Below are 56,228 nucleotides of genomic sequence, written 5' to 3'. Positions count from 1 at the left end.
TTCCAAAATAAATAAAAACTCAGCTTTTTCCATTAAAGTCAGCAGCTTCGCTTTTTTCTTCGACGTTTTTCCGTCTATCGCGCCTCTAATATATGGCGGCAGGTCATATGGCTGAATCGTTCCTCCGCTTGATACTGCCGCCATATAATCTGCAGCGTTTTTTAATTCCCTGACATTGCCTTCAAATGTATGCTTCTCAAGCACCTGAAAAACGGAGGGATCGATTAACATTTGCTGATCGGAATTTGAGAGAAAATGCTGTGTCAAAAGCGGAATATCGCTTTTTCGTTCCGATAATTCGGGCAGTGTGAGCGTTAAAATGTTCAGTCTGTAGAATAAGTCTTGCCTGAAGGTATGTTCCACGGATCGGTCTGCAGAAGCACAGATCATTCGCGGTTTCTCCGTGTCTGAATCAAGCGCTTTTAACAGCTGAGCTTGTACAGAAGCAGGCATGCACCATATATCATCAAGAAAAAGGGTTCCTCGTACCGCTTTTTGAAAAACACCTGTGTTTCTGTTAGGGCCAAAAAGCTCATGAATAAGGGTTTCTTCCGAATGGGTGCTGCAATTGACGATTATAAACGGTTCATTGCTTCTCGAAGATTCCAAGTGTATGGCATGTGCGAAGTGATTTTTGCCTGTTCCGATTTTTCCTGTTATTAAGACAGGAAGCTCTGATAACGAGAACTGCTTGGCGATTCGCTTCGCTTCCAGGAAAGTTTGATGTTCTCCGATTAGATGTTGAAATGTATTGAGTTTTGGTGCACTATTCATCAATTGGCTCCTTTTGGTTCTAATTGGTTTCATTATATCATGCCTTTTGGTTGAAAACACCCTTTATTTTACGATCATCTTTTTTCTTGGCTCTGCAGGATAATGGTTGAACAGAAGTTACCACAAGATGTGGTGGGCATAGTCTGTATTTTTTTAATTATTAAATAAAAATAATTGTCTTATTTTTTGAATATTCGTGTTATAATGGCATATTAAATAGGGATTTAAAACAAGAAAGGAATCTGTACATGAAACCGTTGCTTAAAGAAAACTCTCTCATCCAAGTGAAAGACATTTTGAAGGCTCACCAAAACGTAAAGGACGTTGTCATTCACACACCTTTGCAGAGGAATGACAGACTTTCTGAGAGATATGAATGCAATATTTATTTAAAACGTGAAGACTTGCAAGTTGTCAGATCTTTTAAGCTCAGAGGGGCTTATCATAAAATGAAACAGCTTTCCAGCGAGCAGACAGAGAACGGGGTTGTGTGTGCAAGTGCCGGAAACCACGCTCAAGGTGTGGCATTTTCGTGTAAACATCTTGGCATTCACGGGAAAATTTTTATGCCGTCTACTACACCGAGACAAAAAGTATCTCAAGTTGAACTATTCGGAAAAGGATTTATCGATATTATTTTGACAGGCGATACGTTTGACGATGCGTATAAAAGCGCTGTTGAATGCTGTGAGGCGGAATCTCGGACGTTTATCCATCCGTTCGATGATCCGGATGTGATGGCCGGACAGGGAACGCTCGCGGTCGAGATTTTAAACGACATTGATACAGAACCGCATTTTCTTTTTGCAAGTGTCGGAGGCGGCGGCCTTCTCTCTGGGGTAGGTACATATTTGAAAAACGTGTCTCCTGATACAAAGATAATTGCTGTTGAGCCGGTGGGAGCGGCATCCTATTTTGAATCAAATAAAGCTGGGCATGTCGTCACACTTGATAAAATTGATAAGTTTGTAGATGGGGCGGCTGTTAAAAAAATTGGCGAGGAAACCTTCCGGACGCTGGAATCTGTCGTTGATGACATTCTCCTTGTGCCTGAAGGAAAAGTATGTACATCCATTCTTGAATTATATAACGAATGTGCGATTGTTGCTGAACCGGCTGGAGCTCTTTCTGTCGCAGCGCTTGATTTGTACAAGAATGAAATTAAAGGAAAAAATGTGGTGTGTGTGGTAAGCGGGGGCAATAACGATATCGGAAGAATGCAGGAAATGAAGGAGCGTTCCTTGATTTTTGAAGGTCTTCAGCATTATTTTATCGTCAACTTTCCGCAAAGAGCGGGGGCGCTCCGCGAATTTCTTGACGAAGTCCTCGGGCCGAATGATGACATTACAAGGTTTGAATATACGAAGAAAAATAATAAAAGCAACGGACCTGCTCTTGTCGGCATTGAGCTGCAGAACAAAGCCGACTATGGGCCGCTGATTGAACGGATGAACAAAAAACCGTTTCATTATGTAGAGGTGAACAAGGATGAGGACTTGTTCCATTTGCTGATCTAATTTTTTACACAACCGCGCAAAATGACAGACAGACCGGCTGGCATCATATATAATAGAAGAAAAACAAAAAAGAGGATTGATAGCTTGTTACTCAAAAGCCTAGAGTTCAAACGCGGTGACGGGATTCAGGTGAAAGTGACAGAAATACCTGTATTAAAGGAAGATGAGCACTATTTCTTTATGTTACATCACCATTTGCAATTCTACTTAAAAGAAGTGTTTTCATCAAACAGCAGGGCAAAAGTGTATTCTTTCCGACATTATATGAAGCGCCGGATGAAGTGGGCAGATTATAAGGCTGTATTTCATCAAGAGGTGTTAAAGCACAACGCGTAACATGCCGTTTTTTACCTGCATGCCCTCCTTTGTAATCGTTAATGGGGAGGCATGCAGGATTTTTTTTGCTCAGTATCGAATACAAACATGGGACAGTAAGGTCGGTTTTAGAAAGCGTTTTTATGCTGGCTGGAAAGGATGGATGTCATGAAGGTTATCAAGGGGTTAACGGCTGGGCTGATTTTTCTGTTTTTGTGTGCATGCGGAGGACAGCAGATTAAAAATCCGCTTAATTACGAGGTGGAGCCTTTTACATTTCAAAACCAAGACGGCAAGAACGTTTCTTTAGAGAGTTTAAAAGGAGAAGTATGGCTGGCGGATTTTATTTTTACCAATTGTGAAACTATATGTCCGCCAATGACCGCTCATATGACTGATCTGCAAAAAAAACTGAAAGCCGAAAATATAGATGTCCGCATCATATCATTTAGTGTTGACCCAGAAAACGATAAGCCGAAACAGCTGAAGAAATTTGCTGCAAATTATCCATTATCTTTTGATAACTGGGATTTTCTCACGGGATACAGCCAGAGTGAGATTGAGGAGTTTGCACTTAAGAGCTTTAAAGCGATCGTAAAGAAGCCGGAGGGAGAGGACCAAGTGATTCATCAATCTTCTTTTTATTTGGTAGGTCCGGACGGTAAGGTGCTGAAAGATTACAATGGAGTAGAGAATACACCGTACGATGATATCATTTCCGATGTGAAGTCAGCCAGTACACTCAAGTAAGCTAGAAGACTAGGCATTTGCAAATCTTCTAAAACATGATACACTTTCCACTAGTAGAATGGGAAGGAGCAACAAGATTGAAGCTGCGCATTTTTTCAATCATGGCCAGTTTGATTTTGCTTCTTACTGCGTGTACGAGCATACGTACATCATCTGAGGGAAAACAAAAAGCCCATGAAACGAAAACAAAAGAACACATTGTCATAGCGGCTGTCGGAGATTCGCTGACAGAAGGAGTCGGAGATCCCGACGAAAAGGGATATGTCGGCAAGGTGGCGGATTCTATCCGGTCAGATAAACAAGTCAAAACGGTCGACGTGAAAAATTATGCTGTAAAAGGGAACCGTTCGGATGATTTATTAGAAAAACTAAAAGATAAAAAGGTTCAAAAAGGCATAAAGGACGCAGATTATGTCTTTTTTACAATTGGCGGTAATGATTTGATGAAAATCCTTCGCCAAAACTTTCTGCAATTAACCGTTGAACCGTTTCAGGAAGCGGAAAAACCGTACGAAAAGCGCTTTGAAAAAATCATTTCTGAAATTCGCGAGCTGAATGATCACGCTGAGCTGATTTATGTCAGCATGTACAATCCGTTTACGTTTACATTATCAGAACTAAATGAAATAAATGGTGTCGTCACGGATTGGAACCATATTGCTGAAAAAGAGCTGAAAAAAGATAAACATGCAAAAATCATTCATATCGAAGATTTGTTCAATCAAAAAAGTGACAGCAGCCGAATTTCTGAGGAAGATGATTTTCATCCTAATGGTACGGGTTATTCTCTTATCGCAAAGCGCGTCTATCAAGCCATTAAAAAAGAAGGATTACCGAAAGAGTAGGGTGACAGCATGAATAAGTGGAAGCGACTGTTTTTTATATTGCTTGCAATCAATTTTATCCTCGCCGCCGGGTTTGTGGCACTTGTTTTGCTCCCGGGGGAACAGGCTCAGGTGAAGGATTCATCTGAGAGCGAGTATGGATTTCAAGTGACCAGCACAAAAGAATCATTAGCTGCGTTTGTTAACTCATATTTAAACGACAAAGCATCAAACAAGCTTGATTATAAAGTAGAGATTGATGATGATGTTCATGTCGCAGGGAAAATCAAGGCATTTTCCACGTCTATTGATGCGTTTATCGCTTTTGAGCCGACCGTGAAAAAAAACGGTGATGTAGAGCTGAATGTCACGAAATTTTCGTTAGGGAAATTGAGTATACCAATTAGCTTTGTGTTAAATTATATGGACAGCTTTTATGAATTGCCGTCATTTGTCCATGTTCACCCCGGAGATAAAAGCATTGAAGTGCGTTTGTCAGAAATGCCTTTAACGAATGGAATGTATGTCAAAGCGGATAAGATAAATTTAGAAAAAGATGAAATTGAGTTTTCCTATTACCATCCTAAACAATAGAGGTGACTGAAAATGAAACGGATTTACCAGTATTTCAGTTTATTATCCTTTACATTTTCCCTGTACTTCGGCTGGCTTGCTTATCATCATCTGGCCGCTGAAGACATGGATCAAATGTATTTGAATGTTTCCTATTGTGCCTTGTTCCTAAGTGTGATGGTGTTTACATTCGGTATGCGAGACCGAAAAAAAACCGATAAGTCATGAAAAAAGAGACATGAAACAACGTCTCTTTTTTCGTGCGGTCCGAAGAAAATTTGAGAACACAAGGAGAAAAGATGAAAGCATACGATTTTACACAGGGGAACGTGCTGAAACAGCTTGTACTGTTTTCAATGCCTATTATGCTCGGAAACGCATTGCAGGTTTCCTTTCAATTTATAGACAGCTTGTGGATTGGCAATTTACTGGGGGCAAAAGCCCTTGGGGCAGCCGCGGTATCAAGCACGATTGTTTTGACCGTGCTGTCTTTTATTTTGGGCCTTAACAATGCGACGTTAACAATTTTATCTCAGCAAAAAGGAAAAGATGATGTAAAAGGAATGGCGTCGTATATTAACGCTTTTGTTGTTTTATTAACAGGCCTAAGCATTGGATTCGGCGCGGCCGGTTTTTTTCTCTCAGAGCTTTTGCTGCGTCTTCTAAAAACGCCGGAGTCAATGATACCGCTTGCTGAGGCGTATTTACAGATTCAATTTATCGGCATTTTATTTTTGTTTGGTTATAACTTTATCAGTACTGTGCTTCGTGCGCTGGGCGACAGCAAGACACCTCTCCGGTTTATTGCGTTTGCTGTTGTACTGAATACAGTGCTTGCGCCGCTCTTTATTTCTGTGTTCCGCATGGGAATAGCGGGAGCAGCTTATTCAACGATTTTGTCACAGGGCATTGCGTTTCTGTATGGGTTGTTTTATGTCATCAAACACAAGCTTGTGCCATTCTCGATTCCGAGAATGCCCAAGTGGGAAGAGTCCGCGCTGATTTTGAAACTCGGGATTCCGGCAGGTCTGCAGATGATGGTGATTACAGGCGGTATGATGGCGATTATGAGTGTTGTCAACTCATACGGGGATCACGTGGTATCAGGCTTTGGCGCGGTGCAGCGGCTTGATAGCATCATCACGCTTCCAGCAATGGCTGCCGGTACGGCCGTCAACAGTATGGCAGGGCAAAATATTGGAATCGGAAACGAAAAAAGAGTGGGAACAATTGCAAGGCTGGGTGTGATGGCTGTTATTTCCTGCATGCTGGTGATTGCGGTTATGATTTGGGTATTTGGTAAATATCTCATTAGGTTATTTATCAGTGAGCCTGATGCGGTCGTATTTGGTGAACAATATTTGAAGTGGATCGCATTTTTCTACCCTTTTATTGGGATTAATTTTGTGCTGAACGGAATCGTCAGGGCAGCGGGAGCGATGCTGCAGGTTCTGGTATTAAATTTGATCTCGTTTTGGGTGTTGAGATATCCTTTCACAGCTCTATTTTCAGCTTGGCTTGGACAAAAAGGAATCGGGCTTGGAATCGGAATGAGTTTTTTATTTAGCAGCTGCGCGGCATTTTTGTATTATAGATATGGCCGCTGGAAAGCAATGAAGCTGTTTACTGAAAAATAAGTGAAGCACTGCGAAAAGCACATACCTATATATCGGTATGTGCTTTTTTTTACCGTTTTTTATCAAGTTTGCTGAAGAGCTCGATTAACGTGGCAAGTTCAGCATCAGTGTAGCAGTCAAAGCGTTTAAAGAAATATTCCGTTTTTTTCTCGTTAAAGTGCTGAAGGACTTTTTCGCCCGCTTCAGTGATATGAATGCGGATGATGCGTCTGTCTTCCTTCGATCTGATTCTCGTAATCCATTCCTTTTCTACCAGCGCATCGGTCACAGCCGTAATGTGGCTTGCCGATACCTCTAAAATAGGCGCAAATTCAGTGACTTTTTTAGGCCCTTGTTCACTGAGGATCCGAAGAATGGTGAATTCATTCCGCGACAGCTCTTTATCTAAAATTTCATTGATTTCATTGCGTATTTGTTTAAAGACTTTACGGAGTAAAGTTTCCATATCGTACATCATCTGTGTTCTTACTTTCAAATTTGTGAACCTCCATTACATAAGCATATTGCTTAAAACCTATAGATTTTATTGAAAAGCAGAATCATTTTCATTCTATTTTTACATGCTATAATATAATAATACCACGTATTAACAAAGGAGGCACCAGTATGTCTGAAAAAAAAAGAAATCGCCACATTTGCAGGAGGCTGTTTTTGGTGTATGGTTAAACCTTTTGACGAACAGCCGGGAATTGAAAAAGTGGTGTCCGGGTATACAGGCGGCCATACTGAAAACCCTACGTATGAAGAGGTGTGCAGTGAAACGACGGGACATCGTGAAGCCGTTCAAATCACGTTTAATCCTGATGTATTCCCTTATGAAAAACTGCTTGAATTATTTTGGCAGCAAATCGATCCGACAGATGCCGGGGGGCAGTTTGCTGATCGCGGCAGCTCCTATCGCGCAGCCATTTTTTATCATAATGATAAACAAAAGGAGCTTGCGGAAGCTTCCAAGCAACGTCTGGCGGAAAGCGGCATCTTTAAAGATCCGATTGTAACGGACATTTTAAAAGCTGAACCTTTCTATGAAGCGGAAGGCTACCATCAGCATTTTTATAAAAAGAATCCAGCACATTATCAGCGCTACCGGACAGGTTCCGGACGAGCGGGATTTATCAGCGAGCATTGGGGGGCTAAATAAATGGCGTACAATAAAGAAGAAAAAATAAAATCATTAAATCGCATGCAATATGAAGTAACGCAAAATAACGGCACGGAGCCGCCGTTTCAAAATGAATATTGGGATCATAAGGAAGAAGGGTTGTATGTAGACATTGTGTCAGGCAAGCCATTGTTTACATCCAAAGATAAATTTGATTCCCACTGCGGCTGGCCAAGCTTTACAAAGCCGATTGAAGAAGAAGAAGTGGAAGAAAAACTGGACACGAGCCACGGCATGATTCGCACAGAAGTAAGAAGCCGAACTGCTGATTCTCATCTTGGCCACGTATTTAATGACGGACCGGGGCCAAACGGACTTCGTTACTGCATAAATTCAGCAGCGCTGCGGTTTGTTCCGAAGCATAAGCTAAAAGAAGAAGGATACGAAAGCTATCTGCATCTCTTTAATAAATAAAGTGTTAAAAACAGGCCTGCCTAATGGATAGACAGGCTTGTTTTTATGCCTTTTTCTCTTGATGCAATTCTTCAATAATCTGAGCAATTCTTTCTTTCGTAATGAGCGGGGCTTGATCTGATTGATACCCAGGCAGATTGACTTTGCGAAAGTCAGGATGTTTTTCCGGCTCTGGAAGGATCGCATAAAGGTTGCCCCATTCATACAGTGATTCAATTTCATGTGGAGATGTTAATTCTTCGTGAAGCTTTTCACCTGGACGCTTGCCCACTTCTACTGCAGCCGGCCGCGGGAGCCCGTGCTGCGATGCATATTCTTCAAACCCATGAATCAGTTCTTCAAGTTTCAGTGATTCCATTTTGAAAATAAAAGTTTCTCCGCCTTTTGTAATAGCAGCCGATTGTAATGTTAATGTAGCTGCATCGTCTATTGACATGAAAAATCTGGTCATGTTTTTGTCTGTGATGGTCAGAGGTTCACCCTCCATCATCTGTTCAAATAATATGGGGATGACCGAACCTCTGGAACCGAGAACATTTCCAAAGCGGACCGAACAAAACAAGGTTCCTTTGTTTTGGACGTGGCGGTTTGCTTGATGAAACAGCTTTTCAGATAACAGCTTGGTGGCACCCATTGTGTTCACAGGAGATACAGCTTTATCTGTACTGATATTAATGACATGCTGCACTCGGTGTGAAAGGGCAGCTTCCACCACATTTTGTCCGCCGATGAGATTGGTCTGGATCGCTTCAAATGGATGGTCCTCACATGTCGGAACCTGTTTCAGCGCAGCCGCGTGAAAGACGATATCGACGCCTTTCATCACCTGATTCACCCTTCTGTGATCGCGTACATCTCCGAGTACAAATAATAGCCGCTTATCCTCCGCATACTTTTGGCTCATGACATACTGTTTACTGTCGTCTTTGCTGAATACAATCACCTGTTTAGGTGTAAGCAGCAAAAGGCGTTTGACAATTTGACTCCCGATTGAACCCGTTCCGCCAGTGACTAAAACTGTTTTGTTATGGAAAAATGGTTTTAGTTCTGCTGTTTGCTGTTTAGGCATGGCTTATCCTCCAACTCTCGTTTCTCTACCATGCATCATATGTTCAACTTTGTAATCGAATTAATGAAAGCAACCAATAAAACAAAATTTAGGGGAATGATCATGTCACAAAGTGTTCTTTTTTAATAGAAAATGGAAAAACGGACGTAACTAGGGAACAACAAAACTAAATAAACAATGTACTAAATATTCAACATATTTTTATTTCGCTCCTCAAAAGCAAACCTGACAAAGTCCATCTCACGTACCACTTTGGGGAAAAGTTGTTTGAGTCAGAAACCCTATAAAAAAAGGTTCATTTTCCTCACGGTAATCACCTGTATATATTTTACAATAGTAGTGATAGTGATAAAAGAGGAGGGTACCAAATGAAGGTTTCAAAAACAATGCTGCTAAGCACTGCCGCGGGTTTATTGCTTAGCCTGACAGCAACCTCGGTGTCGGCTCATTATGTGAATGAGGAACATCATTTCAAAGTGACTGCACACACGGAGACAGATCCGGTCGCATCTGGCGATGACGCAGCAGATGACCCGGCCATTTGGGTTCATGAAAAACACCCGGAAAAAAGCAAGTTGATTACGACAAATAAGAAGTCAGGGCTCGTCGTGTATGATTTAGACGGAAAACAGCTTCATTCTTATGAGTTTGGCAAGCTCAATAATGTCGATCTGCGCTATGATTTTCCATTGAACGGCGAAAAAATTGATATTGCTGCCGCATCCAACCGGTCCGAAGGAAAAAACACAATTGAAGTATATGCAATAGACGGGGATAAAGGAAAATTGAAAAGCATTACAGATCCGAAACATCCTATTTCCACCAATATTTCTGAGGTTTATGGATTCGGCCTGTATCACAGCCAGAAAACAGGAGCATTTTACGCATTAGTGACAGGCAAACAAGGGGAATTTGAGCAGTATGAAATTGTTGATGGTGGAAAGGGTTATGTAACAGGGAAAAAGGTGCGTGAATTTAAGTTGAATTCTCAGACCGAAGGCCTTGTTGCGGATGATGAGTATGGGAACCTATACATAGCAGAGGAAGATGAGGCCATCTGGAAATTTAACGCTGAGCCCGGCGGAGGGTCAAAGGGGCAGGTTGTTGACCGTGCGACAGGAGATCATTTGACAGCTGATATTGAAGGACTGACAATCTATTATGCACCAAATGGCAAAGGATATCTCATGGCTTCAAGTCAAGGAAATAACAGCTATGCAATGTATGAACGGCAGGGGAAAAATCGCTATGTAGCCAACTTTGAGATTACAGATGGCGAGAAGATAGACGGTACTAGTGACACGGATGGTATTGATGTTCTCGGTTTCGGACTTGGCCCAAAATATCCGTACGGGATTTTTGTGGCGCAGGACGGCGAAAATATCGATAACGGACAAGCCGTCAATCAAAATTTCAAAATTGTATCGTGGGAACAAATTGCACAGCATCTCGGCGAAATGCCTGATCTTCATAAACAGGTAAATCCGAGGAAGCTGAAAGACCGTTCTGACGGCTAGAATAGAAAGCAGCTTGTACAGCTGCTTTTTTCTATGAATAAAAAAATCGTTCATAGCAATGAACGATTTTTCAAGAAAGCGCCAGATGAATCGCTTTTAGTTTTGCAGGAAGCTCATCAAACGTAAATGCGGGTACGGTCTCTTTATAATTGGCTGCTGCAGCTTTTTGCCGTTCTTCAGGGTGGTTGATATAGAAAGCGGCTTTTTCCTTAAAGTCGTTCATGCCGTGATAAGAAATAAAGGATGAAAAAGGATGCGCCGCGGGTAAATCTGTTAATTGAAATGCTTCGCATGCAGCGATATCAAACGTTCGGTTATTAAAACTGGCATTTTTGATGCGCATAGTATTTTGGTTGAAAGCAAAATGATAGGGACGATGCGCATTAATTACGATGTCTGCCCCATTATAATAATGAACGGCCTGTTCGGGTGGAACCCATGTGCTGACGATATCAATATGCGGCTGTTTGAGCACTTTTTTAGGCAGATATTTTCTCCATTCCTTGCCGATTACCCGAACCGTGAATGGCAGATGGACCGCTTCTTTCATAAGCTGAACCCGATTAGGGTAAGGGTAGCCGATGATTAACAGATTTGAATGATAGGAATGTTCGGTGCCCATTTTTTTAAACAGCCGATGATTAACTGGTATCGGAACATAATAGACGTGCTGGTAGCCGAGCCCTTGATAATAGAGAGCGGCATTTTGTTCAATCGTTAATATGGCGTCAGCGAGCTTGATTACCTGTAGGCTGATATCCATATAAAATGGGTCTTCGGTCAGCCAAACATATACGGGGATACCCTTACCCTTTAACCAGGTCAGCCAGTCGTGAGGAACGCGGTCTCCAACCATCAAGAGTGCGAAGTCCGGCTGAAACGTTTCGATCTTCACCAAAGTTTCTGCTTCAAGTGTATCTGCAGACATATACTCTGTATGAGTGTTCCGAAAACATTCTTCAGCCCAGCGATTAAAATAACAATATATTCCTCCGTATCCCGACTGGATATACAACACTTTCATCGGATGTTATGAAAAGAACGTAACGCTTTCTACTTTGTCTACATCAATTAATGTTGTAGCTTGGCCTGCTGGAGTGACGGAGCTTTCCTGTGTTACAAATACGATCCCGTGAACCTGATCGAAAGCAACGAAGACAACCGGCCCGATCATGTCTCCCGAATCGGTTACAATGCTGATTGTCGTGCCTGGCGTAACTCTGGCAAAAATCCATCTTGCCGGAAGGGAAGGGTCTAAAAGAGATTCTGCCGTAACCGTCTCACTTTCATCTACTCTTTGATCGATGGCAGCTTCAAGCAAGTCTTTAAGATTACTATCCATGTTTTCTCCTCCTTCTGTTGCAGTTGGAAATAAAGGGCTTAAAACGGCTTTAATTAAATCCTTTTTTAACTGTGCATTTTTAGAGCTCATTACACACACCTCCTATTCGATAGTGAACTCACGTTAATCATATTCTTCCGGCTGTTATTTGGTATGAGTCGAACGCCGTACCTGATCTATTTTTCATCTATTTAAGGAAAATGCTGATTTTTTAATGGAGTGGACATAGCCTATACCATAAATCGAAGTCGCACATATTGTGAAACAGAGATAAGGATAAGGGAGAGGGATGATTTGGATTTAGAGTCGAGAAGAAAACCAAGATGAACTGCATTTTATTTTGCTTTTGCTGATTCTGCTGATACGTCAATCGTCTTCTGAAGGAAATCCATCTGACCTCAGACGCCAGCTTGTTTTTGCAAAAGAGCTGGGCGTACCGGTTTCAAAAGTCAATTTGATCAACGGAGATACACTTCAAAATGTCATCGTAAAAGAAGTTCTGACTGATTTGGTTATTTTCCAAAACCCGTTAAATAACACGAGATCTCATGTTTCACTCTCAAGTGTTGTAAGCTGGGGTGCTTTTTAAATGATGCCAGAGGCTCTGCTTGCTGCGGAGCCGTTTTTATGTTTGACGGCGGGAGGCGGTATAGATGGGAGAGAAAGTGTCTATTATTTTAACAAGTTACAACAAACCCGATTATTTGCAAAAAGCGATCGAAAGCGTGATACAGCAAACGCATGATCTTTGGGAGCTTTTTATCATGGATGATCATTCGAATGCAGAAACAACTGCGGTGATTCACAAGTATCTCCATGACCGGCGCATTCAATACCATAACAGTTTCGTGCATCCTGCAGATCGATTAAAAACAGCCCGTTATGCCACATTAATTAACAGTGCGCTCCCATTTACAGACGGCGATTACATTTCCTATCTTACTGACGACACTGTTTATCATCCTGAGCGGCTGAGCCGTATGGTGCAAGAGTTTTCACATAAGCCTGAAGCGCAGGCGGTCTTTTCAAAACAAAAAGTTGTACATGTAAACGAAAGGGGAGAGGAAATCTCACATTTCTACAGAAATGCCAATGCAGTGCTTGATCAGGCCGCTTTTCAAGTTGATCATTGCTCCGTCATGCATCGCCGTTCGTTACTTAATCTCATCCACCATAAATTTGGAGGATATTGGGATGATGATATGAAGCATTGGAATCATGGCGACGCAATTTTTTGGGCGAGACTCAACAACTTTACCCCATTTCTGCCGATAAATGAAGTATTAGACACAACCTATAAAACCCCAGATTCATTTCAAAATGCATATCGGTTTCTGCCCGCCGATTTGATTGACGGCTCTTTTGTAAAAGGTTCAGATCAAAATGTGTATTTTTTTGATCAGGGTGTAAGGCATCCTGTTGGAGAAAAGTGGGGTTTTTTGTATCTAAATCGGACTGTCGCTGTTCCAGACCCATATTTATTCCAATATAGGATTGGCAAAATTTTAAACATTCCGAATTATATTTTAGTAAAGGAAGCTGACCATCCTGCAATATTTTATATCGAGGCCGGAAAAAAAAGGCGAATTGTGGACCAGTATGCGTTGCAATTTTATCAATTTCAAAGAAAAGACATAGTGACAATTGGAAAAGAAGAGATGGAGACGCTTCCGGAAGGGCCGCCGATTACGTGGAAACGATCTGAATTGATCAAAAATCCGCCTGGCCGACGTCTGTTTTTCATCGAACGCGAGCCGTTTTTGTTTCTAAACGGCGTCTTTCACCCGATTAGTGAACAAGTAACAAGGAAGTTTTTTTTACATCAGAAGCCAATCTCCGCTTCTTTCCGAAATATTCAGCAATTTCCAATTGGAAAGCCGTTTTATCCGGTGTACGATGAGATTATAAAGAAATTGAATATTGCAACAGAGTAAAGGTATAGGTCATAAAAAGGAGACGTTCATGACAGGACATTATTCAAAAACGGAACATCAATATATATTGTTAACGTCTGAATCGGCATCGTTTGATCATTACAGCGTATACAGAGATCCGCAGCTTCCGCAAATTTTTTCTCATAACTTTGTTCAGCTCCATGATACGTTTCCATTGGAGCGGTTACTTAACTTTTTACCCTCCGTACCAAAGCTGCTTGATGCGAATTATCTCCATTTAAAAGCGTCGCCGCAGCATGTTTTTCCGCTCGGTTTGAAGCAGTCGCTTGTAAAAAGCGGTTTTGTCGTCGAGGATGAGCTACTATATGACATGAAGCTTAGTGACTGGAAGGGGCAGATGGGACATCCTTTAACCGCATGGGGGACGGCGAAAAGTCTTAGCGACGGATCTTCTATTATGAAAATTTACGATTCCATTTATATTGGAGAAGCAATCGCTGAACAAAAATTAAAAAGAAAATATCCTTTCTATGAAGCAGGTATAATCATTCTTGTTGTTTGTTACAGCGACCAGGCACAGAAAGTTCCCATTGGGTGCGGCGAGCTGTTTATCGATCATCAAGAGAAAACGGCTAAAATCGAAGAAGTGGCAATTTTAGATCAGTTTCAAAGGAAGGGCTACGGCAGTATCTTAGTGAAAGAAATGCTGTCCATCGCCAAATCACTAGGAATGGAAGCAGCCTACTTAGTGGCTGCAAGCACTGACGGTGCAACTCAGTTTTACGAAAAGCTGACGTTTAAAAAATATGAGCGGGTGCATACTGTATTTCATTATTTCCTTACATGAAATAGGCGTTTGCACAAACCATTTGGGACTTGGCCCGCATAAAATGCCGTATATCGTGATAAGAAAGGATGAAAACAGTATGTATGGATACTCTGGGTACGGTTACGGATTTGGCTGCGGGACAAATACATTTGTGTTAATTGTTGTCTTGTTCATTTTATTAATTATTGTTGGAGCCGCTTTTATTTGCTAGATGCTGAAATTCCAAAAGAGCCTTCCCTATTAGGAAGGCTCTTTTTATGTGAAAAAGTTTTTGCGGGGAACGTCATGCCGCCATTTGGACACTCATACAATATGGTAAAAGAGGTTTTGAGGTGGGAGCATGAGCAGTTATTTGATTAAGCCAGAGCTTAGCTCGGCCTATCCGGTTGTCAGTTATGCGAAGGGTTCATATGTTTATGATCAGACCGGAAAAAAATATCTCGACGGCTCGTCAGGTGCGGTGACATGTAATATCGGCCACGGAGTTCGTGATGTGACTGAGAAGCTGAAAGAACAGCTTGATCAGGTGTCTTTTGCTTACCGCTCACAGTTTACGAGTGAGCCCGCCGAGCAATTAGCCGCTCTCTTGGCACAGGAGCTGCCTGGAGACGTGAATTGGTCTTTTTTTGTCAACAGCGGATCAGAAGCGATAGAAACAGCTATGAAAATCGCCATTCAGTATTGGCAGGAAAAAAAGCAACCACAAAAATCCATCTTTTTGTCTCGATGGAGCAGTTACCACGGAATAACTTTGGGAGCGCTTTCATTGTCTGGTTTTTATGAAAGGAGATACCGGTTCACCCATCTCATTGAGCGGTATCCAGCTATCTCAGCTCCACATATTTATCGGCTGAATCATGAGACGGAAGAAGACTTTGTTCAGACTGCAGCTGATGAACTGGACACTATGATCAAAAGAATCGGAAGCCAATTCATCGCCGGCTTTGTGGCTGAGCCTATTATTGGTGCTGCAGGAGCAGCGATTACTCCGCCTCCGGGATATTATGAGAGATTAAGTGAGGTATGCCGCACACACGATGTGCTTTTTATTGCAGATGAAGTGATGACGGGGCTTGGGAGAACAGGAAGGATGCTCGCGACAGAGCATTGGGACACCGTACCTGATATTGCTGTACTGGGGAAGGGACTCGGTGCGGGGTATGCGCCTATTGCAGCTGCCGTCGTATCTGATTCTATTATTGAAACGATAAAACAAGGGTCAGGTGTGATTATGAGCGGTCACACATATAGTGCACATCCCTATTCAGCCAAAGCTGCTCTTGAAGTTTTGCGATATGTGTTAAAGCACGGCTTGATCAAACAATCAGAAAAAAAGGGCGCTGTGCTGAAGAAAAAGCTTGATGAGGCGGCATCTCAAAGCGGCATTATAGGTGATGTGCGCGGAAAAGGACTGCTATTAGGCATTGAATTTGTGACAGACCAAAAAACGAAGAAAGTGTTTCCGCCAGAGCAGGCGGTAACCCAGCTTATTGTCAGCGAGGCGAAAAAACGCGGGCTGATTGTTTATCCTTCCAAAGCTGGAATAGACAGTGGAGAAGGAGATGCTGTCATTATTGCTCCTCCTTTTACCATTTCAGACGGTGAAATGGAAGAGCTTATCTCTATTTTTTCAGAAACAGTTGCAGCGGTCGAAAAAAACTTAAAAAAGGATTGACATTTAATGGCGCCATTTCAAAAAGCAATCAGCATTGACACAGCAATTGCAGATGTTCGGGATGGATCGGTTCTGATGTTTGGCGGTTTTGGGGGAGTCGGGTCGCCTCCTTCATTGATTGAAGCGATATTGGACAGCGGTGTAACGGATTTAACTGTGATTTGCAATGACGCCGGTTTCCCGGATATCGGGATCGGCCCGCTTATTGTTAATCAACGGGTCAAAACCCTGATCGCCTCGCATATCGGTTCCAATCCTGTAGCCGGAAAACAGATGACAGAGGGGACGTTAGAGGTTCAATTTTCACCTCAGGGAACGCTTGCGGAACGGATTCGCGCCGGCGGAGCGGGGCTTGGCGGTATTTTAACCGATGTGGGCATTGATAATCCAATGGTTTGCGAAAAAAAGGACATCGTAACAGTGGCGGGAAAACGATACTTGATTGAAGAGGCGTTGACGGCTGATTTTGCTTTCATCAATGCTTACATTGCAGATGAATTCGGCAATCTAACGTATGACAAAACCGCGCGCAATATGAATCCGCTTATGGCAATGGCCGCCAGGAGAACCTTTGCCGAAGCTGAGCGTATCGTTCCGAAAGGTGAGATTTCTGAAGAAATGATTGTCACACCGGGGGTTTTTGTTGAGGGGGTTGTACGAAGCGAGGGAGTGAAGTGGAAATGGGCTTGGGAGTAGCAGAAAGAGAACAGATTGCAAAACGGGCTGCTACTGAAATTAAGCAGGGCATGATTGTGAATCTCGGTATCGGTATCCCATCCTTGGTACCGAACTTTTTGCCGCCTGACATGCAGGTCATGTTTCAAGCGGAAAACGGTGTCCTTGGCATTGGAGAAAGTCCCGAAAACGGAGAAGAGGATGCGCATTTATGCAACGCTGCGGGATATCCTGTCCGCGCTGTAAAAGGGGCGTCTTATTTTGATACAACCATGTCTTTTGCGATGATCAGAAAAGGCAAAATTGACATTACGATTTTAGGCGCCCTGCAGGTGAGCCAATCAGGAGATTTGGCAAATTGGCTTGTTCCGGGAAAAAAGGTGCCTGGTATGGGCGGGGCGATGGAGCTTGCCCAAAAAGCGAAAAAAGTGGTTGTCGTCATGAGTCATACAGATCAAAAGGGAAGGCCTAAATTAACAGAAAGATGTACGCTGCCATTAACTGCTGCAGGCTGTGTAGATTTGATTATTACCGAAAAAGCGGTTCTTGAGGTCGATAGCCATCACTTCATTTTAAAAGAGCTGATGAATGGCTCGACAATTGATGAGGTGACGAGGCTGACAGAAGCTGAAATCAAAATAGATATGCCTTTTTCTTAAAAGGGGGAATGAGGATGCAAGACATTGAAAGAAAAGTAATCGGGTGGCTTGATCAGCATTCGGCCAAAGCCATTCGTCTTCTCAAAAGGCTGATTGGGGAAAAAAGCACATTGGGGTCAGAGTTTAACGCCCAAGCTGTTGTGCTTGAAAAGCTGCGGCAATTTCATATGGACATTGATGTATGGGAGCCAAGCATAAAGCAATTAAAACAGCATCCCTACTTTAAATCTAACCGATCCGATTTTCATGAGAGCCCGAATATCGTGGCTAAAAAAACGGGAGCCGGCGGAGGCAGGTCCCTGATTTTGAACGGCCATATCGATGTTGTGCCTGAAGGAAGCGTAAAGGATTGGAAGTATGAACCGTATCAAGCTGTCGAAGAAAACGGTAAAATATACGGCCGCGGCTCAACGGATATGAAGGGAGGCAATACAGCCCTTCTTTTTGCTTTAGAAGCCCTGCACGCCTGCGATGTCAAACTGAAGGGAGATGTATTGTTTCAGAGTGTTGTAGATGAAGAGTGCGGCGGCGCCGGTACACTGTCCGCCATCATGAGAGGCTATCGTGCTGACGGGGCGCTGATTCCTGAACCGACGAATATGAAACTATTTATTAAGCAGCAGGGTTCGATGTGGTTTCGGATCACTGTGAAGGGATTATCCGCACATGGGGGCACACGCTACGAAGGGGTAAGCGCGATTGAAAAAAGCATGCACGTTATCACAGCGATACAAGAGCTGGAGAAAGTCCGCAATGCGAGAATTTCAGATCCGCTGTATGACAATATCCCAATACCGGTACCGGTGAATATCGGCACCATCTCGGGCGGTGCCTGGCCATCTTCAGTTGCAGACCGTGTCGTCATAGAAGGGAGATGCGGAATTGCTCCCCATGAGAAACCAGAAGCTGTAAAACTTGAATTGGAAAACTGGCTGAAGGATTTAGAATACCATGACGAATGGTTTAAACGCCATCCCGTACAAGTCGAATGGTTTGGGGCTCAATGGCTGCCGAATGATTTACCTGATAATCACCCTTTAATTTCTGTGCTGCAATCAGCCTATCAAAAAATGAAACAGACAGAGCCGATTATTGAGGCTTCTCCGTGGGGAACGGATGGGGGGCTTTTGTACCATGCAGGAGATACACCAGTAATCGTTTTCGGGCCGGGGGAAACAAAAACGGCTCATCAGGCCAATGAATACATTGAGGTTGAAGCCATGATAGAATCTGCTAAAATTATTGCACTTTTTGTCATGGATTGGTGCGGGCTTCATACAGATGGGGAGGATGCGGATGCTCAAGTCAATAAAGAGTAGCGGTGTCACAGCAGTTTTGGACCATGACGGCTTTAATAAACGAATCAGAGTGGTCCGTTATGACGGAGCCATTGAGAAGGCCCTGCCGGATATCGTGGCAGCGGCAAAAGAAGAGAATGCAGAAAAAATCATTGTCTATGCGAAGCAGCATGATGAGCTGATCCTTGCCAAACAATTATTTGCGCCGGAGGGCTATCTAAAGGGCTATTATCTCGGCTATTCGGCTTGTGTCATGGTACGTTACCTTTCAGAAAGCCGGAGACAAACAGATTCTTATACAGAGGAACAGGAGATCATCGAAGCCATATATCGCACAGCGCCCCGTCTTCGCAACGACAATACACCCGTTTTTACGATGAGAAAAGCAGAAACAAACGACATGTACCAGCTATCGATGCTGTATAAAAAAGTATTCCGCACGTACCCAACCCCGGTATTTGACCCCGCTTATATTGAAAAGACGATGAATGCAAATACGGTGTATTATATCATGCTTGATCATGACCGCCTGATCAGCGCAGCAAGCGCAGAAATCAATCCAGAGCTTGGGCATGCAGAAATAACCGATTGCGCTGTGCTGCCGGAATATCGCGGCCATTCGTTAACAAGCTTTTTAATCGAGGCGTTAGAAAAAGAAATGGCTGGAAAGGATATCTTTCATGTATTTTCTCTCGCCCGTGCTTCGTCTTTTGGGATGAATGCTGTGTTGTACCATTCAGGTTATCAGTATGGTGGAAGGCTGATCAATAATTGCTTTATAGCCGAAGGCCTTGAAAACATGAATATTTGGTGCAAGCAACTGTAAGTCAAAATATGCGCGAGGAGGAGTTCGTTTGAAAAACAAATGGTATAAACCGAAACGGCATTGGAAGGAGATCGAGTTATGGAAGGACGTTCCGGAAGAGAAATGGAACGATTGGCTTTGGCAGCTTACACATACTGTAAGAACGTTAGATGATTTAAAGAAAGTCATCAACCTGACCGCGGATGAAGAGGAAGGCGTCAGAATTTCTACCAAAACGATCCCCTTAAATATTACACCTTACTATGCTTCTTTAATGGACCCCGATAATCCGAGATGCCCGGTACGCATGCAGTCTGTGCCGCTTTCTGAAGAAATGCACAAAACAAAATACGATCTGGAAGACCCGCTTCATGAGGATGAAGATTCACCGGTACCCGGTCTGACACACCGCTATCCCGACCGTGTGCTGTTTCTTGTCACGAATCAATGTTCCATGTACTGCCGCTACTGCACAAGAAGGCGCTTTTCCGGACAAATCGGAATGGGCGTCCCCAAAAAACAGCTTGATGCTGCAATTGCTTATATCCGGGAAACACCCGAAATCCGCGATTGTTTAATTTCAGGCGGTGATGGGCTGCTCATCAACGACCAAATTTTAGAATATATTTTAAAAGAGCTGCGCAGCATTCCGCATCTGGAAGTCATCAGAATCGGAACAAGAGCGCCCGTCGTCTTTCCACAGCGCATTACCGATCATCTGTGCGAGATATTGAAAAAATATCATCCGGTCTGGCTGAACACCCATTTTAACACAAGCATCGAAATGACAGAAGAATCCGTTGAGGCATGTGAAAAGCTGGTGAACGCGGGAGTGCCGGTCGGAAATCAGGCTGTCGTATTAGCAGGTATTAATGATTCGGTTCCAATTATGAAAAAGCTCATGCATGACTTGGTAAAAATCAGAGTCCGTCCTTATTATATTTACCAATGTGATCTGTCAGAGGGAATCGGGCATTTCAGAGCTCCTGTTTCCAAAGGTTTAGAGATCATTGAAGGGCTGAGAGGTCATACCTCAGGCTATGCGGTTCCTACCTTTGTCGTTGACGCACCAGGCGGCGGCGGTAAAATCGCCCTGCAGCCAAACTATGTACTGTCACAAAGTCCTGACAAAGTGATCTTAAGAAATTTTGAAGGTGTGATTACGTCATATCCGGAACCAGAGAATTATATCCCCAATCAGGCAGACGCCTATTTTGAGTCTGTTTTCCCTGAAACCGCTGACAAAAAGGAGCCGATCGGGCTGAGTGCCATTTTTGCTGACAAAGAAGTTTCGTTTACACCTGAAAATGTAGACAGAATCAAAAGGAGAGAGGCATACATCGCAAATCCGGAGCATGAAACATTAAAAGATCGGCGTGAGAAAAGAGATCAGCTTAAAGAAAAGAAATTTTTGGCGCAGCAGAAAAAACAGAAAGAGACTGAATGCGGAGGGGATTCTTCATGAAAACATGCGAGTGGTGCGGCGAGCTTGAAGCGGTGCCCGGCAGGAACACGGTGTACTGGGAGCTCCCTGATGGAACGAGGGCTATAGAACTGACAGACACCCCTGCCATGGTATGTTCTTCCTGCGGTATGACTTATCAAGAGGAAAACACGGTTAAGGAGATTGAGGATCAGCTGCTTTTAATTCAAACAAAAAAACTACCTGAAAGCCTGACATATCAACAGCTCATGGAGACAGAAAGAATTTTGAAACGCAACTATTTTGACTTCTCCTGAGTCATGTTTCAGTATTCTTTTGTTGTAATTTTACACTTGAACTGTATAATAGAACAACAAAAGACAGACACCAGGAGGGGAAACCCATGAAATCCTTTTATCACTATTTATTGAAATACAGACACCCTAAGCCGAAGGACAGCATCAGTGAATTTGCCAATCAGGCGTATGAGGATCACAGCTTTCCAAAAACATCAACCGATTATCATGAAATCAGTTCATATTTGGAGCTGAATGCTGATTACCTTCACACGATGGCGACGTTTGATGAAGCTTGGGATCAATACGAGTCTGAAGTGCACGGCAGATAATAGCTGTTTCATCCGCAGATCACTGCGGATTTTTTTATGTCTCCCATGCCATAATTGGATATTTCCTTTGGTTTTCATGCCCATGCGAATTGGCTTCACCCGGCATACGATAGCGTATGAGAAATGTTGCGGCGAGGGGGAGACACCATGAAGCAAAATAAACCGAAATTCCAAGTAGGGGATATCGTAGTCGTCATTATGTATGGAACAGTCGGCACCATCACAAAAGTACACCAAATTGATAAACACTATCTTTATGAAGTCAATCATAACGAAGTTTTATACTTTGAATCATCTATTCAGCTTTATAAAGATTATGAGGGTGTCATTGTCGACATGGAGAAGCTTGATATTGAGTATGAATTCCTTATTGGGGACGTTGTTTATGTAAAAGACTATGGAAAAGAACTCTTTCGCATTATCGGCCATAGAACAGAAATTTGGAGATATTTAGAAGATGGCTGGGAAGATATCATTTATGAGCTGACCCGTTTAAAGGATGGAGAGTGGCTTGAAACGGAGGAAGAGGATCTCACGCTGGTGCTTAGAAAATATGAAATGGACCAGTTTGTGCATCAGCTGTTGTTTGTCCATTATGTCGGAGAAACTGGCCATGAGATCGGCGAAGATATCGCATCGTCTGCTCTTCTTCAGTTTGAAGGCGATGATGAAGATCAAGATACCCTTCACATCCTTGCTGTGTCAATTGTTGATGAGCTTCTGGATATTTATAATGACTACAAAATTCTGTACGAAATGTTTCAGGATGAAGAATATAAAGACATGATGATGTTTGTTTTGGAAAGTTTAAAAGAGCATTTCAGTTAGTTTGTGAACATACGGATCAAGACATATAAAAAATATGGCAGACAGCCCCAAATCATCACACGCGTCATTCCTTTGAGCGTTTTTTCCATTATGATATCAAATCTTTCTCCGTCCAGTGCTTCCATCATTTTAGCAATCATAGCGTCAGCCTCCCATGGCTCGTTTTTTATTCAATATATGACTGAAAGAATTGTTTAGAACACCGGGTATAATTCAGCCTGTTTTTTCATAAAACATAAAAAAGGAGGCGGTACGGAGATGAAAGAAATAGATCTTGTGATTGATACGGAAGAAATCGCTGAATTTTTTTACAGAGAGCTTGCAAGACGGGGCTACATACCGAGTGAGGATGAGCTGTTTGAAATCGCTGATATTACCTTTGATTATTTGATAGAAAAATGTATGATAGATGAAGAGCTGGATGAAGATGAGTGAGGCTTAAAACCGGAGCGGTCAGCTCCGGTTTTATTATTCATGTTCTATGACTTTTGAAAAAATTGAGGTGGTTGAAATTGTACAAGCCCGTTAGTTTGTTTCTTTTCTTTCTCATTCTAGCTGCGGCCATTCATACAAATGCTGTTCAATCTGCAGATGAAGCAATAAGCAGGGCAGCTGTTTTGATCCGTCAGCCATGGCTTAATGAAGTCATGACGGGGATCACGCATCTTGGTGCTTCTTCTTTTCTGCTCCCTCTAATTGTCATCATTGGAGCAGGCCTGTTTTTCTACAGAAAAACATGGGACGGCCTGTTGATGCTCTTAGTATTCGGCACAGATCGGCTGTTAAACAAAGTCTTAAAAGAATGGATCGAAAGAGTGAGGCCTGATTTTGCACCGCTGGTTCATGAATCATCCTTCAGTTTTCCGAGCGGCCATTCCATGAATGCTGCTTGTGTCTATCCTGTTATTGCTTACTTTTTAGTGAAACATCTCCCGTTTTTGTCCAAGCATAAAAAAATGGTATATATCATAGCCGGTGTAATTACTGTTTTAGTCGGCATAAGCAGAGTGTATCTGGGGGTTCATTTTGTGACAGATGTGTTAGGAGGCTTTAGCCTCGGCTTGCTTCTGTTTTTCCTAGTAAAAGGTTTTGACGAAAAGATTAAGCGGTTTCGACAAAAATAGAGAGAGGAAAACACAGCAAAAACGCCAATATGTTAAAGAAATAAAAGGGAGGGGATCTTGATGATGTTATCCGTGTTTAAAAAGAAGTCTTGTTCCTATGACGTGACAATATTTCAGACACCCCGGTTTGGCGAAAAAAAGGGCTACAGAGCCGTCTATCGAACTGAACTGAACGGGAGCGATCATCAAGACGTGCTGAAAAGAGCATTCTCTTTGTTTAATGTATTCGACACTGTTCCGAGTGATTATGATGCAAGATTCATGGCCACAGGGGACGTGATCTTGATTGATGAAGGCAGAAAAGGGAAAACATACTATCAACTGCTTCCCGCCGGCTGGAGGAAAATCAATCGTCTGATTGTACAAACGACATAATGAAAAGAAAACTGCGGAAACCCGCAGTTTTCTGCAGTTTTAAGGCTTGCGTTTGGCAGCAGAATATTCTTTCCCGTGTGCTTCTTCAGCTGCAATGATATCTTTTTCAGGTATATGATTGTTCTTTTTTTGGCCGGTGATCCGGTTGCGATGTTTTTTACCCATGTCCCACCCCTCCTTCCTGCGGTTAGGTTTTCAAATTAACACCCCGATTATCCGTTTTTCTGAGGAAGTGCCTAACAGATCCTCGAACATTTCTTTTTTCGACATATTCCTTTATAATCAATGCTGAAGTTTGTTTCATCATGACATTCGTTGTAAAATGGACGGGCTGGATGATAATTTAGATTTACAGGAGGATATGAGATGAGTGTACATATAGGTGCTGAAAAAGGACAAATTGCGGATACAGTGCTTTTGCCGGGAGATCCTCTCAGAGCAAAATTTATTGCAGAAACGTATCTTGAAAATGTAGAATGCTACAATGAAGTCAGAGGCATGTATGGATTTACGGGTACATATAAAGGTAAAAAAATCTCAGTACAAGGCACGGGAATGGGCGTTCCGTCTATTTCAATTTATGTGAATGAATTAATTCAAAGCTACGATGTGCAAAATCTAATAAGAGTCGGTTCTTGCGGCGCTATTCGAAAAGATGTCAAAGTGCGAGACGTCATTTTGGCGATGACCTCCTCAACTGATTCACAAATGAACAGAGTCGCTTTTGGAAGCATTGATTTTGCGCCTTGCGCAGATTTCGAACTTTTAAAAAATGCCTATGATGCCGCAAAGGATAAAGGTGTGCCGGTGACTGTAGGAAGCGTATTTACAGCTGACCAGTTCTACAACGACGATTCGCAAATTGAAAAACTTGCAAAATACGGTGTGCTTGGCGTTGAAATGGAAACAACTGCATTGTATACATTAGCAGCGAAGCACGGAAGAAAAGCCCTGTCAATTCTCACCGTGAGTGATCACGTATTAACAGGAGAAGAAACGACAGCGGAAGAGCGTCAAACGACATTTCATGATATGATAGAAGTGGCTTTACATTCCGTATCACAATAAAATATATCAAGAGGCGTGCTGGGTGCCGGCAGCCTCTTCTTTATGAATGCGGAAACGATTGATAAAAGGAAGGTAATGTAATATGAAAAAGTCCGGTAAATGGTTCTCACTGGCTGCCGCTCTGAGTGTAACGGCAATAGTCGGAGCCGGCTGCAGCATGTCGAACGGTGATGCTCAAAAGGATACGAAAACCACAGCAGAAACAAAGCAAACAGAACAAAAAACAGCTGACAGCAAAAAATCAAACACTCAAAACAGTGAGTTTTCATTGGAAAGCCAGTATTTCAATGATATTAAAAAAGTCGATGGTCTGGAAACCATTCAAAATCCAGAAAATGTACTCGCGCTTGTCAATAAACAATATGCACTGCCCGGAAACTATGAACCTAGCGATCTTGTCATACCTGATGTAGAGTTTTCTTTTGAAGAAAAGATTCAAAAACGTTACATCAGAAAAGAAGCGGCCGACGCATTAAAAACAATGTTCGATGCTGCCAAAAAGGAAGGCTATGAACTGGCAGCTGTCTCAGGGTACCGTTCGTATGACAGACAGAAAGTCATTTTTGACAATGAAGTAAGCCTAAAAGGGGAAAAGAAGGCAAAGGAAGCGGTCGCTTACCCGGGTGAAAGCGAGCATCAAACAGGCCTTGCGATGGACATTTCGAGCCGGAGCAATGGCTTTGAGCTAAATGAAGCGTTCGGAAGCACGGCAGACGGGAAATGGGTGCAGGACAATGCTTATAAATATGGCTTTATCATTCGCTATCCGAAAAATAAAGAAGATATCACGAAATATGAATATGAGCCATGGCATCTGCGCTATGTAGGCAAAAAAGCCGCAAAGGTCATCCAAGATAATGATTTAACGCTTGAAGAGTACTTTGAAAAAGTGAAGAAAATTTAAAATGAAAAGCCCGCTTATACTAGATAAGCGGGCTTTATTGTGTCTGGTGAATCTAGCATTTGTTCTATGCTTACCAGAAGAATAAACCAGCAAGAGCGACCCCTGTAATTAAACCGAGGGAAATACCGTAAGCTGCTCCGTATCCCCAATAACCGCCCCAATATCCGTAACCGAAACCTCTTGGCCCTCCGCCGGTCGGAGCTATAAAAACTCTGTCTCTTGTTACACGGGTAATTCTGCCGACGTGAACTCTCCCGCCTCTCTCTGTAATTCTGACGACTTTACCTTGATGGTTTTTGCAAAGATGATAATATCTCTCCAATATTGTTCCCCTCCTATCCTGACTTTCTATCAGCATATGATAGATAGGAAAAAAAGGTTGGACGAAAACAGGGGGCGATACGCCGTTTTACTTGTACGCGATAAAAATACAATGACCCATGTACTCACTATATAACTGCATGAGCTGATAATGTGTTTGAAGCGTATCGTAATAGATGGGATCAATCGTTTGCGATAAATCCATTTCTGTGGTTGGTTCAAATTCCATGTCTTCCGGAAGAAGTGTCATCGCTTCTGTTTTTTGAAAGCCATAGGATCTTAGGAGTTTATGCCATTCGCTTTCTTCATGTAAGCAAGTAAATCCGTAAAAATCCATCATTTGCTTCTTTTCTGCAGGGGGCATCGGTTTTTTTAAAGCAGCTTCGATACCAATCAGCATCCCGACGGGTTTTAAAACTCTTGAAATTTCTTGAAGAGAGGATGTCAGTCGTGAAAAACTGAGGACCGATTCTGACAGGACGCAGGAAAAGGACTCAGAAGAAAACGGGAGATGTTCCAGCTCCGCCTGATATGCAGGGATGGCAAGCCCTTCATTCGCAAATCTTTTTTTCGCTTTCTCAAGCATAATAGGATCTTTATCAACGACTGTTACAGGATACAGCAAATGTCCTAAATAAGCCGCCGTTTGCCCTGTTCCGCATCCGGCATCAAGAATCGGCTGATCCGGGGAGGGCGCAGCCTTTTGCAAGACCGCTTTTGAAAAAGCCAGCCCGCCTGGGTGCGCCCCTGCGACACCGAATAAGGACAGCATTTCTAAATATCGGCTCAATATCGAATCCTCCTTTTTCCTTATCATATGTCGTATAAAGACATAGGTTTATGAAAAGCAAAAGAAGGGCGTTTCTCTTTCATTTCTGCTCCGAGTTGACGAATAAGAATTCGTCCATGATAATAATGTAAGAAGAAAAAGGTGGTGTTTAATTGAAACGGCAATTAAAACTGTTTTTTATTGTGCTGATCACTGCAGTTGTCGCTTCGGCGCTTACTTTATTTATTACGGGCAATTCCAGTATCCTGGGCCAAAAATCAGCAAGCACAGGAGACAGCAAGTTCGACAAATTAAATAAAGCGTATGAGCAAATCAAAAGTGATTATTACCAAAAAACAGATGATGACAAATTAGTAGACGGAGCAATTAAAGGAATGATTCAATCACTGGATGATCCGTATTCTACATATATGGATCAAGAGCAAGCGAAATCATTCGACGAGACGATTTCAGCATCTTTTGAAGGAATCGGAGCCCAAGTAGAGGAGAAAGACGGAGAAATCCTTATTGTATCCCCAATTAAAGGTTCACCTGCTGAAAAAGCCGGTATCAAACCGAGGGACCAAATCATTAAGGTGAATGGAAAAAGCGTAAAAGGCATGAATGTAAATGAAGCCGTCGCTTTAATCCGAGGCAAAAAGGGCACAAAGGTGAAGCTTGAACTGAACAGAGCGGGAGTGGGGAATATCGATTTTTCCATTAAGCGCGATACCATTCCTGTAGAGACTGTCTATTCAGAGATGAAAGACAACAACATCGGAGAAATTCAAATCACTTCTTTCTCTGAAACAACAGCTAAAGAGCTGACAGATGCGATTGACAGTTTAGAGAAAAAAGGCGCCAAAGGCTATATTTTAGACTTGAGAGGCAACCCGGGCGGCTTAATGGAACAGGCGATTACGATGAGCAACCTGTTCATTGATAAAGGGAAAAACATCATGCAGGTTGAATACAAAAACGGTTCAAAAGAAGTCATGAAGGCCGAAAAAGAACGGAAAGTGACCAAGCCGACCGTCGTTTTAGTAAATGACGGTACAGCAAGCGCAGCCGAAATTATGGCCGCTGCCCTTCATGAATCGTCAAACGTACCGTTAATCGGCGAGACGACATTCGGCAAAGGTACAGTACAAACGGCAAAAGAATATGATGATGGCTCTACCGTCAAACTGACAGTTGCCAAATGGCTGACTGCTGACGGCGAATGGATTCACAAAAAAGGCATCAAGCCTCAAGTGAAAGCAGAGCTGCCTGATTACGCGAAGCTGCCGTATTTGGACGCAGATAAAACGTACAAATCAGGTGATACAGGCACAAACGTCAAAGTGGCTCAGAAAATGCTCAAAGCACTTGGTTACAAGGTAAAGATTAACAGTACGTATGACCAGGACTTTGTATCTGTCGTCAAACAGTTCCAGAAAAAAGAGAAGCTGAAAGAAACAGGCATACTGACTGGCGATACAACAACGAAATTAATGATAGAACTTCAAAAGAAGCTGTCTGATAATGATACGCAAATGGAAAAGGCAATTGAAACACTGAAAAAAGAAATGTAAAAAAACCATACGCGGCTGCCGCGTATGGTTTTTTTATGCACCCTTTTGATTTGGATTAGCGTCTTGTTTTTTGCCAAATAAACCTTCAATGACAGGATTGGATCCCGCGTTTTTAACGAACAGCGGATTCAGGATCACCACAGCGATCATGTTGGCGGCCAATCCCCAGAATCCTTCATAAATGCCATGTGCGGATTGAGTGGTATACACAATAAACGTAACCGCTAGGCCGACTAATAATCCGATAACTGTCGCTTCTTTCGTTTGGTTTTTCCAGAACAGGCTGACAGCGATCGCAGGGAAGATTTGCACCATACCGGATACACCTAATAGCTGGAGTGTCACTAAGGCAGTCGGGAACAGCATTCCAAACAGCAGCGCAAGACCGATGACAACAAAGACCATTGAACGTGTGACGAGGGTCAGCTTGCTTTGCGACACATTCGGATGAATCAAATCCCGGTATAGGTTGTTGGCGAATAAATTCGATGCGCCGATTGCCATAATGGAACAAGGTATTAATGAAGCAAGAGCGATAGTGGCATATGCAAAACCTTGTGCCACGCCGCCGTAAGATGTTTGAATCAAATGCAGCAGCGCCAGCCTTGGATTTGTATCTTCCGGCAGGACAAGAAAGGCGATAAAGCCAAGAAAAATAACCAAAATTAACACGATATTATAAAGCGGCAAAAACATGCTGTTTTTTCTTACTGCATCAGCGCTTTTCGCCGTGAAAACACCTGTAGCGGCATGTGCCCACATAAAAAGTGCCAGAGCGGAAACAATAGATGCTGTGATAAACCAAGGAATGCCTTTTGGCCCTTCTGCCGGTATCGTCAGCATTTGAGGCGCTTCCTTCACTAACGTGTCAATCATCGGTGTCCAGCCGTTAAAATGAATGAGAGGGAGGGACACCACCATAAACAGCATAATGACCCATACTAAAATGTCCTTAATGATGGCTGTATATGTAGGCCCTTTAATCCCGCTGAAGAATGTGTAAAGAGCAACAAGAATAAATGAAATGATCACAACGAATTTTACGTTAATATATCCGGTACCGGCAACCTGAAGCGTGTCTTGAATGCCGCTCAGCTGAAGGCATATGTACGGAATAAGCATGAGTACCCCAACGATGGCAACGAGGCTTGCCAAAAGCTTACTGTTAAAACGTTCCCGGGCATAATCCGCGAGTGTTGTTAATTTATGAATTTTCGCAACTTTCCAAAGTTTTGGTAAGAAGAAGTAGGCGATAAAGTAGGCCAACACAGAATAAGGAATGGCGAAAAATGCAACACTTCCGCCTGTAAAAGCAGTACTGGTCAACCCTAAGAAAGTATAGGCCGTATAAAGGTCAGCGCCTACTAAAAACCAGACGAGAAGACCGCCGAAGCGTCTGCCGCCGACAGACCATTCTTCCACAGAAGTGCGCGAGGATTTGTCTCTTCCGGCGAGAAAGCCGATACAGACAACGGTTAAAACAATAATAGAAGTAATGAGAAGTGCAGTCAGATTCCCTTGCATTATTCAAGTCCTCCATCTTTTTTTTGCATCTGATAAGTGCCAAACGAGCATAACGGCGTAACAATAATCCACAGCAGCAGCCAAAAGTGGAAAAACGGCAGGCCGAATATAATCGGTTCTATTCGATTCACAAGCGGCAAAAGCGCGAGCTGAACGAATGGCAAAAGAATGAGAATAACAATAAGTGCTTTTTTAACCATTTACTTTCCTCCTGAAACATGATAATGCTCACTATAATAGCAGTTGTAAGAAAAGATCACAAGATAATTATTAGAAAAAAATGATTTTTTCAATTATTTAATCAAAACACATGGTTTGCATCCTTTTGAATAAAGGTTTAAAATAATAAATATCTTGAAATCGAGATAAATAGGAGTGAGAAAATGAAAACAGAAGGATTGCACCATGTCACAGCATTCGCCAGAGATCCGCAAGAAAACTTGCGATTTTATACAGAAGTGCTTGGACTCAGGCTTGTTAAAAAAACAGTAAACTTTGATGATCCCGGAACGTATCATTTTTACTTTGGGAATCAAAACGGAGATCCCGGTACAATAATGACCTTTTTTCCGTTCCAAGGAAGCGGACAGGGAACGGTAGGAAAAGGCCAAGCGGGCCGGGTGTACTTTTCAGTTCCCTCAGGCTCCCTGTCTTTTTGGAAGGGGCGTCTTGAGAAAAGCGGGCTGAGCCTAGAGGAAAAAACGTTGTTTGGTGAAAAAGGTCTTATTTTTGATGATACAGAAGACCTTCCGCTGGCGATCATGGAGGATGCGAAAAGCGGCAAAAGCGAGTGGACGCCTGACGGGATCACAACAAATGAAGCAATTACGGGAATGAAAGGTGTGCTGCTATATTCCTACGACCCGCAGGCGACCATACAATTGTTAACGGAAAGCTTTGGATACACCAAAGTGGCCGAAGAAGACCAGATTGTCAGACTGGCATCCTCAGCGGCCGTCGGCGGTGTCATTGATGTCCATTTACATCCTGAAAAAAGAGGAGTCGGAGGATATGGTACGGTACACCATGTAGCGTTTCGGACAAAGAAAAAGGAACAGGCGAAATGGCTGCCGATTATTGCTGAAAACCATCTGCCTTCGTCAGAAATTCTCGACAGGGAATACTTTACATCAGTTTATTTCAGGGAGAAAGGCGGTATCTTATTTGAAATTGCCACAGATGAACCGGGCTTTATGACAGATGAAACGTTTGCTGAGCTAGGGACTTCCTTAAAACTGCCTGAATGGCTGGAGAAACATAGACAACAAATTACAGACATTTTACCTGAACTTTAAAAGGGGGAATTTATAATGAAGCATATTTATGAAAAAGGAACATCTGACAACGTACTTTTGCTGTTGCATGGCACGGGCGGTAATGAACACGATCTGCTTTCATTGGGGCGGTTTATAGACCCTGATGCTCATTTGCTTGGTGTCAGAGGATCGGTGCTTGAAAATGGAATGCCGCGATTTTTCAAACGTCTGAGTGAAGGAGTTTTTGATGAAAAGGATCTTGTGGTGCGGACAAGAGAATTGAAAGATTTTATCGACGAGGCTGCAGAAACGCATCAGTTTAATCGCGACCGAGTGATTGCAGTCGGTTATTCAAACGGCGCAAACATTGCGGCAAGCCTGCTTTTTCATTATAAAGATGTGTTAAAAGGGGCTATTCTGCATCATCCAATGGTTCCGATTCGGGGTATCGAGCTGCCTGATATGGCAGGGCTCCCTGTTTTTATCGGTGCCGGGAAATACGATCCTCTTTGTACGAAGGAAGAATCAGAAGAGCTTTACCGCTATTTACGTGACAGCGGGGCATCAGCCTCCGTTTTCTGGCAGGACGGGGGCCATCAGCTGACTCAGCATGAAGCTGAACAGGCTCGTGAATGGTACAAAGAGGCGATTGTATAAAAAAACCTTAGTCCGGATTTCGGACTAAGGTTTTTCATATCCTTACAGCCAAGTTGATACTTTTGAAAGCGGCAGACGGTTGCTTTGATGCGCAGGCTTCACTGCTTTGCCGATTGAAATTAGCATAACCGGAACATAGCGCTCACTGATATCAAATTGCTTTTGGAACTGCTCTTTGTTAAATCCGCCGATTGCGCAAGTGTCATAACCTTTTGCTTTTGCGGCAATCATAAGCTGCATAGCAGCTAAAGAAGCATTTAAGAAAGCGGAATCACGTGCGAATTGCTCGCTTTGGTAAGCACCGTTGATTTGGCCGAGCAATGTTTGTTTGATTTCATCCGTAATATAGCCTTGGCTTGCTAATTCAGCATAAACTTCTTCACCGTTTTCATTTGCCTTTAAATCGCCTAAAATGGCAACAACAGCAGAAGACTCAACGATTTGTTTTTGATTATACGCTACAGGAAGAAGCTCCGCCTTTGATTCATCGCTGTGGAATACTGTAAAATGCCAATGCTGAAGGTTCCAAGCGGAAGGCGCTTTAGCGGCAAGGTCTAATAGCTCAGTCAGCTCCTCCTTAGAGATCGGGGCATTTGTATCATATTCCTTTACAGATGCACGTGCTTTTAAAACATCCAGAGTATTCGTCATAGTGTTTCCTCCTTCGGATAAACGTGGTATGATAATAGAAAAGTTAGAAGCTTACTAAATGTAACTTGAAAGATTATTGTAATGGATCATTGAATACATGTCAATCAATAGATGAAGGGATGAAGACTTGTGGGAAATACGATGTGCCCTAAAATGGAATCCGCATTTTCATTGCTGGGAAAACGATGGAACGGTCTGATCATCCATGTGCTAATGGATGGGCCGAAACGGTTTAAAGAGATAACGGAAACAATACCGATGATCAGCCAAAAAATGTTGGCAGAGCGCTTGAAGGAGCTTGAACAAAACGAGATTATCGAACGGCAGGTTCTCCCTGAAACGCCGGTCAAAGTCATCTACACGCTAACTGAAAAAGGAACAGCGCTTCAAGCTGTATTTCAAGAGATGCAGGCATGGGCCGATCAATTTTGCGAGCCTGGTGACACAGTGTGTGAAGAAGAGAAATAAGGAAAGCGGCACCTGAAAAAGAGCCTTTGTTTCCATGGTGAGTCATGTAAGTACGGTTCACACCCGTTTACATGACTTTTTATATTTGACAGACTGACATTTCCGGATTGGCAAAAGTGTCATGTGCATATGAAGGGGATATATAAAATAGGAAATGATCAATAAGTGTTATAGCATCCAACCTGTTGTAAATGAGGATAATGATTTATCTTGTTACGCAAATCTTATTTTACGCCAAAACCCATTCATCTTCCAATTGGCATTTAAACCGGATCTAAAAGGAGATCCAGGTTTTTCGTATTGCTGGATGCTTCTATACTGATGACTTCCGCATTTATGAAAAGAAGAGAGAGCTTCTTTGGAGCTCTCTCTTCTTTTTTATGGGGAGACGAAATCTTATAGTTTTCCATTCAAAAATTGCGCCTCACCGAGACCGAAACTCCAGTCTGCGTCACCATTCTCAGTAATAGATACCATGAGGTCTTCAGGGGAAATTCCGCATTTTTCTTCTAGCCTTTCAGCAAGCAGAGCATACAATTTTTCCTTTTGGCTTTTGGTTCTTGCTTTGCTTGTCATGCTAATGATGACCAGGTCCTTGGTTCTCTGAAACCCTAATCCCGTATCTTGGATTATAAGCTCGTTTGCGGGATGCTGATGGACAATTTGATAACGGTCTCTTTCCGGAACACCAAACGCTTCAACCATCGCTTGGTGAGCAGTATCTAATAACAATTGCAGCGATTTTTCATCACGGCCCTCAATTACATCAAAACGTAATAATGGCATGTGTACTCCTCCTCTTGTGAAGTTGTTATCCGTCTGTTCTCATATTGTCTCATTTGCTTCCTGACAATGGATAAATATAATGATTGGCAGTCAACTTTAAAAAACATAACATATAACCAAAAGTTAATCAACATATAACTAGTGAATCATTGGGTTAGGCGGTAGATAATCGAGACAAGCTCATAAAAACGATTGACAGTCATTGATTAGGAGATTAGTATGAACTTATTAGTTGATCAAAAGATAACAATCATATAACCAAGACGTTTTTTAGTTATTAATGAAAGCGTTTTCTGTTCATCTAGGCATAAAAAGCGCCAAAACATTGTCGCGAGAATCATATAAAACACTTTTGGAGGGGTACCATGCCGATTTTAATTGTAGCTGTCGGAGTGCTGATTCTGTTATTTCTCATTATTAAAGTAAAATTAAATACCTTTGTCTCACTGATTGTCGTTTCATTTTTAGTAGCCATCGGACTTGGAATGGATATCAATAAAATTGTTCTTTCAATTGAGACTGGAATTGGCGGGCAGCTGGGGCATTTAGCTTTAGTGTTTGGACTTGGCGCGATGCTCGGGAGGCTTGTCTCAGATGCTGGGGGCGGCTACCGGATTGCCATTACGCTGATTGATAAATTCGGGAAGGAACGAATACAGGCGGCGGTTGTGGTTGCCTCTTTTATCATCGGTATTGCGCTGTTTTTTGAAGTGGGTCTTGTTCTGTTGATACCGATTGTTTACGCGATTGCTAAAGAATTAAAAATGCCTTTTCTGTATCTGGGAATCCCGATGGCCGCCGCCTTAAATGTTACTCACGGATTTTTGCCCCCGCATCCTGCTCCAACTGCTATCTCAGTTGCATACGGTGCCCATATTGGCCAGGTGCTGCTTTTTGGAATCATCATCGCTGTTCCGACAACTGTGATTGCCGGGCCTTTATTTAATAAATTTGCGATGAAACGGTTTCCTGGTGCATATCAAAAGCATGGAAACTTATCGGGGTTAGGACCGAGGAAAGAATTTCAGCTGGATGAAACACCGGGCTTTGCGATCAGTGCTGTCACGTCTTTATTCCCGGTTATCTTTATGGCAATGGCAACAGTTTTTTCTTTATTATTGAGTGAACATTCAAAAGGAAAAGACATTATAGAATTTATCGGCACTCCGGGAACGGCAATGCTCATTTCGCTGTTGCTTGCACTCTATACGATGGGATATGCCCGTAAAATATCTATGCAGGAAATTAGCAGATCTATTTCAGAATCAATTTCGCAAATTGCGATGATGCTGCTCATCATAGGAGGGGGAGGAGCGTTTAAACAGGTGCTGATTGACGGCGGGGTCGGCGATTATGTCGCTGATTTTTTCCGTCAAACAAACATGTCGCCGCTATTCGTTGCATGGACCATCGCCGCGGTTCTGCGTCTGTGTCTAGGCTCTGCTACCGTGGCTGCGCTTACCACCGCGGGAATGGCAGCTCCGCTTATGGAGGCTGGCAGTGTAAACCCCGCGTTAATGGTGCTTGCAACAGGAGCCGGCAGTGTCATTGCGTGTCATGTAAATGATGCAGGATTTTGGATGGTAAAGGAATTTTTCGGCTTGAGCATGAAAGAAACATTTCAAACCTGGACGCTGCTTACAACAGTTCTTTCGGTTACAGGGCTCGGCTGTGTGTTATTGGCAGGGCTTGTGACGTAACAATCATAGACAGTCCGTAGCCCAATCGTTTTTCTTCCTTGCTGAATACTTTACGTATAGGCAGACATAAAGGAGGAAAAAATCATGTACCCTCATCATTCGTATTATCGCGGAATCCCAGGTCCAGCCGGATATCCGGCGCGTAGTCCTTTTTTGTTTGGCGCTCCTCTAGTCGGCGGTTTATTAGGCGGTTTTCTCGGGAGTGCGCTGTTTAACTATTCTCGTCCCTATGCCTATCCTCCTGGCCCTTTCGGATACGGAGGCGGACCGTACGGTTTTGGTGCCGGCGTGCCATACGGGGGATATCCCGGCTTCTATTAATAAAAACGGCCTGCATCGATTGCAGGCCGTTTTTTATCGGATGATTTCTACCTCGGACATATTGTAGTCTTGCTGCTTTTGAAACATGACTTCCAGAAGGCCATCCTTATAGACGGCTTTTGTTCCTTTGCGTTTGACTAAACAAGGAAGGTTTACTTTTTTCGGATGATCTGCTCTTGGGAAGTTTTCCAACCATAATTCGTGAGATGTGTGTTTGATTCTCACTTGTTCCAGCCATTCTTCGCTGATTGGCACCTTTACAAACACATGTTCTGCTGTTTCGAATATATCTATATCAGGTTTGACATCAGGTTTTGCATCAGGTTTGGCGGGCTGTTCTTTTTGAGGGAGAGGATCGCGGAAAGGAAATTGAGCCGCATAATCACTGCCGAACACACTTTCCATCACACGATTGACATACGTTTCAACTTCTTTCGGATCAGCTTTTTTTAATGCTTCTTTAGAAAATTGATTGTGGAAAGGAAAGTACTTGTTCCACTCAAACATTGTCTTCACATCCTTTCTTCACGGACAAAATAGTATATGCCCGCCAGATCTTTCACGTGATATAATATAAGATGCTCTAAAGAAAGGCAGGGATATAAATGCAATATTCAGAAACAAAAAAAGGCGTTATTTACACAGCCGTTTCCTTTATCATGTGGGGCCTGTTTCCGCTCTATTGGAAGCTTCTCGAACAGCTGCCGGCTCTTGATATTTTGGCTCATCGTATTATATGGTCTTTTGTTTTTATGTGTATCGTACTTTTTTTCTTGCGGCAATGGAAAATAGGATGGCAGGAGCTGCGCTCTCTGAAAAAGAACGGAGGGATCCTCTCTTTATTTCTTGCCTCTATCCTGATTTCGATCAACTGGTTTGTATACATATGGGCTGTCAACCATGGCTTTTTGCTTGAGGCTAGTCTTGGCTATTACATTAATCCGCTTGTATCAGTGCTCCTTGGGATTTTATTTTTAAAGGAAAAACTGAATCGCCTGCAATTAGTGGCCGTTTCGATTGCGGCAGCCGGTGTCATCATCTCGGCGTTCCAATACGGCTCCATTCCTTATGTTGCGCTTCTGCTGGCATTCAGTTTTGGGCTATACGGGTTAAGCAAAAAAAGAACAAGCCTGCCGAGCGCCATCGGCTTAACGCTGGAAACATTCATGATTATGCCCATTGCATTGGGGTATTTGCTGTTCAGCGGACATGTTCAGCCAGCGGGTGCAGAAAGCGGAGGGACGTGGCTGCTTCTCTTTTTGGCCGGTGTGTTTACGGCTTTGCCGCTCTTATTGTTTGCGGAAGGAGCGAAACGGCTGCCGCTGTATCAAGTCGGTATCTTACAATATATTGCGCCGACCATTACCCTGCTGATCGGGCTGTTTGTTTACCATGAGCCATTTTCAAGCTCGAAGGCTTTTACATTCAGCTGTATATGGGCTGCGCTGCTCTTGTTTACGTTTTCACAAGTGAAGTGGAAACGGGCGTCAAAAAGCCATTGAGGCCTTTGGCTTTTCAGCTGATGCATATATTATGTATAATCATTTCATGTATGTAAGACATAAAGGAGCAAGACGATGGACAATGATAAAGAGATAGTGAAAGCCTATGCTTCACTTTGGAATAACCGATCTCTCGCACATGATGACGCAGAAGCGGTAGCAGAGGCGATTGATCTTGAGCTCTTGGATAGACGAACACATCCAAGACTCCGAAAACCGATGCTGGAAAAATATTTTGCCGCGATTCAGCGCATTGTGAATTCACAGCTCGAACCGGCTGTGAAATATCAGCTGGTCAAATTACATACAGAACGTGCAGAGTATTTAAAAGAAGAAAGAGGGGAGCAATCATGAAAGCGATCATAAAAGAAGATGTGCAAGCATCTTTAGAACGATATGCGGACCGCCCTGTATATATCCATTTAGAAACCACCACAGGTTCTTATTCAGCGCATTTAAATGAAAAGAACATGACAGTTGTTGCGTATATCCGCAATGCAAAAGTCACTTATCATCAGGCAAAAATCAAAGGTAACGGGCCTTACCGCGTTGGCTTGAAAACAGAAGAAGGCTGGATTTATGCTGAAGGCTTGACTGAATACACGGTAGATGAAGAAAACCGTTTATTAATGGCGGGACATCTGCCGGGCGGTAAACTGGCTATTTCTCTGCAAATCAGCGAAAAACCGTTCACAGTTTAAAGAAAAGGGTGAATAATAATGAAAGAACATGTACTAGTAATCCTGCCTCACCCTGATGATGAATCATATGGAGTGGCAGGTCTAATTGCCTTAAACAGAAAAAAAGACATTCCCGTTACGTATGCCTGCGCCACTTTAGGTGAAATGGGCAGAAATATGGGCGATCCATTTTTCGCTAATCGTGAAACGTTGCCGCTGCTAAGAAAACAAGAGCTCATCAACGCTTGCAAAGAAATGGATATCAATGACCTTCGTATGCTTGGACTCCGTGACAAAACGCTCGAATTTGAAGACGATGAGTATTTAGCTGATATCATGGAAGAGATCATAGATGATGTAAAACCAAGTTTAATTGTCACATTTTATCCCGGACACGGTGTGCACCCTGACCATGATGCATGCGGGGAAGCGGTTATCCGTGCATTATATCGCAAAAAGAAAGAAGACCGTCCGCGTACAATCTGCATGGCCATTACCCGCAACAGAGAAGAGGTTCTCGGCGAAGCTGATGTCGTACTTGATATCAAAGAAGTAGCTGATATTAAAATGAATGCGTTAAGAGCTCACCGCACACAAACAGAAGGCATGCTCAGAGAGCTTGAAGAGAAATTGAAAAATAATGAACCTGTTATGGCAACATGGTTTGAAGAAGAAATATATTGGACGTATCAATGGAATGATTAATCAAAAAGGTGTAAGGCCTTAAGCCTTATACCTTTTTTAATTTTAAGTCCGATGCAATTGCTGAAGCGAGAGTGGATCTCAAGGAAATACCTTCGAAAGACAAACCTAGCTGAACCGCTGTTTGCGCGATTTCCGGACGGATTCCAGACAAAGTTGAAGAAACACCGATTAAACGAAGCGCCTCAATCAGACTGAACAGCTGATGGGCAACCATCGTATCAATCACAGCTACTCCTGACAAATCAATATACAGTTGTGTCACCTTTTTTTTCGCACATTGATGCAGTGTGTTTTCCATAATCAGCTTGGCGCGGACTGTATCAATATCTCCGATTAAAGGCAGCAGTCCGACGCTGTGAAACAGCACGATGACCGGAGCGCTCAATTCAGTAATCATATCTTTTTGGGCCTGAAGCTGAAGGCTTGTGTTTTTGTACATTTCTTCTATAAAAATATGAATCACAAGATCAAACGCTTTTATAAGGGCGTGATACAGGTCTTCGGCTTCTTCGCTTTTCACAGTATCCTGATTGAGATGGACAAATTCTTTCACATAGGAAACATATAAATCTCTCACTCTGACAAACTCCCGAATAATATAGTGGATAGGAGTTTTTAAATGCTCTTGATCCTGTGTGACTTCAAAGGCCCATTCTTTCAGTATAGGCAAGTATACGTCCTCATCATCTATAAAAATACGGTTTATTTTATAGTTAAAGGCAAGATTCTGGCTCTTTAAATTGTGAATGACAACAGGGTCTGTTGAGGCATAAATGGAATTGGGATCAGTCTCCTCGATTGTTTCATACCATGTTGAACTGATGGTTTCCGCATGCTGGGAAAGATACTCGAATAATTTTTTGTTTTTTGCCATGATTGATCACCTCTTTTAAATGTGTTGTTTTTGCGAATAACGTTTTTGCAGTTTTGCCAGCCTGAAAAACAGCCCAACTGCTCCGGCGGCGAGTCCCGCTATTAATCCAATCCAATAGCCGAATGCACCGAGGCTTGTAAACGTACCGACCATATAACCGACCGGAAGGCCAATGACCCAGTAAGAGACAAAAGCGGCCGCAAGCGTATAGTTCACATCTTTGTACCCTCTGAGTGCTCCCTGGATCGGTGCGGCAACAGCATCGGAAAGCTGAAAAAATAGCGCATAAATTAAAAAGTGCTGTGTCAGCCGGAGCACATCGGGGTCAGAGGTGTACATGCCCGCAATTTGCTCTCTGAATAAAAGGATACAGGCGGCAGTGAACAAAGAAAAGCCGATCGCCATCATGATGCCGATTAAGCTATATGAGCGTGCATCCTTAAAACGGGCTGCACCAGCTTCAAACCCGACAACAATTGTTAAAGCCATGGATACGCTGAGCGGCAGCATATATAAAAGAGACGCAAAATTCATGGCTGCCTGGTGGGACGCGATGGTCACTGTATGAAAATGGCTCATGAGAAGCGTGACAGCTGCGAAAATGCTCGTTTCAAAAAACACGGCGAACCCAATAGGCAGCCCGATTTTGAGCAAATTTTTGCATGCTTTCCAAGAGAACTTATACATGGTAAGGAAAATCCCGTATTCAGAAAACGGTGCGTTTTTATGAATAATGAAAAAACTGATGATGCAGATACACCAATAAGTTAACGCGGATGCCAGCCCCGCGCCGACACCCCCAAGTGCCGGCATTCCGAACTTCCCGAAGATAAATACATAATTCAATACAAAATTGATCGGAAGAGAACTGAGTGTAATCATCATGGTGACTTTCGTTTTTCCTAATGAGTCGATGAATGATCTCAACACGGTGTAAACAAATAAAGGGAAAATTCCCAGTGATAAAAAGCCTAAAAAGTGTTTAGCAATCTGATGCACGTGAATATCAAGGTTCAATCGGCCAAGAATAAGGTCAACTGCAGCATATCCAATAACTAAAACGGCGATGCTAAGTAGCGCGGCCACGTATACAGCCTGTAAAACAGTAAAGGGGATCTTCTGTTTTTTCTCGGCGCCTAATAACTGAGCGACAATCGGGGTGACCGCCATTAATATACCTGCCAGTCCTGTGTAAACAGGGGTCCAAAGGCTTGAGCCAATCGCGACACCCGCTAAATCAGCGGGGCTGACTTTCCCTGACATCACCGTATCTAGAAAAGTCATTAGAGAAAGCCCCGCTTGGGTAATGAATATCGGTATTAAAATGTGCAAGAGCTGTTTGATTTTTTCCCGGGCGTTTTGAGTTTCTTTCATACATTGATCTCCGTTTCTTTTTCATAACGAGAGAAATTATAACATTTTATGTATAAAAAGCAATGAACGCCGGGCCTATTCTTTTTTTGTCGGTTTCGTTTTTCTAAACATTTGGGCATAAATAAAAGAAAGCGAAATCACGCCTAAAAAGGTGCAAATATACTGAATGATTCTTTCGATTTCCATTCTTTACATCCCTCCTTTACCAATAGAATGTGCATCAATAAGATAAGCATTCGTGAAAAGTTGGAAATTTGAACAGGAGATGAAGGCTATGCGCTATGAGCAGATATCAGAAAATGCGTTCAAGGGGAAAATACAGGTGTACTTAGAGCAAATATTAGGTGATGCATCTCTAATCTTGAAAACGCTTCACGAAAAAGACCAGTGCCTTCTTTGTGAATTAGATGATTTGGGGCACGTTTTTCAGGACATGCAGGGGATTGCATCCTCCTTTTATTTGCAATCATACATTGAGGAATTTACGCCGGCATTTATTGAGCTGGCCAAGGCGATTAAAGCCTTATCGGAACATAAGCATGGAGCTTTAATTGTGATTGAAAGAGCAGACCCGGTTGAACATTTTATTCAAAAAGGCACCTCCCTACACGCCGAGATCAGCTCTTCATTAATTGAAAGCATCTTTTTTCCCGGAAACCCTCTTCATGACGGCGCTTTGTTGGTGAGGGAAAATAAACTTGTGTCAGCAGCCAATGTGCTCCCTTTGACGACGAAGGAAGTGGATATCCATCTGGGAACCCGGCACCGGGCGGCTCTTGGTATGTCGGGATATACGGATGCACTGGTGCTCGTGGTTTCAGAGGAAACAGGGAAGATGTCGTTTGCCAAAGACGGTGTATTATATCCGTTAATTTCACCAAGAACGTAAAAATAATAAAAAGGGCCTGATTAAGAATCCTATCATGAGACAAAATGACTGAATTCGCATCTTTATTAAAGCATTCGCTTCAAGCTGAATGCTTTTTGTCTTGAAGACAGGAAATATAAACTGGTAGAAAAGTTATATGTGATGAATATTAATTAAGTGAAATACTTTACCTGTTTATGTATTTATAGTACCGTATAGAATATTACATAAATTTTCAAAGGAAGGGTGGCTGCCGCATGGCTAATGTATTAATGATCGGTTTCCCCGGTGAAGGGCATATTAATCCCTCTATCGGTGTGATGAAGGAGCTGAAATCCCGGGGAGAAAACATTACGTACTACGCAGTGAAGGAATATAAAGAAAAAATCACAGCTCTTGATATAGAGTTTCGTGAGTATCATGATTTCAGGGGAGATTACTTCGGGAAAAACGCAACCGGCGATGAAGAAAGAGATTTCACAGAAATGCTCTGCGCTTTTTTGAAAGCCTGTAAGGATATCGCGACTCATATTTATGAGGAAGTCAAACATGAATCGTATGATTACGTCATATATGATCACCATCTTCTCGCGGGTAAAGTCATTGCCAACATGCTGAAGCTGCCAAGATTTTCATTGTGTACAACCTTTGCGATGAATGAGGAATTTGCGAAGGAAATGATGGGAGCGTACATGAAAGGATCACTTGAAGATTCGCCTCATTATGAATCATACCAGCAGCTTGCAGAAACGTTAAATGCTGATTTTCAAGCAGAGATCAAGAAGCCATTTGATGTTTTTTTAGCTGATGGTGACTTGACAATCGTCTTTACATCAAGGGGATTTCAGCCACTGGCTGAGCAATTTGGCGAGCGATATGTATTTGTCGGTCCTTCCATTACAGAAAGAGCCGGAAACAATGATTTCCCATTTGATCAGATTGACAATGAAAACGTGCTGTTTATTTCAATGGGAACCATTTTTAATAATCAAAAGCAGTTTTTTAATCAATGCCTTGAAGTGTGTAAGGACTTTGACGGTAAAGTTGTGCTCTCCATCGGCAAGCATATTAAAACAAGTGAGTTAAACGACATTCCGGAGAATTTCATTGTACGCCCGTATGTCCCTCAGCTTGAGATATTGAAAAGAGCCAGCTTATTTGTGACCCATGGCGGAATGAACAGTACAAGTGAAGGTTTGTATTTTGAAACCCCGCTCGTTGTCATTCCGATGGGAGGCGACCAATTTGTTGTCGCAGATCAGGTGGAAAAAGTCGGTGCAGGAAAAGTGTTAAAAAAAGAAGAATTATCTGAAAGCCTTCTGAAAGAGACGATACAAGAAGTAATGAATAATCGTTCGTATGCTGAAAAGGCAAAAGAAATTGGACAATCACTGAAAGCGGCAGGCGGCTCTAAAAAAGCGGCCGATAGTATTCTTAAAGCTGTAAAACAAAAAACTCAATCAGCAAATGCATAGTGTAAAAGCCTGTTCTTATCGAAAGAACAGGCTTTTTGCCATTTCATAAGAATGCAGAGGAAGGGATTTGACACGCCGATAGAGAATTGATTAGAAAAATAGACAAGAAAGGAGGAGAAACTGCTTCGTTCATCAATAGAAAACCATCATTTTTACCCTCGCTTAAATAGTTCCTTAGACTTTCGAAAAACATATCCTCCTTATGTAAAATGTGAGGTGTTTATTTAAAGGTTAAAAGGTCGAATGATGCTGAAAATGCTGCCAAATGTCTGAAAAGGGTTTAACTTGCTGAAAAATTGACGATAAAACAGTTGTGTGCCATTTTTGGAAACAAAATACTAGCTGTTTTTGCAAAAAAAACAGTTTAGGAGGTTGAATGAATGAAAAAGAAGATTGTAGCCGGCTTGGCTGTTTCTGCAGTTGTTGGGTCGTCGATGGCCGCAGCACCCGCGGAAGCAAAAACGATAAAAGTAAAAAGCGGTGACTCTCTTTGGAAACTTTCCCGCCAGTATGATACGACAATATCAGCTCTGAAATCCGAAAACAAATTGAAATCAACAGTGCTTTATGTCGGACAAAGCCTTAAGGTTCCTGAAAGCAGCAAAAAAAGCACGACATCCCCATCTAACTCAAGCAAAACATCAACATACACAGTTGCATATGGTGATTCCCTATGGATGATTGCTAAAAATCATAAAATGAGTGTTTCTGAGCTTAAAAGCTTAAACAGCCTGAGCAGTGACCTGATTCGTCCGGGGCAAAAGCTTAAGATCAAAGGGACAAGCAGTTCAAGCGGATCAAATGGATCAAAGAAAAACAGCGGTTCCAATTCTTCAGGTTCTTCAAAAAGTACATATACGGTTAAGCTTGGTGACTCACTGTGGAAAATCGCAAACAGCTTAAATATGACTGTAGCTGAATTAAAAACCTTAAATGGCTTAACATCAGATACACTTTATCCTAAACAAGTGCTCAAAATAAAAGGAAGCAGTTCACCTAAGAACGGAAACAGCGGTTCCAAAAAGCCGTCAAACTCCAATCCCTCAAAAACAACGACGTACAAGGTAAAAGCAGGCGATTCGCTGTGGAAAATTGCAAATCGGCTCGGAGTCACTGTCCAAAGCATCCGTGATAAAAACAATTTATCATCGGATGTGCTGCAAATCGGGCAGGTTCTGACTATTTCGGGAGCATCAAAATCTAATCCTTCAAATCCGACAAAGCCAACAAAGCCAAAAGATAACTCAGGGTCAAACATTCAAATAGGTTCGAAGATTGACAGAATGATAACGGAAGCGAAAAAATATGTCGGAGTGCCTTACCGATGGGGCGGAAACACGCCTGCCGGTTTTGATTGCAGCGGCTTCATTTATTACCTCATTAATAATGTATCATCTATATCAAGATTGAGTACGGCAGGATATTGGAATGTCATGCAGAAAGTCAGCCAGCCGTCAGTAGGAGACTTTGTCTTCTTTACCACATATAAATCCGGCCCGTCTCACATGGGGATTTATCTAGGCGGCGGTGATTTTATTCATGCAAGCTCATCGGGCGTCGACATTTCCAATCTCAGCAATTCGTATTGGAAACAGCGATACTTGGGCGCAAGAAGTTATTTTTAAAAATGAGTATGACAAAAAGCCTTTTATAGGCTTTTTTGTTTATACCAGACCATGATTGACCACACTGTTAGAAAAAACAAGGGGGAGACAGTATGTACCGTCTCTTGCTGTTGATGATGCTGACGGCACTGGGAGTTGCCGGATGCGGACAAAAAAAACCTCCAGACCCTCCTAACCGGGTGCCGGAAAAAAAAGTGGTTGAAACGTCAGCGTTTGGTCATCATGTCCAGCTGGTCAATCGTGAAGGGAAAGCAGTCGGTTTTATAGAGATCAAAGAATCAGATGATGAAGGCCTCGATATTCATATTTCCGCAAACAGCCTTCGTCCAGGTGCTTCTCTCGGTTTTCATATTTATGAGAAAGGTTCTTGTGTCAGGCCGGATTTTGAATCAGCGGGCGGTCCCTTTAATCCACTGAACAAAGAACACGGCTTCAACAATCCGATGGGGCATCATGCCGGAGATCTGCCGAACCTTGAAGTCGGTGCTGATGGAAAGGTAGATGTCATTATGAATGCGCCTGACACTTCACTGAAAAAAGGAAGTAAACTAAATATTCTCGACGAGGACGGAAGTGCATTTATTATTCATGAACAAGCGGACGATTATCTGACAAACCCAAGCGGCAATTCCGGTGCGCGTATCGTCTGCGGAGCCCTTTTGGGAAATAACGAGAAGCAGTAATATCATCCAAGCCCTTTTGTATTGAGCATACAGGGGCTTTTTTAGTATACTCGTTAATGGAATATGAATAGGAAAGGGAATCTGTCTATGACAACTCAACTACAGCACTTAACATTGCCGGAAGATATACAACAAAAGCTTTTATCATATAAAGAGCAGCCTATTTCCCCAGAGTTTCAATCGCTTATAGGAACATCAGGCTATGAGGCGGAGGATGAAGCCATTTTATTTGACGCCATTATTGCATTAGTCATGGGGAAAAATGTCCTGCTGAAAGGGCCTACAGGTTCAGGAAAAACAAAGCTGGCAGAAACATTGTCCAGCTATTTTCATAAACCGATGCACAGCGTCAACTGTTCAGTCGACTTGGACGCTGAGGCATTGGTCGGCTATAAAACGATTGAAAATCAATCTGGCCAGGCGACAATCGAGTTTGTTTCAGGGCCTGTTACAAAGGCAATGAAGGAAGGCCATTTTCTTTATATAGATGAAATCAATATGGCGAAGCCGGAAACACTGCCTATTTTAAACGGTGTATTAGATTACAGAAAAATGATGACAAATCCGTTTACAGGCGAGGTCATACGGGCTAAAAGCGGTTTCGGAGTCATTGCAGCCATCAATGAAGGCTATGTCGGAACTGTTCCTCTGAATGAAGCGTTGAAAAACCGTTTTGTCATCATTGATGTGCCTTATATTAAAGGCGAGCTGCTGAAACAAGTGCTCATGTCTCAGTCAGCCTTGAAAGACGAGAAATTGATTGACAGATTTATCACGCTTTCCTCTGACTTGATCGTTCAGGCCAATAACGGACAGGTGTCTGAAGAAGCGGCATCCATCAGAGCTTTAATCGATACATGTGATTTAGCTGCTTATATTCCGCCGCGTCGTGCCATTGAGCGGGGAATTGTAGAAAAGCTTGATGATGATCGGGAAAAAGCGGCCGTCCGAAATATTGCAGAAACTCTGTTTGAATGAGGGGGCTGCGATGAAATTTATCAAATTTAACGACAGCACGATTGATTCATTTTTATTTATGATGCTGACTGATTTGGCCAAAACACTCACCAAGAGTGAAGCGGTAGAAGTGGAGTATGGCGTTCAGTCCTATTACAATCCATTTGAAAAGAAAATCTATATGAGCCACTTTTGGAAAGACAGGGCAGCTGAGGACATGGAAGCGGGTCTGAAAAGCGACGTCTACCTGCGTTCAGTCGGAACAAGATATAGCTCGCTGCATGAGTATTCGAACTTTTTGAATGATATCCATCGCCATCTTACGTTTAAAAGTTTTGCCAAGCAGCTCTTTATGCTGCTTGAAGACATTAGAATCGAAGAATGCATCAAACGTGAGCGCCCGGGTACGAAACAAGTATTCGCGAAGCGAAAAGACATGTACAGAAAACATTTCTCAACTCAGCTGACCTTAAATTTGGAACGAAGCATTTTTACCGATGCGCTCTTTTGCGCGATCTATGTCAAGCTCACAGCGGAATCGCCGCTTGAGACCCTTCCGTCCATGCGTGAAGATATCGATCTGATGCGCCCGTTTATTGAGCAGCAGCTCTTGCGTGTGTATGAAGCAGATTCGACACGGCAGGTTCTGAAAATTGTTGAGGACCTCATGGATGGGCTTGAAGAGGTGCTCGATAAAGACATGTTGAACACCTACTTCTTTTTGCCTGAGCTTGACTACGCAAAAGCTGCAGAACAGCCGTTATTTGAAGAAGAGAAAAAAGCGCCGAAGCTGAGTGATGACGTCACGCTTCCAAAACAATCAGACGGTGATGAGGATATCCATGAAGAAGAAATGCCGACATGGCACCGGGAAACAGAAGCACCGTCTAAAAGCTTCCTTCAATTTGATATTGAACACGGCGCAAAATCAGATTTAGGAAAAGATGCTTCAAGGGAAGGCGACGATGGAGATCAGGCCCTTGGCTCTGTTCAAGGATCAGCCAGACAAACGAAACGGAAAGACTATTCCAAGCTGGAAGCGCTGGAGTCCCAAAAAGACCAGCCGAACGGAGCGGGTATGGCTGACGGCAAAGAAAATAAATATGCATTTCCAATTTATAAAGAACCGCAGCCGGCAACCAGTGAAGAAGAGCTTTCTTATAAACAGCAGGCAAAAACGATTGAATCGTATCAAAAGCGTTTGAAACAAATGATTCAAAAAACGCTGGAGCATAAAAAAACATTGCCGAGAACAGACCTTCATGCCGGGAGACTGAACAATAAGCTTCTTCGTTACTTCACTGAGCGAAATCCGCGCCTGTTCTACAAAAAGCAAGAACCGTCTTCAGAAATTGACGCAGTTTTTACATTGCTGGTCGATTGTTCCGCCAGCATGTTCGACAAAATGGACGAAACAAAACGAGGAATCGTGCTGTTTCACGAAGCGTTGAAATCGGTAGCGGTTCCGCATCAGATTGTCGGTTTCTGGGAGGACACAAATGATGCGACCGAAACAAGCCAGCCAAACTATTTCAATACGGTTATTCCCTTCCAATCATCATTAAGACAAGAATCTGGACCGGCGATTATGCAGCTTGAGCCAGAGGAAGATAACCGTGACGGGTACGCAATTAGGCAGATGACGAAAAAAATGCTGCACCGCAGCGAGGCGCAAAAGTTCTTAATTGTTTTCTCAGATGGAGAGCCGGCCGCATTTGGCTACGAACAAAATGGGATCGTCGATACAAGTGAGGCGGTTATCGAAGCCCGAAAAAGAGGAATAGAAGTGATAAATGTTTTTCTCTCCAACTCAGAAATAGAAGAATCGCAAATGAAGACGATCCAGGATATGTACGGAAAATTCAGTATATTTGTCCCGGATGTTGATCAGCTACCGGATGTTTTGTATCCGCTGCTGAAAAAACTGCTTCATAAAAGCATAGGATAGCCCTTAATCCTATGCTTTTTGGCGTTTGTTTTTTCGAATGATTAAATTTTTTGTTTTTTATAAAGGTTTTTTACTATTTTGTGAACAATCAAGGTAGAATCAAATTGCAAACAGTGGTAAAATATCGTTGGAAGCGTTTTTATTACATAATTTTGGACACAGCGTTCGAAAGTTATTTCAAGATAGTGAATCAATCACTTGATTATTTAAGTTGGGGGTAATATTCAAATGTTTCAAAATAGTATGAAACAACGAATGAATTGGGAAGATTTTTACGGTCCGAACCTCGGCTATGCGCTGGAGCTTTACGATCAGTATACCCAGGATCCGAACAGCATTGACCCGGATTTGAAGGAAATGTTCGACGAGCTCGGTGCTCCGCCAAGCGATATAAAAGAGGCCTCGGGAACAAAAGAAAAGGGACGTGTTACAGCCGATCTGATTCAAAAGATCGCATCCGCAGTCAGACTTGCAGAAGATATCCGAACCTATGGCCATTTGAACGCTTCCGTCAATCCGCTCAGAAAGGATGAGAAAAAGAGCGAACTTTTTCCATTATCCGATTACGGGCTAACAGAAGAGGAAATAAAAGCAATACCTGCGTCAGTCATCTGCAAAGACGCTCCTAAAAACATTACGAACGGTTTAGAAGCCATTCAGTATTTACGAAATACCTATAAAAGAACCATCTCTTTTGAATTTGACCATGTGCATGACTTCAAAGAGCGCGAGTGGCTGACAAGAAAGATTGAATCTGGCGAGCTGTTCCAGAAGAACTCAGCTGAAAAGCTGTCAGCTGTGCTGGAAAGATTGACAGAAGTAGAGGGCTTTGAGCAGTTTTTACACCGCACATTCGTCGGGCAGAAGCGCTTTTCCATTGAGGGTCTGGACGCTCTTGTTCCAGTGCTTGATGACATTATTGCACAATCTGTCAAATCAGGCACGACAAGTGTCAACATCGGGATGGCGCACAGGGGACGCCTGAATGTCTTGGCACATGTGCTCGGCAAACCGTATGAAATCATCTTCTCTGAATTCCAGCATGCGCCGAATAAAGATCTTGTTCCGTCTGAGGGATCAATTGGAATCAGCTACGGATGGACAGGGGATGTCAAATACCATTTGGGGGCGAATCGGGAGCTTCAAGACGCTGAAACAAAATCAGCGCGCATTACGTTAGCGAACAACCCGAGCCACTTGGAATTTATCAATCCGATTGTTGAAGGCAGCACAAGAGCGGCACAGGAAACGCGAACACAAAGCGGATACCCGGTACAAGATGAAACAAAATCGCTGGCCATTTTAATCCATGGAGACGCTGCATTCCCTGGGGAAGGAATTGTAGCTGAAACATTGAATTTAAGCTCTTTAAAAGGGTATCAAGTAGGCGGTGCGATTCATATTATCGCCAATAACATGATCGGATTCACAACAGAAAGCGCTGAATCCAGATCGACAAAATATGCCAGTGACCTGGCCAAGGGTTATGAAATTCCGATTGTTCACGTGAATGCGGACGATCCTGAAGCTTGTCTCTCAGCTGTTAAGTTTGCGGTCGAATACCGAAAAACATTCAACAAGGATTTTCTGATTGATTTGATCGGGTATAGACGCTATGGGCACAACGAAATGGATGAACCGTCAACCACTCAGCCAATGCTGTATGATGCTGTCAGAAAGCATCCGACCGTCAAACAAATTTTCGCTGAAAAGCTGGTAAAAGAAGGCGTGCTTACCGAGGAAGTCGTTCAAAACATCGAAAAATCGGTAACGAAGCGCATTGAGGATGCATATCAGAAAGTTCCGTCTAAAAAGGAACACACTGCTTGTGAAATTGAACTTCCAGAGCCTGTATCAAACGGTTTCCCAGATGTGGACACTTCGATTGATTTTGATGTGCTCCGCAAGCTGAATGGCGAATTGATCAACTGGCCGGAGTCATTTAATGTTTTCGGCAAGCTAAAGCGCATTTTAGAAAGACGCGCCAAGGCGTTCGATGATGACAGAAAAGTGGAATGGTCTTTGGCAGAATCACTCGCGTTTGCTTCAATTTTGAAAGACGGAACACCGATTCGTTTAACAGGACAGGATTCCGAGCGCGGAACGTTCGCCCAAAGAAACCTTGTGCTTCATGACAGTGAGACGGGCAAAGAATTTGTGCCGCTTCATCACTTATCTGACTGCAGCACATCATTTGCTGTTCATAACAGCCCGCTGTCTGAAGGATCGGTTCTCGGTTTTGAATACGGCTATAACGTGCATTCACCGGAAACGCTTGTTTTGTGGGAAGCACAGTACGGCGATTTTGCCAACGCTGCTCAAGTGTATTTTGACCAATTTATTTCTGCCGGACGCGCGAAATGGGGCCAAAAATCCGGATTAGTCATGCTGCTTCCGCACGGTTACGAGGGACAGGGGCCTGAGCACTCAAGCGGAAGAATCGAGCGATTCCTGCAGCTTGCAGCGGAAAACAACTGGACGGTTGCCAACCTGACAAGCGCGGCACAGTATTTCCATATTTTAAGAAGACAGGCTAAAATGCTGCTTCGTGAAGAAATCAGACCGCTTGTCATTATGACGCCGAAGAGCCTTCTTCGCAACCCAAATACGGTGTCGGAAGTGCAGGAGCTCAGCGAAAGCCGCTTCCAGCCTGTTTATGAACAGTCGGGACTTTCTCATGACTATGAAAAAGTAACCAGACTTGTATTATCCAGCGGTAAAGTGTCTATAGACATTAGCGATCATTTTAATAAGTTAGAAGACGGTAAAGAGTGGCTTCACATTGCGAGAATCGAACAGCTGTATCCATTCCCGGCAAAAGGAGTCAAAGAATTATTTGCAAAACTTCCGAACCTGAAAGAAATCGTTTGGGTGCAGGAAGAGCCGCAGAACATGGGGGCTTGGGGTTATATCAGCCCGTATTTGACAGAGATTGCACCAGAGGGAGTAAGCGTTCAATATATTGGACGCAGAAGACGATCCAGCCCTGCAGAGGGAGATCCGACAGTTCATAAAAAAGAACAGGAACGTATTGTATCTGATAGCTTGACTCGCAAAAACTAAGGGGGAAATGAAAAAATGGCGGAAATTAAGGTACCTGAATTAGCAGAATCAATCTCAGAAGGAACAATAGCCCAATGGTTAAAGCAGCCTGGTGACTATGTAGAACAGGGTGAATATCTGCTTGAACTAGAAACGGATAAAGTGAATGTTGAATTGACAGCAGAAGAATCGGGTGTACTTCAAGAGGTATTGAAAGATTCGGGTGATACCGTCCAGGTCGGAGAAATTATCGGTACGATTTCAGAAGGCGCGGGTGAAAGTTCTGCCCCTGCTCCTACAGAGAAAGCAGAAAGCAAGGAAAGCATAAAAGAAGAGAAACAGGCTGAACCAGCTGCACAAGAGGTGAGCGAGGAAGCACAATCTGAAGCAAAATCAAGAACGATTGCTTCTCCGTCGGCCCGTAAGCTGGCGAGAGAAAAAGGAATTGACCTGTCTCAAGTTCCAACTGGAGATCCGCTTGGAAGAGTGCGCAAGCAGGATGTCGAAGCGTACGAAAAACCGGCTCCTCAGCAAAAGCAGCAGCCTCAGGCTCAAAAAGCACAGCAAAGCTTTGACAAACCTGTTGAAGTGCAAAAAATGTCACGCCGCAGACAAACGATTGCAAAACGCCTTGTAGAGGTACAGCAAACATCAGCGATGCTGACCACATTTAATGAAGTGGACATGACGGCTGTCATGAATCTCAGAAAACGCCGCAAAGATCAATTCTTTGAGCAAAATGAAGTGAAGCTCGGCTTTATGTCTTTCTTCACGAAAGCGGTCGTGGCTGCATTGAAAAAATATCCGCTGTTGAATGCAGAAATTCAAGGCGATGAGTTGATCGTTAAAAAATTCTACGATATCGGAATCGCTGTTGCTGCTGATGAAGGTCTTGTCGTTCCGGTTGTGCGGGATGCGGATCGCCTGACATTTGCAGGAATCGAAAAAGAGATCGGCGAGCTTGCGAAAAAAGCAAGAAACAATAAATTAACCCTTAGCGAGCTTCAGGGAGGCTCCTTCACGATTACAAACGGAGGGACTTTCGGTTCATTGATGTCAACTCCAATTTTAAACAGCCCGCAAGTCGGTATACTGGGCATGCATAAGATTCAGCTGCGTCCTGTAGCCATTGATGAAGAGCGTTTCGAAAACCGTCCGATGATGTATATCGCTTTATCTTATGATCACCGAATTGTAGACGGTAAAGAAGCGGTTGGTTTCCTCGTGACAATCAAAAATTTACTGGAAGATCCTGAACAGCTTTTATTAGAAGGATAATAAAAAGGGTACATCACGATAAAGTGATGTACCTTTTTTGATGCATATTTAAAGTGATGGATTGCTGCTTTTGGATCCAGCTTGTTTCTTTTTTACTTTTTTTGACCAATATGTTGCAAGCATAGAACCTGAAAGGTTATGCCACACACTGAATATTGCGCTTGGTACGGCAGATAGCGGTGAGAAGTGAGCCGTGGCAAGTGCAGCCCCAAGCCCGGAGTTTTGCATGCCGACTTCGATTGCAATCGCTTTTTGAGACGGGTAATCCATTTTTAAAAGCTTTGCACAAAGAAACCCAAGTAAATAACCGATACCGTTATGCAGGATAACAACTGAAAAAATGAGCAACCCCGATTGAAGCAGATTTTCCCGATTGCCGCTGACGACAGCTGAGACAATCGCAACGATGCCAATGACAGAAACAAGCGGAAGGGCATGTACGGCTTTTGCCACTTGTTTTCTGAAAAACATTTTGACAATCAGACCTGCAATGATCGGAAATAAAACCGCCTGTAAGATTGAGATAAACAAAGACCCCGGCGAGACAGGAAGCCATTCTTTGGCAAACAGCATAATCATCAACGGTGTTACAACAGGTGCCAATAAGGTAGAAATTGTTGTAACCGCAACAGAAAGGGCAGTATTTCCTTTTGCTAAGAATGTCATAACATTAGATGCAGTTCCCCCGGGACAGCAGCCGACAAGAATAACACCAACTGCGATTTCAGCTGGAAGATGAAGCCCAAATGCGAGGCCGAAAGCAACGAGCGGCATGATCGTATACTGAGCTATTACTCCAATAATAACTTGCCAAGGCTTTCTGACCAGCTCTTTGAAATCATCGGCTTGCAGTGTAAGGCCCATCCCAAACATGATAATGCCAAGAAAAATCGTAATATAAGAACTGATCCACGTAAATAAAGATGGGAAAGAAAATCCCAGCACTGCAAAAACAATGACCCATATGCCAAAGGTTTGTCCTGCAAAATGACTTATTTTTCTAATGATGTCCATAAAAACACTCCTAACACACTTATCAAGAACTTCAGCAGAAATTCTTACAAATTTCATAACATTCTCTTATTATAAATAATTTTCTGAATAATTCAATATTAGTTTTTGGCAGATGTCTATAGATATATGATGTAAACTAATCAAAATGTTCTTGACTATATAGGAAGATATTCTTACAATGAACCTTTATAATGGTTAGATCAAATAGGAGTGATACGGTGAAGGAAGCAAATCAATGGTCTTCGAAGCTCGGCTTTATTTTAGCTGCGGCAGGATCAGCTATCGGGCTTGGTGCGATATGGAAATTCCCATATGTTGCCGGAACCAGCGGAGGAGGCGCATTTTTACTTATTTTTATTTTATTTACGGTTTTAATCGGACTGCCTTTATTGTTAGGTGAATTCATCATAGGCAGAAGAACACAGAAAGATGCCGTTCAGTCCTATAAAACACTTGCTCCAGGAACGAAGTGGCATTGGATCGGTTATTTAGGCATGGTGACGTGCTTTATTCTTCTATCTTTCTACAGTGTCGTCGGCGGATGGATTTTAATTTATATTATAAAAGGCTTCACTGGCGGTTTATCGCAAACATCTGGTTTTGATACGATATTTGCAAGTACCATTTCAAATCCTTATTTGGCTGTAGGAGGCCAGCTGCTCTTTATGGTGGTAACAATTTTAGTTGTTGCAAAAGGGGTAAGCAGCGGAATTGAAAAAGCAAGCCAAGTATTAATGCCGGCGCTTTTTCTATTATTCATCATTTTAATGGTGCGTTCGGTTACACTTGATGGCGCGATGGAAGGAATCAAATTTTTCCTGATGCCTGATTTAACTGCAATTAATGCCAATACCATTTTATATGCAATGGGACAATCCTTTTTCTTATTAAGTGTCGGTGTATCTGTCATGGTAACGTATAGCGCTTATTTAGAGAAGCAGGAAAATCTGGTACAGTCCGCTGTATCTGTAACTGTTATGAACATGCTTGTTGCTGTAATGGCCGGAATTGCGATTTTTCCAGCTGTCTTTTCATTCGGCCTCAAACCAGACCAAGGCCCGGTTCTGTTATTTAACGTGCTGCCGACTGTGTTTAATCAAATGCCGTTCGGAATTATCTTTTTATTAGCATTTTTACTTCTATTTTTATTTGCTGCATTGACATCTGCTTTTTCAATGCTGGAAATTTTGGTCGCAGTACTTTCGAAAGGCGATGTCAATAAGAGAAAACGATTCGCTTGGTTAGGCGGAATTGCTATTTTTATTGTCGGTGTGCCGTCTGCATTATCATACGGTGTCTTAAGTGACGTCACTATATTTCATCTGTCTATTTTTGATGCGGCCGACTATCTTGTGAGCAATATTTTAATGCCGTTAGGTGCGTTACTGATTTCGATTTTTGTTCCGCTAAAAATACCGAAACAGGATTTGTTTGACGAGCTGAAAAGCGGTTCCAATCTCAAACGAAAGTGGTTTGCGGTTTGGCTGCTGCTCATTAGATATCTATCTCCTGTTGCCATCATCATCGTGTTTTTGCATGTGGTAGGGATTTTTTAAAACACGAAGCCCCCGGGGAAAGGGGGCTTTTTTTAATAGAGCTTCCAAACGACTTCTTTTGCCTGCTCAAAACGTTTTTCTGCCTCGCGCCAATCCACGACATTCCACCAGTGGTCGACATAGCTGGCCCGGTCATTTTTGTATTGCAAATAGTAGGCATGCTCCCATACGTCAAGCGGTAAAAGGGGGATCACATCCCATTGGCTGAAGAGCTGGTGTTTTTCTGCCGTTAAAATTTCCAGCCGTCCTGATCGAGGTGCCCAGACCAGAATGGCCCAGCCGACGCCTTCCACTTTTTTAGCGGCTTGGGTAAAATGTTCTTTAAAAGCGGAATAGCTTCCAAATGAAAGGTCTATCATTTGGAACAATGCCCCTGTAGGACGCCGTTTTCCGTTTGGATGCATAGAAAACCAAAAAATACTATGCAAATAATGGCCTGCTCCATGGAACGCAAGCTCTCTTTCCCAATGAGTGATTAAGTCATAATTCTTTGTTGCTCTCGCTTTTTTAAGCTCTGATTCTGCTTTGTTCAGGCCATCG

The 56,228-nt window shown here is 42.8% G+C and carries 65 protein-coding genes and 1 pseudogene (2 of these 66 only partly in view); 48 read left to right on the top strand and 18 right to left on the bottom strand.

Annotated features, from left to right (window positions below):
• Positions 1–774, bottom strand: partial view of a sigma 54-interacting transcriptional regulator gene (locus AC0OMA_RS10960; protein WP_047182769.1) — the 5' portion only. The gene continues 222 nt to the left of window position 1, outside the view; 774 of the gene's 996 nt are visible here — the first part of the coding sequence; it begins with the start codon at positions 772–774; its stop codon lies beyond the left edge, outside the window.
• A 248-nt stretch (positions 775–1,022) separates the two neighbouring features.
• Between AC0OMA_RS10960 and ilvA the strand changes: the two genes are divergently transcribed.
• From ilvA to AC0OMA_RS10925, 7 genes are all read left to right on the top strand, one after another.
• Positions 1,023–2,291, top strand: a complete 1,269-nt coding sequence (gene ilvA / locus AC0OMA_RS10955; RefSeq protein ID WP_047182768.1) for a threonine ammonia-lyase IlvA — start codon at positions 1,023–1,025, stop codon at positions 2,289–2,291.
• 84 nt (positions 2,292–2,375) lie between these two features.
• Complete coding sequence (locus AC0OMA_RS10950) at positions 2,376–2,627, top strand: DUF2535 family protein (RefSeq protein WP_047182767.1); 252 nt, start codon at positions 2,376–2,378, stop codon at positions 2,625–2,627.
• 147 nt (positions 2,628–2,774) lie between these two features.
• Entirely contained in the window at positions 2,775–3,356 is a 582-nt protein-coding gene (gene scuA / locus AC0OMA_RS10945) for a cytochrome c oxidase assembly accessory protein ScuA (protein WP_024572006.1), read from the top strand.
• A 77-nt stretch (positions 3,357–3,433) separates the two neighbouring features.
• Positions 3,434–4,201 (top strand): SGNH/GDSL hydrolase family protein, encoded by a 768-nt coding sequence (locus AC0OMA_RS10940; protein WP_015383905.1) that lies wholly within the window; start codon positions 3,434–3,436, stop codon positions 4,199–4,201.
• A 9-nt stretch (positions 4,202–4,210) separates the two neighbouring features.
• A complete protein-coding gene (locus AC0OMA_RS10935) occupies positions 4,211–4,774 on the top strand; it encodes a YpmS family protein (protein ID WP_015251867.1) in 564 nt (187 codons plus the stop codon).
• Between the two features lie 12 nt (positions 4,775–4,786).
• Entirely contained in the window at positions 4,787–4,981 is a 195-nt protein-coding gene (gene ypmT / locus AC0OMA_RS10930) for a protein YpmT (RefSeq protein WP_003230808.1), read from the top strand.
• Positions 4,982–5,052: 71 nt separating this feature from the next.
• Positions 5,053–6,390 carry an MATE family efflux transporter gene (locus AC0OMA_RS10925; protein ID WP_181219646.1) on the top strand — a complete coding sequence of 446 codons (1,338 nt, stop codon included), beginning with the start codon at positions 5,053–5,055 and terminating at the stop codon, positions 6,388–6,390.
• A 49-nt stretch (positions 6,391–6,439) separates the two neighbouring features.
• Here AC0OMA_RS10925 and AC0OMA_RS10920 read toward each other — a convergent pair whose 3' ends face one another.
• The gene (locus AC0OMA_RS10920) at positions 6,440–6,865 is read right to left on the bottom strand and encodes a MarR family transcriptional regulator (RefSeq protein ID WP_004398634.1); all 426 of its coding nucleotides are present in this window, start codon (positions 6,863–6,865) and stop codon (positions 6,440–6,442) included.
• A 135-nt stretch (positions 6,866–7,000) separates the two neighbouring features.
• Here AC0OMA_RS10920 and msrA point away from each other — a divergent pair, with 135 nt between their 5' ends.
• Together msrA and msrB are read left to right on the top strand one after the other, a co-directional pair.
• Positions 7,001–7,531, top strand: coding sequence for a peptide-methionine (S)-S-oxide reductase MsrA (gene msrA, locus AC0OMA_RS10915; protein WP_015251869.1), 531 nt, complete (start codon positions 7,001–7,003; stop codon positions 7,529–7,531).
• Positions 7,532–7,966: a peptide-methionine (R)-S-oxide reductase MsrB gene (msrB, locus tag AC0OMA_RS10910; RefSeq protein ID WP_014480061.1), complete on the top strand. Its 435-nt coding sequence runs from the start codon at positions 7,532–7,534 to the stop codon at positions 7,964–7,966.
• A gap of 43 nt (positions 7,967–8,009) precedes the next feature.
• On the opposite strand, the gene AC0OMA_RS10905 is transcribed toward msrB, so the two are convergent.
• Complete coding sequence (locus tag AC0OMA_RS10905; protein ID WP_014477115.1) at positions 8,010–9,035, bottom strand: SDR family NAD(P)-dependent oxidoreductase; 1,026 nt, start codon at positions 9,033–9,035, stop codon at positions 8,010–8,012.
• Positions 9,036–9,403: 368 nt separating this feature from the next.
• On the opposite strand from AC0OMA_RS10905, the gene AC0OMA_RS10900 reads away from it, so the two are divergent.
• On the top strand, positions 9,404–10,552 hold the full coding sequence (locus AC0OMA_RS10900; RefSeq protein WP_015483350.1) for a phytase: 1,149 nt from the start codon (positions 9,404–9,406) through the stop codon (positions 10,550–10,552).
• 70 nt (positions 10,553–10,622) lie between these two features.
• On the opposite strand, the gene cgeB is transcribed toward AC0OMA_RS10900, so the two are convergent.
• Both cgeB and cgeA read right to left on the bottom strand, forming a co-directional pair.
• Positions 10,623–11,576, bottom strand: a complete 954-nt coding sequence (gene cgeB, locus AC0OMA_RS10895) for a spore maturation protein CgeB (protein ID WP_041517905.1) — start codon at positions 11,574–11,576, stop codon at positions 10,623–10,625.
• Positions 11,577–11,582: 6 nt separating this feature from the next.
• Positions 11,583–11,984, bottom strand: a complete 402-nt coding sequence (cgeA, locus tag AC0OMA_RS10890) for a spore crust protein CgeA (protein ID WP_015383900.1) — start codon at positions 11,982–11,984, stop codon at positions 11,583–11,585.
• 217 nt (positions 11,985–12,201) lie between these two features.
• Between cgeA and cgeC the strand changes: the two are divergent.
• From cgeC to AC0OMA_RS10820, 14 genes and pseudogenes are all read left to right on the top strand, one after another.
• Positions 12,202–12,483, top strand: a pseudogene (cgeC, locus tag AC0OMA_RS10885) (spore maturation protein CgeC); the annotation flags it as partial.
• A gap of 64 nt (positions 12,484–12,547) precedes the next feature.
• Positions 12,548–13,828: a spore maturation glycosyltransferase CgeD gene (gene cgeD, locus AC0OMA_RS10880; protein WP_015383899.1), complete on the top strand. Its 1,281-nt coding sequence runs from the start codon at positions 12,548–12,550 to the stop codon at positions 13,826–13,828.
• Between the two features lie 28 nt (positions 13,829–13,856).
• Positions 13,857–14,636 (top strand): spore maturation N-acetyltransferase CgeE, encoded by a 780-nt coding sequence (gene cgeE / locus AC0OMA_RS10875; protein WP_015383898.1) that lies wholly within the window; start codon positions 13,857–13,859, stop codon positions 14,634–14,636.
• Positions 14,637–14,679: 43 nt separating this feature from the next.
• On the top strand, positions 14,680–14,829 hold the full coding sequence (locus AC0OMA_RS10870) for a YjcZ family sporulation protein (RefSeq protein WP_015251877.1): 150 nt from the start codon (positions 14,680–14,682) through the stop codon (positions 14,827–14,829).
• Positions 14,823–14,978 carry a hypothetical protein gene (locus AC0OMA_RS10865; RefSeq protein ID WP_015483349.1) on the top strand — a complete coding sequence of 52 codons (156 nt, stop codon included), beginning with the start codon at positions 14,823–14,825 and terminating at the stop codon, positions 14,976–14,978. The genes AC0OMA_RS10870 and AC0OMA_RS10865 overlap by 7 nt, the downstream gene beginning before the upstream one ends.
• Positions 14,959–16,293, top strand: a complete 1,335-nt coding sequence (locus AC0OMA_RS10860; RefSeq protein ID WP_474222115.1) for an aspartate aminotransferase family protein — start codon at positions 14,959–14,961, stop codon at positions 16,291–16,293. Before AC0OMA_RS10865 ends, AC0OMA_RS10860 begins: the two co-directional genes overlap by 20 nt.
• 6 nt (positions 16,294–16,299) lie before the next feature.
• Positions 16,300–16,989, top strand: a complete 690-nt coding sequence (locus AC0OMA_RS10855) for a CoA transferase subunit A (RefSeq protein WP_063335188.1) — start codon at positions 16,300–16,302, stop codon at positions 16,987–16,989.
• A complete protein-coding gene (locus tag AC0OMA_RS10850) occupies positions 16,974–17,627 on the top strand; it encodes a 3-oxoacid CoA-transferase subunit B (protein ID WP_047182758.1) in 654 nt (217 codons plus the stop codon). Before AC0OMA_RS10855 ends, AC0OMA_RS10850 begins: the two co-directional genes overlap by 16 nt.
• 8 nt (positions 17,628–17,635) lie before the next feature.
• The gene (locus tag AC0OMA_RS10845) at positions 17,636–18,946 is read left to right on the top strand and encodes a peptidase (protein ID WP_080109043.1); all 1,311 of its coding nucleotides are present in this window, start codon (positions 17,636–17,638) and stop codon (positions 18,944–18,946) included.
• Entirely contained in the window at positions 18,924–19,751 is an 828-nt protein-coding gene (ablB, locus tag AC0OMA_RS10840; RefSeq protein WP_174616710.1) for a putative beta-lysine N-acetyltransferase, read from the top strand. Before AC0OMA_RS10845 ends, ablB begins: the two co-directional genes overlap by 23 nt.
• Positions 19,752–19,779: 28 nt before the next feature.
• Positions 19,780–21,195: a lysine 2,3-aminomutase gene (gene kamA, locus AC0OMA_RS10835; RefSeq protein ID WP_047182756.1), complete on the top strand. Its 1,416-nt coding sequence runs from the start codon at positions 19,780–19,782 to the stop codon at positions 21,193–21,195.
• Positions 21,192–21,470 (top strand): YokU family protein, encoded by a 279-nt coding sequence (locus AC0OMA_RS10830; RefSeq protein ID WP_004399539.1) that lies wholly within the window; start codon positions 21,192–21,194, stop codon positions 21,468–21,470. Before kamA ends, AC0OMA_RS10830 begins: the two co-directional genes overlap by 4 nt.
• Positions 21,471–21,556: 86 nt before the next feature.
• A complete protein-coding gene (locus AC0OMA_RS10825) occupies positions 21,557–21,781 on the top strand; it encodes a YozE family protein (RefSeq protein ID WP_003231160.1) in 225 nt (74 codons plus the stop codon).
• 147 nt (positions 21,782–21,928) lie between these two features.
• A complete protein-coding gene (locus tag AC0OMA_RS10820) occupies positions 21,929–22,609 on the top strand; it encodes a hypothetical protein (protein ID WP_014477102.1) in 681 nt (226 codons plus the stop codon).
• On the opposite strand, the gene AC0OMA_RS10815 is transcribed toward AC0OMA_RS10820, so the two are convergent.
• Positions 22,606–22,749, bottom strand: a complete 144-nt coding sequence (locus AC0OMA_RS10815; protein ID WP_003231164.1) for a hypothetical protein — start codon at positions 22,747–22,749, stop codon at positions 22,606–22,608. The genes AC0OMA_RS10820 and AC0OMA_RS10815 overlap by 4 nt on opposite strands.
• 118 nt (positions 22,750–22,867) lie before the next feature.
• On the opposite strand from AC0OMA_RS10815, the gene AC0OMA_RS10810 reads away from it, so the two are divergent.
• The 3 genes from AC0OMA_RS10810 to yodL all read left to right on the top strand — a co-directional run bounded on the left by AC0OMA_RS10810 (position 22,868) and on the right by yodL (position 24,108).
• Complete coding sequence (locus AC0OMA_RS10810) at positions 22,868–23,044, top strand: YozD family protein (RefSeq protein ID WP_003231166.1); 177 nt, start codon at positions 22,868–22,870, stop codon at positions 23,042–23,044.
• Positions 23,045–23,121: 77 nt separating this feature from the next.
• Complete coding sequence (gene pgpB, locus AC0OMA_RS10805) at positions 23,122–23,733, top strand: phosphatidylglycerophosphatase PgpB (RefSeq protein ID WP_015483346.1); 612 nt, start codon at positions 23,122–23,124, stop codon at positions 23,731–23,733.
• A gap of 60 nt (positions 23,734–23,793) precedes the next feature.
• Positions 23,794–24,108, top strand: a complete 315-nt coding sequence (yodL, locus tag AC0OMA_RS10800) for a shape determination protein YodL (RefSeq protein ID WP_004399431.1) — start codon at positions 23,794–23,796, stop codon at positions 24,106–24,108.
• Positions 24,109–24,147: 39 nt separating this feature from the next.
• Here the strand turns inward: yodL and AC0OMA_RS10795 are convergent, their stop codons facing one another.
• Entirely contained in the window at positions 24,148–24,273 is a 126-nt protein-coding gene (locus AC0OMA_RS10795) for a hypothetical protein (protein ID WP_003231174.1), read from the bottom strand.
• 201 nt (positions 24,274–24,474) lie between these two features.
• Here AC0OMA_RS10795 and deoD point away from each other — a divergent pair, with 201 nt between their 5' ends.
• Complete coding sequence (deoD, locus tag AC0OMA_RS10790; RefSeq protein WP_003241589.1) at positions 24,475–25,176, top strand: purine-nucleoside phosphorylase; 702 nt, start codon at positions 24,475–24,477, stop codon at positions 25,174–25,176.
• A gap of 82 nt (positions 25,177–25,258) precedes the next feature.
• Complete coding sequence (gene ldcB / locus AC0OMA_RS10785; protein WP_046340243.1) at positions 25,259–26,080, top strand: LD-carboxypeptidase LdcB; 822 nt, start codon at positions 25,259–25,261, stop codon at positions 26,078–26,080.
• A 70-nt stretch (positions 26,081–26,150) separates the two neighbouring features.
• Here ldcB and AC0OMA_RS10780 read toward each other — a convergent pair whose 3' ends face one another.
• Together AC0OMA_RS10780 and AC0OMA_RS10775 are read right to left on the bottom strand one after the other, a co-directional pair.
• Positions 26,151–26,402 carry a hypothetical protein gene (locus AC0OMA_RS10780; RefSeq protein ID WP_014477099.1) on the bottom strand — a complete coding sequence of 84 codons (252 nt, stop codon included), beginning with the start codon at positions 26,400–26,402 and terminating at the stop codon, positions 26,151–26,153.
• A gap of 87 nt (positions 26,403–26,489) precedes the next feature.
• Entirely contained in the window at positions 26,490–27,191 is a 702-nt protein-coding gene (locus AC0OMA_RS10775) for a class I SAM-dependent methyltransferase (RefSeq protein ID WP_015483344.1), read from the bottom strand.
• Positions 27,192–27,343: 152 nt separating this feature from the next.
• On the opposite strand from AC0OMA_RS10775, the gene ctpA reads away from it, so the two are divergent.
• Positions 27,344–28,744 carry a carboxy-terminal processing protease CtpA gene (gene ctpA, locus AC0OMA_RS10770; RefSeq protein WP_015383887.1) on the top strand — a complete coding sequence of 467 codons (1,401 nt, stop codon included), beginning with the start codon at positions 27,344–27,346 and terminating at the stop codon, positions 28,742–28,744.
• Between the two features lie 33 nt (positions 28,745–28,777).
• Here the strand turns inward: ctpA and AC0OMA_RS10765 are convergent, their stop codons facing one another.
• Positions 28,778–30,268 (bottom strand): sodium:solute symporter family protein, encoded by a 1,491-nt coding sequence (locus AC0OMA_RS10765; protein ID WP_015383886.1) that lies wholly within the window; start codon positions 30,266–30,268, stop codon positions 28,778–28,780.
• Positions 30,268–30,468, bottom strand: coding sequence for a DUF3311 domain-containing protein (locus AC0OMA_RS10760; RefSeq protein WP_474222114.1), 201 nt, complete (start codon positions 30,466–30,468; stop codon positions 30,268–30,270). The genes AC0OMA_RS10765 and AC0OMA_RS10760 overlap by 1 nt, the downstream gene beginning before the upstream one ends.
• A gap of 183 nt (positions 30,469–30,651) precedes the next feature.
• Between AC0OMA_RS10760 and AC0OMA_RS10755 the strand changes: the two genes are divergently transcribed.
• Both AC0OMA_RS10755 and AC0OMA_RS10750 read left to right on the top strand, forming a co-directional pair.
• Positions 30,652–31,563: a ring-cleaving dioxygenase gene (locus tag AC0OMA_RS10755; RefSeq protein ID WP_474222113.1), complete on the top strand. Its 912-nt coding sequence runs from the start codon at positions 30,652–30,654 to the stop codon at positions 31,561–31,563.
• 15 nt (positions 31,564–31,578) lie between these two features.
• Positions 31,579–32,181 (top strand): alpha/beta hydrolase, encoded by a 603-nt coding sequence (locus AC0OMA_RS10750; RefSeq protein ID WP_063335179.1) that lies wholly within the window; start codon positions 31,579–31,581, stop codon positions 32,179–32,181.
• A gap of 42 nt (positions 32,182–32,223) precedes the next feature.
• On the opposite strand, the gene AC0OMA_RS10745 is transcribed toward AC0OMA_RS10750, so the two are convergent.
• Positions 32,224–32,832, bottom strand: coding sequence for a nitroreductase family protein (locus AC0OMA_RS10745; RefSeq protein WP_014477092.1), 609 nt, complete (start codon positions 32,830–32,832; stop codon positions 32,224–32,226).
• A gap of 129 nt (positions 32,833–32,961) precedes the next feature.
• On the opposite strand from AC0OMA_RS10745, the gene yodB reads away from it, so the two are divergent.
• Positions 32,962–33,300 (top strand): transcriptional regulator YodB, encoded by a 339-nt coding sequence (yodB, locus tag AC0OMA_RS10740; RefSeq protein WP_015483342.1) that lies wholly within the window; start codon positions 32,962–32,964, stop codon positions 33,298–33,300.
• Between the two features lie 396 nt (positions 33,301–33,696).
• On the opposite strand, the gene AC0OMA_RS10735 is transcribed toward yodB, so the two are convergent.
• Entirely contained in the window at positions 33,697–34,086 is a 390-nt protein-coding gene (locus tag AC0OMA_RS10735; protein WP_339174730.1) for a tautomerase family protein, read from the bottom strand.
• 365 nt (positions 34,087–34,451) lie between these two features.
• On the opposite strand from AC0OMA_RS10735, the gene AC0OMA_RS10730 reads away from it, so the two are divergent.
• Positions 34,452–35,786, top strand: a complete 1,335-nt coding sequence (locus AC0OMA_RS10730) for a gluconate:H+ symporter (RefSeq protein ID WP_322839661.1) — start codon at positions 34,452–34,454, stop codon at positions 35,784–35,786.
• 84 nt (positions 35,787–35,870) lie between these two features.
• Positions 35,871–36,107, top strand: coding sequence for a hypothetical protein (locus AC0OMA_RS10725; RefSeq protein WP_047182747.1), 237 nt, complete (start codon positions 35,871–35,873; stop codon positions 36,105–36,107).
• 33 nt (positions 36,108–36,140) lie between these two features.
• Here AC0OMA_RS10725 and AC0OMA_RS10720 read toward each other — a convergent pair whose 3' ends face one another.
• A complete protein-coding gene (locus AC0OMA_RS10720) occupies positions 36,141–36,614 on the bottom strand; it encodes a spore germination protein GerT (RefSeq protein ID WP_047182746.1) in 474 nt (157 codons plus the stop codon).
• Positions 36,615–36,712: 98 nt separating this feature from the next.
• Here AC0OMA_RS10720 and rarD point away from each other — a divergent pair, with 98 nt between their 5' ends.
• From rarD to bshB2, 4 genes are all read left to right on the top strand, one after another.
• On the top strand, positions 36,713–37,609 hold the full coding sequence (gene rarD, locus AC0OMA_RS10715) for an EamA family transporter RarD (RefSeq protein WP_015383877.1): 897 nt from the start codon (positions 36,713–36,715) through the stop codon (positions 37,607–37,609).
• A 75-nt stretch (positions 37,610–37,684) separates the two neighbouring features.
• Positions 37,685–37,963, top strand: coding sequence for a hypothetical protein (locus AC0OMA_RS10710; RefSeq protein ID WP_047182744.1), 279 nt, complete (start codon positions 37,685–37,687; stop codon positions 37,961–37,963).
• The gene (locus tag AC0OMA_RS10705) at positions 37,960–38,310 is read left to right on the top strand and encodes a YojF family protein (protein WP_003231213.1); all 351 of its coding nucleotides are present in this window, start codon (positions 37,960–37,962) and stop codon (positions 38,308–38,310) included. The genes AC0OMA_RS10710 and AC0OMA_RS10705 overlap by 4 nt, the downstream gene beginning before the upstream one ends.
• 18 nt (positions 38,311–38,328) lie before the next feature.
• Complete coding sequence (gene bshB2 / locus AC0OMA_RS10700) at positions 38,329–38,994, top strand: bacillithiol biosynthesis deacetylase BshB2 (RefSeq protein ID WP_003231215.1); 666 nt, start codon at positions 38,329–38,331, stop codon at positions 38,992–38,994.
• Between the two features lie 25 nt (positions 38,995–39,019).
• Here bshB2 and rsbRC read toward each other — a convergent pair whose 3' ends face one another.
• Together rsbRC and AC0OMA_RS10690 are read right to left on the bottom strand one after the other, a co-directional pair.
• Positions 39,020–39,868 carry an RsbT co-antagonist RsbRC gene (gene rsbRC, locus AC0OMA_RS10695; RefSeq protein WP_014480032.1) on the bottom strand — a complete coding sequence of 283 codons (849 nt, stop codon included), beginning with the start codon at positions 39,866–39,868 and terminating at the stop codon, positions 39,020–39,022.
• 15 nt (positions 39,869–39,883) lie between these two features.
• The gene (locus AC0OMA_RS10690) at positions 39,884–41,242 is read right to left on the bottom strand and encodes an MATE family efflux transporter (protein WP_047182743.1); all 1,359 of its coding nucleotides are present in this window, start codon (positions 41,240–41,242) and stop codon (positions 39,884–39,886) included.
• Positions 41,243–41,507: 265 nt separating this feature from the next.
• On the opposite strand from AC0OMA_RS10690, the gene cdaS reads away from it, so the two are divergent.
• From cdaS to odhB, 8 genes are all read left to right on the top strand, one after another.
• Positions 41,508–42,131 carry a cyclic di-AMP synthase CdaS gene (gene cdaS, locus AC0OMA_RS10685; protein WP_080030734.1) on the top strand — a complete coding sequence of 208 codons (624 nt, stop codon included), beginning with the start codon at positions 41,508–41,510 and terminating at the stop codon, positions 42,129–42,131.
• A gap of 236 nt (positions 42,132–42,367) precedes the next feature.
• Positions 42,368–43,585 carry a macrolide family glycosyltransferase gene (locus AC0OMA_RS10680; protein ID WP_474222112.1) on the top strand — a complete coding sequence of 406 codons (1,218 nt, stop codon included), beginning with the start codon at positions 42,368–42,370 and terminating at the stop codon, positions 43,583–43,585.
• Positions 43,586–43,965: 380 nt separating this feature from the next.
• Complete coding sequence (gene cwlS / locus AC0OMA_RS10675) at positions 43,966–45,210, top strand: D-gamma-glutamyl-meso-diaminopimelic acid endopeptidase CwlS (protein WP_004399265.1); 1,245 nt, start codon at positions 43,966–43,968, stop codon at positions 45,208–45,210.
• Between the two features lie 92 nt (positions 45,211–45,302).
• The gene (locus AC0OMA_RS10670) at positions 45,303–45,893 is read left to right on the top strand and encodes a superoxide dismutase family protein (RefSeq protein WP_015251895.1); all 591 of its coding nucleotides are present in this window, start codon (positions 45,303–45,305) and stop codon (positions 45,891–45,893) included.
• A gap of 63 nt (positions 45,894–45,956) precedes the next feature.
• A complete protein-coding gene (locus tag AC0OMA_RS10665) occupies positions 45,957–46,871 on the top strand; it encodes an AAA family ATPase (protein WP_080467303.1) in 915 nt (304 codons plus the stop codon).
• 10 nt (positions 46,872–46,881) lie between these two features.
• Positions 46,882–48,798, top strand: a complete 1,917-nt coding sequence (locus AC0OMA_RS10660) for a nitric oxide reductase activation protein NorD (protein ID WP_251217726.1) — start codon at positions 46,882–46,884, stop codon at positions 48,796–48,798.
• 228 nt (positions 48,799–49,026) lie between these two features.
• On the top strand, positions 49,027–51,861 hold the full coding sequence (gene sucA, locus AC0OMA_RS10655; RefSeq protein WP_015483337.1) for a 2-oxoglutarate dehydrogenase E1 component: 2,835 nt from the start codon (positions 49,027–49,029) through the stop codon (positions 51,859–51,861).
• A gap of 15 nt (positions 51,862–51,876) precedes the next feature.
• Complete coding sequence (gene odhB, locus AC0OMA_RS10650) at positions 51,877–53,118, top strand: 2-oxoglutarate dehydrogenase complex dihydrolipoyllysine-residue succinyltransferase (protein WP_474222111.1); 1,242 nt, start codon at positions 51,877–51,879, stop codon at positions 53,116–53,118.
• A gap of 48 nt (positions 53,119–53,166) precedes the next feature.
• Here odhB and AC0OMA_RS10645 read toward each other — a convergent pair whose 3' ends face one another.
• Complete coding sequence (locus tag AC0OMA_RS10645) at positions 53,167–54,132, bottom strand: bile acid:sodium symporter family protein (RefSeq protein ID WP_063335169.1); 966 nt, start codon at positions 54,130–54,132, stop codon at positions 53,167–53,169.
• A 218-nt stretch (positions 54,133–54,350) separates the two neighbouring features.
• On the opposite strand from AC0OMA_RS10645, the gene AC0OMA_RS10640 reads away from it, so the two are divergent.
• Positions 54,351–55,688 (top strand): sodium-dependent transporter, encoded by a 1,338-nt coding sequence (locus tag AC0OMA_RS10640; RefSeq protein ID WP_015383868.1) that lies wholly within the window; start codon positions 54,351–54,353, stop codon positions 55,686–55,688.
• 32 nt (positions 55,689–55,720) lie between these two features.
• Here the strand turns inward: AC0OMA_RS10640 and AC0OMA_RS10635 are convergent, their stop codons facing one another.
• On the bottom strand, positions 55,721–56,228 hold the 3' portion of the coding sequence (locus AC0OMA_RS10635) for a superoxide dismutase (RefSeq protein ID WP_474222110.1). It continues 338 nt past the right edge of the window; only the last 508 of its 846 coding nucleotides appear in the window; the start codon falls outside the window, past its right edge — the gene reads right to left on this strand; its stop codon occupies positions 55,721–55,723.

This window comes from Bacillus sp. AMCV2 (assembly GCF_056033925.1).
Note: the sequence above shows the minus strand (reverse complement) of the source record. Positions and strands in the feature narration are given on the sequence as shown.

Coding starts and splice junctions, on each gene's coding strand:
- AC0OMA_RS10665 (WP_080467303.1), top strand. CDS start 45,957: ATGAATAGGAAAGGGAATCTGTCTATGACAACTCAACTACAGCACTTA.
- ilvA (WP_047182768.1), top strand. CDS start 1,023: ATGAAACCGTTGCTTAAAGAAAACTCTCTCATCCAAGTGAAAGACATT.
- AC0OMA_RS10830 (WP_004399539.1), top strand. CDS start 21,192: ATGAAAACATGCGAGTGGTGCGGCGAGCTTGAAGCGGTGCCCGGCAGG.
- ablB (WP_174616710.1), top strand. CDS start 18,924: ATGCTCAAGTCAATAAAGAGTAGCGGTGTCACAGCAGTTTTGGACCAT.
- cgeB (WP_041517905.1), bottom strand. CDS start 11,576: ATGAAAGTGTTGTATATCCAGTCGGGATACGGAGGAATATATTGTTAT.
- AC0OMA_RS10845 (WP_080109043.1), top strand. CDS start 17,636: ATGAGGATGCAAGACATTGAAAGAAAAGTAATCGGGTGGCTTGATCAG.
- AC0OMA_RS10795 (WP_003231174.1), bottom strand. CDS start 24,273: ATGGGTAAAAAACATCGCAACCGGATCACCGGCCAAAAAAAGAACAAT.
- AC0OMA_RS10745 (WP_014477092.1), bottom strand. CDS start 32,832: ATGACGAATACTCTGGATGTTTTAAAAGCACGTGCATCTGTAAAGGAA.
- ldcB (WP_046340243.1), top strand. CDS start 25,259: ATGAAAAAGTCCGGTAAATGGTTCTCACTGGCTGCCGCTCTGAGTGTA.
- AC0OMA_RS10810 (WP_003231166.1), top strand. CDS start 22,868: ATGAAAGAAATAGATCTTGTGATTGATACGGAAGAAATCGCTGAATTT.
- AC0OMA_RS10680 (WP_474222112.1), top strand. CDS start 42,368: ATGGCTAATGTATTAATGATCGGTTTCCCCGGTGAAGGGCATATTAAT.
- AC0OMA_RS10725 (WP_047182747.1), top strand. CDS start 35,871: ATGTACCCTCATCATTCGTATTATCGCGGAATCCCAGGTCCAGCCGGA.
- yodL (WP_004399431.1), top strand. CDS start 23,794: ATGATGTTATCCGTGTTTAAAAAGAAGTCTTGTTCCTATGACGTGACA.
- AC0OMA_RS10815 (WP_003231164.1), bottom strand. CDS start 22,749: ATGATTGCTAAAATGATGGAAGCACTGGACGGAGAAAGATTTGATATC.
- sucA (WP_015483337.1), top strand. CDS start 49,027: ATGTTTCAAAATAGTATGAAACAACGAATGAATTGGGAAGATTTTTAC.
- AC0OMA_RS10755 (WP_474222113.1), top strand. CDS start 30,652: ATGAAAACAGAAGGATTGCACCATGTCACAGCATTCGCCAGAGATCCG.
- cgeD (WP_015383899.1), top strand. CDS start 12,548: ATGGGAGAGAAAGTGTCTATTATTTTAACAAGTTACAACAAACCCGAT.
- deoD (WP_003241589.1), top strand. CDS start 24,475: ATGAGTGTACATATAGGTGCTGAAAAAGGACAAATTGCGGATACAGTG.
- cgeE (WP_015383898.1), top strand. CDS start 13,857: ATGACAGGACATTATTCAAAAACGGAACATCAATATATATTGTTAACG.
- AC0OMA_RS10710 (WP_047182744.1), top strand. CDS start 37,685: ATGGACAATGATAAAGAGATAGTGAAAGCCTATGCTTCACTTTGGAAT.
- AC0OMA_RS10900 (WP_015483350.1), top strand. CDS start 9,404: ATGAAGGTTTCAAAAACAATGCTGCTAAGCACTGCCGCGGGTTTATTG.
- odhB (WP_474222111.1), top strand. CDS start 51,877: ATGGCGGAAATTAAGGTACCTGAATTAGCAGAATCAATCTCAGAAGGA.
- AC0OMA_RS10825 (WP_003231160.1), top strand. CDS start 21,557: ATGAAATCCTTTTATCACTATTTATTGAAATACAGACACCCTAAGCCG.
- cdaS (WP_080030734.1), top strand. CDS start 41,508: ATGAAGGCTATGCGCTATGAGCAGATATCAGAAAATGCGTTCAAGGGG.
- AC0OMA_RS10690 (WP_047182743.1), bottom strand. CDS start 41,242: ATGAAAGAAACTCAAAACGCCCGGGAAAAAATCAAACAGCTCTTGCAC.
- AC0OMA_RS10860 (WP_474222115.1), top strand. CDS start 14,959: ATGAGCAGTTATTTGATTAAGCCAGAGCTTAGCTCGGCCTATCCGGTT.
- AC0OMA_RS10925 (WP_181219646.1), top strand. CDS start 5,053: ATGAAAGCATACGATTTTACACAGGGGAACGTGCTGAAACAGCTTGTA.
- rarD (WP_015383877.1), top strand. CDS start 36,713: ATGCAATATTCAGAAACAAAAAAAGGCGTTATTTACACAGCCGTTTCC.
- AC0OMA_RS10820 (WP_014477102.1), top strand. CDS start 21,929: ATGAAGCAAAATAAACCGAAATTCCAAGTAGGGGATATCGTAGTCGTC.
- bshB2 (WP_003231215.1), top strand. CDS start 38,329: ATGAAAGAACATGTACTAGTAATCCTGCCTCACCCTGATGATGAATCA.
- AC0OMA_RS10660 (WP_251217726.1), top strand. CDS start 46,882: ATGAAATTTATCAAATTTAACGACAGCACGATTGATTCATTTTTATTT.
- AC0OMA_RS10730 (WP_322839661.1), top strand. CDS start 34,452: ATGCCGATTTTAATTGTAGCTGTCGGAGTGCTGATTCTGTTATTTCTC.
- AC0OMA_RS10905 (WP_014477115.1), bottom strand. CDS start 9,035: ATGCCTAAACAGCAAACAGCAGAACTAAAACCATTTTTCCATAACAAA.
- msrB (WP_014480061.1), top strand. CDS start 7,532: ATGGCGTACAATAAAGAAGAAAAAATAAAATCATTAAATCGCATGCAA.
- AC0OMA_RS10870 (WP_015251877.1), top strand. CDS start 14,680: ATGCCGTATATCGTGATAAGAAAGGATGAAAACAGTATGTATGGATAC.
- AC0OMA_RS10850 (WP_047182758.1), top strand. CDS start 16,974: ATGGGCTTGGGAGTAGCAGAAAGAGAACAGATTGCAAAACGGGCTGCT.
- AC0OMA_RS10645 (WP_063335169.1), bottom strand. CDS start 54,132: ATGGACATCATTAGAAAAATAAGTCATTTTGCAGGACAAACCTTTGGC.
- rsbRC (WP_014480032.1), bottom strand. CDS start 39,868: ATGGCAAAAAACAAAAAATTATTCGAGTATCTTTCCCAGCATGCGGAA.
- AC0OMA_RS10705 (WP_003231213.1), top strand. CDS start 37,960: ATGAAAGCGATCATAAAAGAAGATGTGCAAGCATCTTTAGAACGATAT.
- cwlS (WP_004399265.1), top strand. CDS start 43,966: ATGAAAAAGAAGATTGTAGCCGGCTTGGCTGTTTCTGCAGTTGTTGGG.
- AC0OMA_RS10935 (WP_015251867.1), top strand. CDS start 4,211: ATGAATAAGTGGAAGCGACTGTTTTTTATATTGCTTGCAATCAATTTT.
- AC0OMA_RS10855 (WP_063335188.1), top strand. CDS start 16,300: ATGGCGCCATTTCAAAAAGCAATCAGCATTGACACAGCAATTGCAGAT.
- AC0OMA_RS10720 (WP_047182746.1), bottom strand. CDS start 36,614: ATGTTTGAGTGGAACAAGTACTTTCCTTTCCACAATCAATTTTCTAAA.
- cgeA (WP_015383900.1), bottom strand. CDS start 11,984: ATGAGCTCTAAAAATGCACAGTTAAAAAAGGATTTAATTAAAGCCGTT.
- AC0OMA_RS10670 (WP_015251895.1), top strand. CDS start 45,303: ATGTACCGTCTCTTGCTGTTGATGATGCTGACGGCACTGGGAGTTGCC.
- AC0OMA_RS10765 (WP_015383886.1), bottom strand. CDS start 30,268: ATGCAAGGGAATCTGACTGCACTTCTCATTACTTCTATTATTGTTTTA.
- AC0OMA_RS10735 (WP_339174730.1), bottom strand. CDS start 34,086: ATGCCATTATTACGTTTTGATGTAATTGAGGGCCGTGATGAAAAATCG.
- ypmT (WP_003230808.1), top strand. CDS start 4,787: ATGAAACGGATTTACCAGTATTTCAGTTTATTATCCTTTACATTTTCC.
- AC0OMA_RS10750 (WP_063335179.1), top strand. CDS start 31,579: ATGAAGCATATTTATGAAAAAGGAACATCTGACAACGTACTTTTGCTG.
- AC0OMA_RS10760 (WP_474222114.1), bottom strand. CDS start 30,468: ATGGTTAAAAAAGCACTTATTGTTATTCTCATTCTTTTGCCATTCGTT.
- scuA (WP_024572006.1), top strand. CDS start 2,775: ATGAAGGTTATCAAGGGGTTAACGGCTGGGCTGATTTTTCTGTTTTTG.